General features: G+C 66.3%; 54 protein-coding genes and 2 tRNA genes (1 of these 56 running past the window's edge). 43 read left to right on the top strand and 13 right to left on the bottom strand.

From position 1 onward, the window contains the following. The 4 genes from QNJ67_08925 to QNJ67_08910 all read left to right on the top strand — a co-directional run. Positions 1–475, top strand: partial view of an enoyl-CoA hydratase/isomerase family protein gene (locus QNJ67_08925; GenBank protein MDJ0609088.1) — the end only. 590 nt of this gene lie to the left of the window's left edge; the window shows 475 of its 1,065 coding nt (coding positions 591–1,065); its start codon lies off the left edge, out of view; its stop codon occupies positions 473–475. Between the two features lie 109 nt (positions 476–584). Then, positions 585–2,174: a VWA domain-containing protein gene (locus QNJ67_08920; GenBank protein ID MDJ0609087.1), complete on the top strand. Its 1,590-nt coding sequence runs from the start codon at positions 585–587 to the stop codon at positions 2,172–2,174. 108 nt (positions 2,175–2,282) lie between these two features. Then, on the top strand, positions 2,283–3,170 hold the full coding sequence (mmsB, locus tag QNJ67_08915; GenBank protein ID MDJ0609086.1) for a 3-hydroxyisobutyrate dehydrogenase: 888 nt from the start codon (positions 2,283–2,285) through the stop codon (positions 3,168–3,170). 127 nt (positions 3,171–3,297) lie between these two features. Next, positions 3,298–3,768, top strand: coding sequence for a MarR family transcriptional regulator (locus tag QNJ67_08910; GenBank protein ID MDJ0609085.1), 471 nt, complete (start codon positions 3,298–3,300; stop codon positions 3,766–3,768). A gap of 115 nt (positions 3,769–3,883) precedes the next feature. Here the strand turns inward: QNJ67_08910 and QNJ67_08905 are convergent, their stop codons facing one another. Continuing rightward, positions 3,884–5,119, bottom strand: a complete 1,236-nt coding sequence (locus QNJ67_08905; protein MDJ0609084.1) for an acyl-CoA dehydrogenase — start codon at positions 5,117–5,119, stop codon at positions 3,884–3,886. Between the two features lie 136 nt (positions 5,120–5,255). Between QNJ67_08905 and QNJ67_08900 the strand changes: the two genes are divergently transcribed. Further along, positions 5,256–5,489, top strand: coding sequence for a hypothetical protein (locus QNJ67_08900; GenBank protein MDJ0609083.1), 234 nt, complete (start codon positions 5,256–5,258; stop codon positions 5,487–5,489). A gap of 31 nt (positions 5,490–5,520) precedes the next feature. On the opposite strand, the gene QNJ67_08895 is transcribed toward QNJ67_08900, so the two are convergent. After that, positions 5,521–5,907 (bottom strand): MucR family transcriptional regulator, encoded by a 387-nt coding sequence (locus QNJ67_08895; protein MDJ0609082.1) that lies wholly within the window; start codon positions 5,905–5,907, stop codon positions 5,521–5,523. A 462-nt stretch (positions 5,908–6,369) separates the two neighbouring features. Between QNJ67_08895 and rpiB the strand changes: the two genes are divergently transcribed. From rpiB to QNJ67_08835, 12 genes are all read left to right on the top strand, one after another. Further along, positions 6,370–6,819 carry a ribose 5-phosphate isomerase B gene (rpiB, locus tag QNJ67_08890; GenBank protein ID MDJ0609081.1) on the top strand — a complete coding sequence of 150 codons (450 nt, stop codon included), beginning with the start codon at positions 6,370–6,372 and terminating at the stop codon, positions 6,817–6,819. A gap of 25 nt (positions 6,820–6,844) precedes the next feature. Then, complete coding sequence (glyA, locus tag QNJ67_08885) at positions 6,845–8,149, top strand: serine hydroxymethyltransferase (GenBank protein ID MDJ0609080.1); 1,305 nt, start codon at positions 6,845–6,847, stop codon at positions 8,147–8,149. A 40-nt stretch (positions 8,150–8,189) separates the two neighbouring features. After that, on the top strand, positions 8,190–8,651 hold the full coding sequence (gene nrdR / locus QNJ67_08880; protein ID MDJ0609079.1) for a transcriptional regulator NrdR: 462 nt from the start codon (positions 8,190–8,192) through the stop codon (positions 8,649–8,651). Continuing rightward, positions 8,593–9,750 carry a bifunctional diaminohydroxyphosphoribosylaminopyrimidine deaminase/5-amino-6-(5-phosphoribosylamino)uracil reductase RibD gene (gene ribD, locus QNJ67_08875; protein ID MDJ0609078.1) on the top strand — a complete coding sequence of 386 codons (1,158 nt, stop codon included), beginning with the start codon at positions 8,593–8,595 and terminating at the stop codon, positions 9,748–9,750. The genes nrdR and ribD overlap by 59 nt, the downstream gene beginning before the upstream one ends. A gap of 10 nt (positions 9,751–9,760) precedes the next feature. Beyond that, positions 9,761–10,363 (top strand): riboflavin synthase, encoded by a 603-nt coding sequence (locus QNJ67_08870; GenBank protein MDJ0609077.1) that lies wholly within the window; start codon positions 9,761–9,763, stop codon positions 10,361–10,363. 3 nt (positions 10,364–10,366) lie between these two features. Continuing rightward, positions 10,367–11,524, top strand: coding sequence for a 3,4-dihydroxy-2-butanone-4-phosphate synthase (gene ribB, locus QNJ67_08865; GenBank protein MDJ0609076.1), 1,158 nt, complete (start codon positions 10,367–10,369; stop codon positions 11,522–11,524). Beyond that, on the top strand, positions 11,521–11,985 hold the full coding sequence (locus QNJ67_08860; GenBank protein ID MDJ0609075.1) for a 6,7-dimethyl-8-ribityllumazine synthase: 465 nt from the start codon (positions 11,521–11,523) through the stop codon (positions 11,983–11,985). Before ribB ends, QNJ67_08860 begins: the two co-directional genes overlap by 4 nt. A 17-nt stretch (positions 11,986–12,002) precedes the next feature. Further along, complete coding sequence (gene nusB / locus QNJ67_08855; protein MDJ0609074.1) at positions 12,003–12,524, top strand: transcription antitermination factor NusB; 522 nt, start codon at positions 12,003–12,005, stop codon at positions 12,522–12,524. An 11-nt stretch (positions 12,525–12,535) separates the two neighbouring features. Next, positions 12,536–13,516: a thiamine-phosphate kinase gene (thiL, locus tag QNJ67_08850; protein MDJ0609073.1), complete on the top strand. Its 981-nt coding sequence runs from the start codon at positions 12,536–12,538 to the stop codon at positions 13,514–13,516. A 199-nt stretch (positions 13,517–13,715) separates the two neighbouring features. Further along, positions 13,716–14,105, top strand: coding sequence for a hypothetical protein (locus QNJ67_08845; protein ID MDJ0609072.1), 390 nt, complete (start codon positions 13,716–13,718; stop codon positions 14,103–14,105). Positions 14,106–14,199: 94 nt separating this feature from the next. Continuing rightward, complete coding sequence (locus QNJ67_08840; protein ID MDJ0609071.1) at positions 14,200–15,384, top strand: MFS transporter; 1,185 nt, start codon at positions 14,200–14,202, stop codon at positions 15,382–15,384. A 150-nt stretch (positions 15,385–15,534) separates the two neighbouring features. Next, on the top strand, positions 15,535–17,634 hold the full coding sequence (locus tag QNJ67_08835) for a sodium-translocating pyrophosphatase (protein MDJ0609070.1): 2,100 nt from the start codon (positions 15,535–15,537) through the stop codon (positions 17,632–17,634). A gap of 160 nt (positions 17,635–17,794) precedes the next feature. Here the strand turns inward: QNJ67_08835 and bamE are convergent, their stop codons facing one another. Then, positions 17,795–18,244, bottom strand: a complete 450-nt coding sequence (gene bamE, locus QNJ67_08830; protein MDJ0609069.1) for an outer membrane protein assembly factor BamE — start codon at positions 18,242–18,244, stop codon at positions 17,795–17,797. A 206-nt stretch (positions 18,245–18,450) separates the two neighbouring features. Between bamE and QNJ67_08825 the strand changes: the two genes are divergently transcribed. The 12 genes from QNJ67_08825 to QNJ67_08770 all read left to right on the top strand — a co-directional run bounded on the left by QNJ67_08825 (position 18,451) and on the right by QNJ67_08770 (position 30,046). Beyond that, the gene (locus QNJ67_08825) at positions 18,451–18,990 is read left to right on the top strand and encodes a ubiquinol-cytochrome C chaperone family protein (protein MDJ0609068.1); all 540 of its coding nucleotides are present in this window, start codon (positions 18,451–18,453) and stop codon (positions 18,988–18,990) included. 175 nt (positions 18,991–19,165) lie between these two features. Then, positions 19,166–19,702: a DUF177 domain-containing protein gene (locus QNJ67_08820; GenBank protein ID MDJ0609067.1), complete on the top strand. Its 537-nt coding sequence runs from the start codon at positions 19,166–19,168 to the stop codon at positions 19,700–19,702. A gap of 107 nt (positions 19,703–19,809) precedes the next feature. After that, positions 19,810–19,992 (top strand): 50S ribosomal protein L32, encoded by a 183-nt coding sequence (gene rpmF, locus QNJ67_08815; protein ID MDJ0609066.1) that lies wholly within the window; start codon positions 19,810–19,812, stop codon positions 19,990–19,992. 59 nt (positions 19,993–20,051) lie between these two features. After that, positions 20,052–21,083, top strand: coding sequence for a phosphate acyltransferase PlsX (gene plsX / locus QNJ67_08810; GenBank protein ID MDJ0609065.1), 1,032 nt, complete (start codon positions 20,052–20,054; stop codon positions 21,081–21,083). A gap of 14 nt (positions 21,084–21,097) precedes the next feature. After that, on the top strand, positions 21,098–22,072 hold the full coding sequence (locus tag QNJ67_08805; protein MDJ0609064.1) for a beta-ketoacyl-ACP synthase III: 975 nt from the start codon (positions 21,098–21,100) through the stop codon (positions 22,070–22,072). A 127-nt stretch (positions 22,073–22,199) separates the two neighbouring features. After that, positions 22,200–22,520, top strand: coding sequence for an integration host factor subunit alpha (locus QNJ67_08800; protein ID MDJ0609063.1), 321 nt, complete (start codon positions 22,200–22,202; stop codon positions 22,518–22,520). A 71-nt stretch (positions 22,521–22,591) separates the two neighbouring features. Next, positions 22,592–23,029: a MerR family transcriptional regulator gene (locus QNJ67_08795; GenBank protein MDJ0609062.1), complete on the top strand. Its 438-nt coding sequence runs from the start codon at positions 22,592–22,594 to the stop codon at positions 23,027–23,029. Positions 23,030–23,131: 102 nt separating this feature from the next. Further along, positions 23,132–23,208 (top strand) — tRNA-Pro (locus QNJ67_08790). Positions 23,209–23,569: 361 nt separating this feature from the next. Beyond that, the gene (locus QNJ67_08785) at positions 23,570–25,174 is read left to right on the top strand and encodes a DUF87 domain-containing protein (protein MDJ0609061.1); all 1,605 of its coding nucleotides are present in this window, start codon (positions 23,570–23,572) and stop codon (positions 25,172–25,174) included. Between the two features lie 860 nt (positions 25,175–26,034). After that, the gene (locus QNJ67_08780) at positions 26,035–28,371 is read left to right on the top strand and encodes an EAL domain-containing protein (protein MDJ0609060.1); all 2,337 of its coding nucleotides are present in this window, start codon (positions 26,035–26,037) and stop codon (positions 28,369–28,371) included. An 81-nt stretch (positions 28,372–28,452) separates the two neighbouring features. Next, entirely contained in the window at positions 28,453–29,646 is a 1,194-nt protein-coding gene (locus QNJ67_08775) for an MFS transporter (protein ID MDJ0609059.1), read from the top strand. A gap of 4 nt (positions 29,647–29,650) precedes the next feature. Further along, the gene (locus QNJ67_08770) at positions 29,651–30,046 is read left to right on the top strand and encodes a VOC family protein (GenBank protein MDJ0609058.1); all 396 of its coding nucleotides are present in this window, start codon (positions 29,651–29,653) and stop codon (positions 30,044–30,046) included. Between the two features lie 12 nt (positions 30,047–30,058). On the opposite strand, the gene gcvA is transcribed toward QNJ67_08770, so the two are convergent. Then, the gene (gene gcvA, locus QNJ67_08765) at positions 30,059–30,955 is read right to left on the bottom strand and encodes a transcriptional regulator GcvA (GenBank protein ID MDJ0609057.1); all 897 of its coding nucleotides are present in this window, start codon (positions 30,953–30,955) and stop codon (positions 30,059–30,061) included. 118 nt (positions 30,956–31,073) lie between these two features. On the opposite strand from gcvA, the gene QNJ67_08760 reads away from it, so the two are divergent. Continuing rightward, positions 31,074–32,258 (top strand): aromatic ring-hydroxylating dioxygenase subunit alpha, encoded by a 1,185-nt coding sequence (locus tag QNJ67_08760; GenBank protein MDJ0609056.1) that lies wholly within the window; start codon positions 31,074–31,076, stop codon positions 32,256–32,258. Positions 32,259–32,261: 3 nt separating this feature from the next. Here QNJ67_08760 and QNJ67_08755 read toward each other — a convergent pair whose 3' ends face one another. The 3 genes from QNJ67_08755 to QNJ67_08745 are packed head-to-tail and all read right to left on the bottom strand — an operon-like array spanning position 32,262 to position 34,899. Then, positions 32,262–33,575 (bottom strand): O-acetylhomoserine aminocarboxypropyltransferase, encoded by a 1,314-nt coding sequence (locus QNJ67_08755; protein MDJ0609055.1) that lies wholly within the window; start codon positions 33,573–33,575, stop codon positions 32,262–32,264. Beyond that, entirely contained in the window at positions 33,572–34,090 is a 519-nt protein-coding gene (locus tag QNJ67_08750) for a CoA-binding protein (GenBank protein ID MDJ0609054.1), read from the bottom strand. The genes QNJ67_08755 and QNJ67_08750 overlap by 4 nt, the downstream gene beginning before the upstream one ends. After that, positions 34,087–34,899 carry an enoyl-CoA hydratase gene (locus QNJ67_08745; GenBank protein ID MDJ0609053.1) on the bottom strand — a complete coding sequence of 271 codons (813 nt, stop codon included), beginning with the start codon at positions 34,897–34,899 and terminating at the stop codon, positions 34,087–34,089. Before QNJ67_08745 ends, QNJ67_08750 begins: the two co-directional genes overlap by 4 nt. 143 nt (positions 34,900–35,042) lie before the next feature. On the opposite strand from QNJ67_08745, the gene QNJ67_08740 reads away from it, so the two are divergent. Then, complete coding sequence (locus tag QNJ67_08740) at positions 35,043–35,468, top strand: PaaI family thioesterase (protein MDJ0609052.1); 426 nt, start codon at positions 35,043–35,045, stop codon at positions 35,466–35,468. A 9-nt stretch (positions 35,469–35,477) separates the two neighbouring features. Here QNJ67_08740 and QNJ67_08735 read toward each other — a convergent pair whose 3' ends face one another. The 3 genes from QNJ67_08735 to QNJ67_08725 all read right to left on the bottom strand — a co-directional run bounded on the left by QNJ67_08735 (position 35,478) and on the right by QNJ67_08725 (position 37,451). Further along, the gene (locus QNJ67_08735) at positions 35,478–35,804 is read right to left on the bottom strand and encodes a cytochrome c (GenBank protein MDJ0609051.1); all 327 of its coding nucleotides are present in this window, start codon (positions 35,802–35,804) and stop codon (positions 35,478–35,480) included. A 77-nt stretch (positions 35,805–35,881) separates the two neighbouring features. Continuing rightward, positions 35,882–37,138, bottom strand: a complete 1,257-nt coding sequence (locus QNJ67_08730) for a PQQ-dependent sugar dehydrogenase (GenBank protein MDJ0609050.1) — start codon at positions 37,136–37,138, stop codon at positions 35,882–35,884. Between the two features lie 238 nt (positions 37,139–37,376). Continuing rightward, positions 37,377–37,451 (bottom strand) — tRNA-Val (locus QNJ67_08725). Between the two features lie 98 nt (positions 37,452–37,549). Here QNJ67_08725 and QNJ67_08720 point away from each other — a divergent pair. Both QNJ67_08720 and QNJ67_08715 read left to right on the top strand, forming a co-directional pair. Then, complete coding sequence (locus tag QNJ67_08720) at positions 37,550–38,404, top strand: DUF3108 domain-containing protein (protein MDJ0609049.1); 855 nt, start codon at positions 37,550–37,552, stop codon at positions 38,402–38,404. Between the two features lie 247 nt (positions 38,405–38,651). Further along, on the top strand, positions 38,652–39,830 hold the full coding sequence (locus QNJ67_08715; GenBank protein MDJ0609048.1) for a cyclic nucleotide-gated ion channel: 1,179 nt from the start codon (positions 38,652–38,654) through the stop codon (positions 39,828–39,830). A 92-nt stretch (positions 39,831–39,922) separates the two neighbouring features. Here the strand turns inward: QNJ67_08715 and QNJ67_08710 are convergent, their stop codons facing one another. Continuing rightward, positions 39,923–41,431 (bottom strand): tetratricopeptide repeat protein, encoded by a 1,509-nt coding sequence (locus QNJ67_08710; GenBank protein ID MDJ0609047.1) that lies wholly within the window; start codon positions 41,429–41,431, stop codon positions 39,923–39,925. A 297-nt stretch (positions 41,432–41,728) separates the two neighbouring features. On the opposite strand from QNJ67_08710, the gene QNJ67_08705 reads away from it, so the two are divergent. The 4 genes from QNJ67_08705 (at position 41,729) to QNJ67_08690 (ending at position 46,146) form a co-directional block, all read left to right on the top strand. Continuing rightward, on the top strand, positions 41,729–44,290 hold the full coding sequence (locus QNJ67_08705; protein ID MDJ0609046.1) for a PAS domain-containing protein: 2,562 nt from the start codon (positions 41,729–41,731) through the stop codon (positions 44,288–44,290). After that, the gene (locus QNJ67_08700) at positions 44,287–44,916 is read left to right on the top strand and encodes a response regulator (GenBank protein ID MDJ0609045.1); all 630 of its coding nucleotides are present in this window, start codon (positions 44,287–44,289) and stop codon (positions 44,914–44,916) included. The genes QNJ67_08705 and QNJ67_08700 overlap by 4 nt, the downstream gene beginning before the upstream one ends. A 254-nt stretch (positions 44,917–45,170) precedes the next feature. Next, positions 45,171–45,563, top strand: a complete 393-nt coding sequence (locus QNJ67_08695; GenBank protein ID MDJ0609044.1) for a response regulator — start codon at positions 45,171–45,173, stop codon at positions 45,561–45,563. A 241-nt stretch (positions 45,564–45,804) separates the two neighbouring features. After that, the gene (locus tag QNJ67_08690) at positions 45,805–46,146 is read left to right on the top strand and encodes a hypothetical protein (protein MDJ0609043.1); all 342 of its coding nucleotides are present in this window, start codon (positions 45,805–45,807) and stop codon (positions 46,144–46,146) included. Between the two features lie 42 nt (positions 46,147–46,188). Here QNJ67_08690 and QNJ67_08685 read toward each other — a convergent pair whose 3' ends face one another. Further along, on the bottom strand, positions 46,189–47,244 hold the full coding sequence (locus QNJ67_08685) for a 2-oxoglutarate and iron-dependent oxygenase domain-containing protein (protein MDJ0609042.1): 1,056 nt from the start codon (positions 47,242–47,244) through the stop codon (positions 46,189–46,191). 248 nt (positions 47,245–47,492) lie between these two features. Here QNJ67_08685 and QNJ67_08680 point away from each other — a divergent pair, with 248 nt between their 5' ends. Further along, positions 47,493–48,161: a hypothetical protein gene (locus QNJ67_08680; protein ID MDJ0609041.1), complete on the top strand. Its 669-nt coding sequence runs from the start codon at positions 47,493–47,495 to the stop codon at positions 48,159–48,161. Between the two features lie 45 nt (positions 48,162–48,206). Further along, positions 48,207–49,721, top strand: a complete 1,515-nt coding sequence (gene xylB / locus QNJ67_08675) for a xylulokinase (protein MDJ0609040.1) — start codon at positions 48,207–48,209, stop codon at positions 49,719–49,721. A gap of 44 nt (positions 49,722–49,765) precedes the next feature. Here xylB and QNJ67_08670 read toward each other — a convergent pair whose 3' ends face one another. After that, the gene (locus QNJ67_08670; GenBank protein MDJ0609039.1) at positions 49,766–51,097 is read right to left on the bottom strand and encodes a glutamine synthetase family protein; all 1,332 of its coding nucleotides are present in this window, start codon (positions 51,095–51,097) and stop codon (positions 49,766–49,768) included. A gap of 170 nt (positions 51,098–51,267) precedes the next feature. Here QNJ67_08670 and QNJ67_08665 point away from each other — a divergent pair, with 170 nt between their 5' ends. From QNJ67_08665 to QNJ67_08650, 4 genes are all read left to right on the top strand, one after another. Beyond that, a complete protein-coding gene (locus QNJ67_08665; GenBank protein ID MDJ0609038.1) occupies positions 51,268–51,981 on the top strand; it encodes an SDR family NAD(P)-dependent oxidoreductase in 714 nt (237 codons plus the stop codon). A 447-nt stretch (positions 51,982–52,428) separates the two neighbouring features. Continuing rightward, entirely contained in the window at positions 52,429–54,531 is a 2,103-nt protein-coding gene (locus QNJ67_08660; GenBank protein MDJ0609037.1) for a CHASE domain-containing protein, read from the top strand. A gap of 196 nt (positions 54,532–54,727) precedes the next feature. Further along, complete coding sequence (locus tag QNJ67_08655) at positions 54,728–55,990, top strand: RT0821/Lpp0805 family surface protein (protein ID MDJ0609036.1); 1,263 nt, start codon at positions 54,728–54,730, stop codon at positions 55,988–55,990. 398 nt (positions 55,991–56,388) lie between these two features. Next, on the top strand, positions 56,389–56,819 hold a 431-nt coding region (locus QNJ67_08650; protein ID MDJ0609035.1), incomplete at its 3' end, for a CHASE domain-containing protein.

Raw genomic sequence — 56,819 nt, 5'->3', positions numbered from 1 at the left:
CCTGGCCGCCGCCGACTGGTCGGACGATCTCGACGCCACCGCGACGCAGGTGCTGTCCGAGGCGGCCGGGGAGCCGGGATTGGCGCCGCTCGCCGAGCACGGCGCGGCGATCGCCCGCTGCTTCTCGCAGGACACGGTAGCGGCGATCCTGGCCGCGCTCGAGGCCGAAGGCTCGGCCTGGGCGGAGGAGACGCGTCGGGGGCTGCTGGAGCGCTGCTCGCCGACCAGCCTGAAGCTCACCCTGCGCCAGCTGCGTCAGGGGCTCGCGCTCGACTTCGACCAGGCCATGGTGATGGAGTACCGCCTTGCCCGGGCCTGCGTCGCCGGCCACGACCTCGCCGAGGGCATCCGCGCGGCCGTGATCGACAAGGACCGGGCGCCCAAGTGGCGGCCGGCAAAGCTCGAGGAGGTGACCGACGAGATGGTCGCCGCCCATTTTTCCCCGCGCGACGACGGCGACCTGACATTCGACTAGGCCGGTTCCGCGGCGCTGCCCGGTTTTTCGCCGCTTTCCCGCCACATCCGCGCCATGCGCGCCGCCTTACCCTGAAACGTATTTCCGCAATGCACAGGGAAGGTTTGTCATGCGAGCAACAAGAGCGCCTCTCATTCCGCTTGCCTTATTCACCGCGCTGATCCCACTCGGCTGCGCCAACGACGAGAACGCCTACAGCCGGCCCGCGATCCAGTCCCCGGCCGCGCCGGCGACGTCCCGCTTCCAAGACGCCGGGCGGGAGGCGGCCGGCGGAGAGCGCTACCAGGCTTTCGAGGATCACCGGGAGGCGCGCGTTCTCGAGCAGCCGGTTTCGACCTTCAGCGTCGATGTCGACACAGGTGCCTACGCCAACATCCGGCGCATGCTTGAAGCCGGCAGCATGCCGCCGCGCGACGCGGTCCGTGTCGAGGAGTTGATCAACTACTTCCCCTACGACTATCCCGCGCCCCGCCGTCTCGACCGGCCGTTCAGCGTGACAGCCGACGTGACGCCGACGCCCTGGGACCAGGAGAGCTACCTGATGCGCATCGGCATCAAGGGTTACGAGGTGCAACGCGATCAGAGGCCCGCCGCCAACCTGGTCTTCCTGGTCGACGTATCGGGCTCGATGGCCTCGGCCGACAAGCTGCCGCTGCTGGTGCGTTCCCTGAAGATGCTGGCTGGGGAGCTCACGGCCCGGGACCGCATCGCCCTGGTGGTCTACGCGGGCTCCACGGGGGTCGTCCTGGAGCCGACATCGGGCGCCCGCAAGGACCGGATCTTCCAGGCGCTGGATAGCCTGCGGGCCGAGGGCAGCACGGCCGGCGGCGCCGGGCTGGCGCTGGCCTACCGCACCGCCGGCCGGGGCTGGATCGAAGGCGGGATCAACCGGGTCATCTTGGCGACCGACGGCGATTTCAACGTCGGTGTGAGCGATGTCGAAGCGCTGAAGCGCATGATCGAGGAGAAGCGCGACAGCGGCATAGCGCTGACCACCCTGGGGTTCGGAACCGGCAACTACAACGAGCACCTGATGGAGCAGCTGGCCGACGTGGGCAACGGCAACTACGCCTACATCGACCGCCTCAGCGAGGCCCGGAAGGTGCTTGTCGAGTCGCTCAATGCGACCCTCCTGACCATCGCCGAGGACGTTAAGGTGCAGGTCGAGTTCAACCCTGCGGTGATCTCGTCCTACCGGCTGATTGGCTACGAGAACCGCGCGCTGAAGCCGCGCGACTTCGGCGACGACCGGGTCGACGCCGGCGAGATCGGCGCTGGTCACGCGGTAACGGCACTCTACGAGATCAAGCTGGCGGTGCATGGCCGTGCCTGGAGCGAGCCGCTCCGCTACCGCGACGCCTGGAAGACAGTCATCTGGGAGCCGATGCACCCGGTCTCCGCCGAGTTCGCCTTCGTCGCGCTCCGTTACAAGAGTCCGGAAGGCGGTCCCAGCCGGGTGATCGAGCAGCCGCTGTCGGCCGCGCTGCTGCACGACGTCGGCGACTGGAACTCGGCGGACCTGCGTTTCGCCGCGGCCGTCGCCGCCTTCGGTCAGATCCTGCGGGGCGGCCAGCTCGAGGGCTTCCGCTACGATGACGTCGTCGAACTCGCCCGCTCGGCACTGGGCGAGGACCACGAGGGTTACCGCGCCGGTTTCGTCGACCTGGTGCAAGTCGCGGCAGCGCTCGACGAGAGATGAGGCGACCAGGGTCTTAGGTTTGGCGCTGTCGCGGGGCCTGAACCGCGACAGCGTCGGCTCTTTTGTCTAAGCTGCCGGCGCAGGGAGTGATCCGAGGGGGAGAGAACCATGGCATCGATCGCATTCATCGGTCTCGGCAACATGGGCGGGCCCATGGCCAGGAACCTGGTCGCGGCCGGACACGGCGTGACCGGGTTCGATGTCGTGCCGGCGGCGGTCGAGGCGGCCGCCGCGGCCGGGGTGAAGAGCGCGGCCAGCGCCGCCGACGCGGTCGCCGGCGCCGAGGTGGTGGTCACCATGCTGCCGGCCGGCGAACACGTCCGGAGCAGCTATCTCGGCCCGGAGGGGCTGGTCGCCAAGGCGGCGTCGGGCAGCCTGATGATAGACAGTTCGACCATCGACGTGGCCAGCGCCCGCGCGGTCCACGAGGCCGCTGCCGCGGCCGGCCACCTGATGATCGACGCGCCGGTTTCCGGCGGGGTGGCGGGCGCCGACGCAGGCACCCTGACCTTCATGTGCGGCGGGCCGGAGGCCGCCTTCGAGCGGGCCAAGCCCTTCCTGGAGATCATGGGCCGCAACGTGGTCCACGCCGGCGGTCCCGGAACCGGCCAGGCCGCCAAGGTCTGCAACAACATGATCCTGGGCATCACCATGGTCGGCATCTCCGAGGCCTTCAACCTGGCCGAGGGCCTGGGTCTGGAGCACCGCAAGCTGTTCGACATCAGCTCGGTCTCCTCGGGCTCCTGCTGGGCCATGTTGAATCACCTGCCGGTGCCGGGAATCGTTGAGACCTCGGCCGCCAACCGGAATTACCAGCCGGGCTTCGCCGCCGCGATGATGCAGAAGGACCTGAAGCTGTCCCAGACCGCCGCGAGCGAGGCCGGGGTCGCGACGCCATTGGGCGCCGCAGCGGCCGCCCTCTACACGGTTATGGTAAACAGCGGGCAGGGCGAGCTCGACTACTCGGCGATCATCAGATTGATCGCAGGAAAGTGAGCCTGTCCAGGGAATTAGGCGTAAATTTAGCGCGTTTAAGCGCTCTTTAACCGACCTGAGACTACCATGATTTTGGTTTCACCCAGCGGTGATCCGAGCAGGAACCAATGAGTCGTGGGAGTCGGTCGTGAAGACAGCATACCTGGAAACGATTTCGCTAATCGAACGCCTGCACCGCCAGTGCCTCGAAGTCGTCAAGGCTGAGCTTGACCGCATCGGCGTCCGCGACCTGAACAACGTCCAGGCGCTGATCCTGTTCAACATCGGCGAGGAGGAGCTGACGGTGGGCGAGCTGACCCAGCGCGGCTACTACCTGGGTTCGAACGTCTCCTACAACGTCAAGAAGATGGTCGAGAACGGCTATCTGATCCAGGAGCGCTCGCCCCACGACCGCCGGTCCTTCCACGTCCGGGCCGCCGAGAAGGGCCTGGCCATCTCGCGCCAGCTCGACCAGCTGTTCCAGGCCCAGTCGGGGATGCTCGACGACGCCCAGCTCTCTGCGGACACCCTCGACGGCGCCAATTCCACGCTGCGGCGCCTCGGCCAATTCTGGGCCACGCCGCACCGCTACGGCGTCGCCAGTCCGGCCGCCGCGTAGAGACACTGCGGACGGCGCAGCCGTCCTTTCTCAGCGATCATTCGTCAACCAACCAGGTGACGGCTCGGGTCGATCCGAGCCGTTCGCGTGGGCGCTACCCGCCTGGAACCGGCGGTCAGCCGGTGAAGGCCTGGAGTCCGGTCTGGGCCCGGCCCAGTATCAGGGCGTGGATGTCGTGCGTGCCCTCGTAGGTATTCACCGCCTCCAGGTTCATGACGTGGCGGATTACGTGGTACTCGTCTGCCACGCCGTTTCCGCCGTGCATGTCGCGCGCCGTTCGTGCGATCTCCAGGGCCTTGCCGCAGGAGTTGCGCTTGCACAGCGAGATGATCTCGGGGGCGGCGCGCCCCTCGTCGAGCAGACGTCCGAGCCGCAGCACCGCCTGGAGCCCGACCGCGATTTCCGTCTGCATGTCGGCGAGCTTCTTCTGGATCAGCTGGTTGGCGGCCAGGGGCCGGCCGAACTGCTTGCGGTCGAGGGTGTACTGACGGGCCGCGTGCCAGCAGAACTCCGCCGCCCCCAGGGCGCCCCAGGAGATGCCGAAGCGCGCCTTGTTGAGACAGCCGAACGGGCCCTTCAGCCCCTCGACGCCGGGCAGCAGGTTCTCTTCCGGCACGAAGACCTCGTCCATGACGATCTCGCCGGTGACCGAGGCGCGCAGCGAGAACTTGCCTTCGATCTTCGGGGTCGAGAGGCCCTCCATGCCGCGCTCCAGGATGAAGCCGCGGATCTTGCCGTCGGGGTCGCTCTTGGCCCAGACGATCAGGATGTCGGCCACCGGGGAGTTGGTGATCCACATCTTGCTGCCGGTGATGCGGTAACCGCCGTCGACCTTGCGGGCGCGGGTCTTCATGCCGCCGGCATCCGAGCCGTGGTCCGGCTCGGTCAGCCCGAAGCAGCCGACCAACTCGGCCGTGGCCAGCCGCGGCAGATACTTGCGGCGGTGCTCCTCGGTGCCGTAGGCGAAGATCGGGTGCATGACCAGGCTGGACTGGACGCTCATGGCCGAGCGGTAGGCGCTGTCGACCCGCTCGACCTCGCGTGCGATCAGGCCGTAGCTGACGTGGTTGACGCCGGCGCCGCCGTAGGCTTCGGGAATGGTCGGCCCGAGCAGCCCGAGCTCGCCCATCTCGCGCATGACTTCGGGGTCGAAGCGTTCGTGGCGGTTGGCTTCGAGGATCCGGGGCATGAGCTTGTCCTGGCAATAGTCGCGCGCCGCGTCGCGCAGCATGCGCTCCTCCTCGTTCAGCTGGTCATCGAGCAGCAGCGGGTCTTCCCAGGCGAAGCTCGCTTTGGTGGACGCGGGGGCGGCGGCCGGTGCGGTCTGCACAGCGCTTTCGGCGGCGGACATCTTTGAACCTCTCGGAATGCTGGTCTTGAGCCGCCGCTATCATAGTCGATTGCCCTTGGCGGAAAAGCATCAAGCAACAAGGCACGGTGCGGCGGCGTTAACGATTTCTTGAAATCGGCCCGAAAGGATCGGCCCCATGCCCCGGCTCCCCACCTCCCAGTTGCAGGAAGTCCTGATCGAATTCCACCCGGTCGGCGCCTACGTCAAGGTCTCGGCGGTCGATCCAGTTTCCCTGACCGAAGTGTCGATCGTCGGCGATCCCGCGGCAGGCGAGGAAGCCCTGCAGCGTCAGGCCATCCGCAAGCTCGAGTTCGTGCTGGGGCGCAAAGCCGGCCAGACCAACGGCGGCGGCCCGCGCCGATACCGCTAGGAGATCGGCGGAACCCTGCCAACCGAGCGGTTCAGCGGCGCCCGCCGCGCTTCTTGGCGTCCCGGCCGAGACCGATCTTCTTGGCGAAGTCCGAGCGCTGCCGGGCGTAGTTCGGCGCCACCATCGGGTAGTCGGCGGGCAGCCCCCATTTGCTCCGGTACTCCTCGGGCGACATGTCGTAGGTGGTCCTGAGATGCCGCTTCAGCATCTTCAGCTTTTTCCCGTCCTCCAGACAGACGATGTAATCGGGGGTCACCGAGCGCCGGATCGAGACCGCCGGCTTCTGCTCCTCCGGCTTGGGGGAGGGCGCTCCGTTCAAGTTCGAGAGCGAACCGTGGACAGTCTCGATGACGCTGCCGAGCTCGGCCGTCTTTAAAGTATTATTTCTTACATAGGCGGCTACGACGTCCGAAGTCATGCGCAGTAACTCCGCCGGAGATACCAAGTCCCCTTCATTTGAGGTCATTGCTTGCACTCTTGCAAAAATTTCATTGTCAAGTTTTCGAAAGTACACCTGAATTCCTTTGTGTCAAACGAAAATCGAGCGAAACCAAATAATGATTTATTTCCTTGCAAATGATCGCCTTACAGGGCGCAAGGAAAAATCAGTAGAAACCTCTGGTGAGAAAGAGACCGGGGCACAAGGCCCAATATAGCGCAAAAACAGTGCTTGGTTGGGGGTGGGGTCTTTCCCGTCGGGCCGCGCCGATCGCCGACGGCTCTTCTCGCCCTCCGCCCCGCCGGCACGCGGCCGATCCAACAGCTAGTGGCGGGCTTTCGCGGGCACGTCACATATGGTAGCGTCCCGCCTCCTGCCGGGGTGCGCGGGCTTCAGCCCGGCTGCCGAGACGGTCTCGGGTGCGGCAGTCAGGATCGTGACATGACCGAAAAGCCGATTGCCATCGCGTCCGACCATGCGGGCTTTCAAATGAAGACTCTGCTCGCGGCGGAAATCCGCGCGCTCGGGCGCGACGTATTGGATATGGGGACAGACACTCTCGACTCGGTCGACTATCCGGATTTCGCCGCGGCGGTCGCTCAGGCGATCGGCGCCGGTCGGGCCGAGGTGGGCGTCTTGGTCTGCGGAACGGGGATCGGCATCGCCATGGCCGCCAATCGCCACCGCGGAATCCGGGCGGCGGTCTGTCACGACGAGACCTCCACGCGCTTGGCGCGGCAACACAATGATGCCAATGTCTTGGCGCTGGGGGAACGATTGATCGGGTCCGAGGTGGCGAAGGGCTGTCTCAGGACCTTTCTCGAGACCGAGTTTGAAGGCGGCCGCCACGAGCGGCGGATCGCCAAGATCGACTCATTTGAGACCGCGTAAGGTCAGGAGACTAGAGGGAACGACCATGAGCCTAGCAGATGCCCGCGAATTCGTAGACGGCGGCTTCTTCTCCGCCAGCCTCGCCGAGAGCGACCCGGAACTCGCCGCCGCTGTTCGCGCCGAGTTGCAGCGCCAGCAGGAGCAGATCGAGCTGATCGCCTCCGAGAACATCGTCTCCAGCGCCGTTCTGGAGGCCCAGGGCTCGGTGCTGACCAACAAATACGCCGAAGGCTATCCGGGGCGCCGCTATTACGGCGGCTGCGAGTTCGTCGACGTGGCCGAGCAGCTCGCGATCGACCGGGTCAAGAAGCTGTACGACTGCGAGTTCGCCAACGTGCAGCCGCACTCTGGCGCGCAGGCCAACCAGTGCGTCATGCTGGCGCTCTGCAAGCCGGGCGACACCATCCTCGGGATGTCGCTCTCGGCGGGCGGACACCTGACCCACGGCGCCGCGCCCAATCTCTCTGGCAAGTGGTTCAATGCGGTACAGTACGGCGTGCGCAAGGAGGACGGCCTGATCGACTTCGACGAGGTCGAGGCGCTGGCCAGGGAGCACAAACCGCGCATGATCATCGCCGGCGGTTCGGCCTATCCCCGGATCATCGACTTCGAGCGCTTTGCGCGCATCGCCAAGGAGGTCGGCGCGCTGTTCCACGTCGACATGGCCCACTTCTCAGGCCTGGTGGCCGCCGGCGTGCATCCCAGCCCGCTGCCGCACGCCGACGTCGTGACCTCGACCACCCACAAGACGCTGCGCGGCGGCCGGGGCGGCATGGTGCTGACGAACGACCTGGACATCGGCAAGAAGATCAATTCCGCGCTCTTCCCGGGCCTTCAGGGCGGCCCCCTGATGCACGTGATCGCGGCGAAGGCGGCGGCCTTCGGCGAGGCGCTGAAGCCCAGTTTCCGGGCCTACTGCAGCACGGTCGTCGAGAACGCCAAGGTGCTCGCCTCGGTCCTCGTGGAGAACGGCTGCGACATGGTCTCCGGCGGCACCGATACCCACCTCATGCTGGTCGACCTGCGGCCCAAGGGGCTCACCGGCCGGGACGCCGAGCTCAGCCTCGACCGGGCCGGCATCACCTGCAACAAGAACGGCGTGCCCTTCGATCCGGAGAAGCCGATGGTGACCTCGGGCATCCGTCTGGGCACACCGGCGGCGACCACCCGCGGCTTCGGGCCGGCCGAGTTTCGCAAGGTCGGCGAGCTGATCAGCCAGGTGCTCGACGGGCTCGCGGCCAATCCCGAAGACAACGGGGCCACGGAGGCGGCGGTGCGCGAGGAAGTCCGCGCCTTGTGCCGGCGGTTCCCGATCTACCCCAACCTCTAGGGGACAACTGAAGCCGATCGCCTAGTAGAGCCCAGTCACGATGCGCTGCCCGTTCTGCGGAAACGAAGACACGCAGGTCAAAGACTCGCGGCCGACGGAGGACAACTCCGCGATCCGTCGGCGGCGGCAGTGCCCCAACTGCGGCGCCCGCTTCACCACTTTCGAGCGGGTCCAGCTGCGCGAGCTGACGGTGGTCAAGACCACCGGCCAGCGGCAGGCCTTTGACCGGGACAAGCTTCTTCGCTCGATGAACATCGCGCTGCAGAAGCGTCCGGTCGATGGCGAGCGCATCGAACGGGTCGTCAACAGCATCGTGCGCCGTCTTGAGAGCTCGGGCGAAGCGGAGATCAAGAGCCAGGTGATCGGCGAACTGGTCATGGACGCCCTGGCCAGCCTCGACCAGGTCGCCTACGTCCGCTTCGCCTCGGTCTATCGAAACTTCCATGAAGTTCGTGACTTCGAGGCCTTTATTGAGAAGCTCGGCGGCGAAGACGGCGACTGACAAACAGGACCGGAGCCACATGGCGGCGGCGCTGGCTCTGGCCAGGCGCGGCCTCGGGCAGGTCGCGCCCAATCCGGCGGTCGGCTGCGTCCTGGTCCGCGACGGCCGTGTCGTCGGACGCGGCTGGACCCAGCCGGGCGGGCGCCCCCATGCCGAGACCGAGGCGCTGCGGCGGGCCGGCGACGCCGCACGGGGCGCCACGGCTTACGTATCCCTGGAGCCCTGTTCTCACCACGGCAAGACCCCGCCGTGCTGCGACGCTCTGATCGCTGCCGGCGTCACGCGCTGTCTGATCGCCCTGGAAGATCCGGATCCGCGGGTCGCCGGCGCGGGGACCGCGGCGCTTCGGGCGGCGGGCCTCGAGGTCTCGGTCGGGCTGCTGGCCGAGGCGGCCGCCGAGGTCAACGCCGGCTACCTCCTACGCCAGACCGAAGGGCGGCCGCTCGTAACCCTCAAGCTCGCCACGACCCTGGACGGCCGGATCGCCACCGCCGAGGGCGAGAGCCGCTGGATCACCGGACCCGAGGCCCGGGCGCGCGGCCACCTGCTCCGCGCGCGGCACGACGCGGTTATGGTCGGCGGCGCGACGGCGCTCCTGGACGATCCTCGCCTGGACGTGCGGCTGCCCGGCTTGGCCGGCCGCAAGCCCCTGCGCATCGTTCTGGACAGTCGGCTCCGACTGCCCCTGGAGCACGACCTGGTCGCCCGCAGCCGGGTCCAGGCGACCCTGGTGGTCGCCACGGATACCGCCGACGAGGCGGCGGCCGCCGCCGTTACCGCGGCCGGCTGCGAGGTGCTGCGCCTGGCGGCGGACGATGGCGGCCATCCCTGCCTGGTCGGCCTGCTCGAGGCGCTCGGCCAACGCGGCCTCAACAGCCTTCTGGTCGAGGGCGGGGGACGGCTGGCGGCAGCCTTGCTGCGCCGGGATCTGGTCGATCGCCTCGTTTGGTTTCGCGCGCCCAAGATCATCGGCGGCGACGGCACAAGCGCGGTAGCGGCGCTGGGCCTGGCCGGCCTTGACGGCGCGCCCCGCTTCGAGCTGGTCGAGAGCGGCCAGGCCGGCGACGATGGGGTGGAAACCTACCGCCGCTGCCTATAGGTATTCCGCCATGTTCACGGGAATCATCACCGACCTTGGGCGGGTCCGGGAAGTCGAGAAGCGCGGCGATACGCGCTTCACGCTGGAGACGGCCTACGACACCGGGGCGATCGAGCTGGGCGCGTCGATCGCCTGCTCGGGGACCTGCCTGACCGTGGTCGACAAGGGCCCGGGCTGGTTCGCGGTCGACGCCTCAGCCGAGACCCTCGGCCTGACCACCCTTGGCGACTGGACGCCGGGCCGCGTGGTCAACCTCGAACGCGCGCTCTGCATGGGCGACGAGTTGGGCGGCCACCTGGTCTCCGGCCATGTCGACGGGACGGCGACCCTGATCGACCGGGCGCCCGAAGGCGATTCCCTGCGGCTGCGCTTCCGGGCACCGCCGGCGCTGGCGGGCTTCGTCGCGTCCAAGGGCTCGCTGGCGCTCGACGGGGTCTCGCTGACGGTTAACGAGGTCGGGGACGAGGCGGACGGCGCGGTCGTTTTCGGCGTCAACATCATTCCCCATACAGCGGAGCGGACCACCCTGGGCAGCCTCGAGGCGGGCGTGCGCGTGAACCTGGAAATCGACCTCCTGGCGCGCTACGTTCAGCGGCTTTTGAACAGGGCGTAGAAGATGGCGAAGCCGCAGTTGGACCCTTGGCGGGTCACCTTCCGGGAGCTTGTGTCCCCGATCGACGCGATCATCGAAGAGGCGCGCAACGGGCGCATGTTCGTGCTGGTCGACGACGAGGATCGCGAGGACGAGGGCGACCTGGTGATCCCGGCCCAGATGGCGACGCCGGAGGCGATCAATTTCATGGCCAAGTTCGGACGCGGCCTGATCTGCCTCGCCATGACCAGGGAACGGGTCGACCAGCTGCAGCTGCCCCTCATGGCCCAGCGCAACGAGTCGCGCCACCAGACCGCCTTCACCGTGTCGATAGAGGCCCGCGAAGGGGTGACCACCGGCATCTCGGCGCCCGACCGGGCCCATACGATCGCCACCGCGATCGACCCGTCCAAAGGCAACGAGGACATCGTGACGCCAGGCCACGTCTTTCCCCTGGTGGCCCGCGACGGCGGCGTCCTGGTGCGGACCGGGCATACCGAGGCCGCGGTCGATATCGCCCGGCTCGCCGGGATGACCCCGGCCGGCGTCATCTGCGAGATCATGAACGACGACGGCGGCATGGCCCGGCGCGACGACCTGATCGCGTTCTGCCAGCGCCACGGGCTTAAGATCGCGACGATCGCCGATCTGATCGCCTATCGCCGACGTCACGACCGGATCGTGGAGCGCCGGGCCGAGACGTGCTTCACGAGCCGCTACGGCGGCAATTTCAACATGGCCGTCTACGTCAACACGGTCGCCTATGCCGAGCACCTGGCGCTGTGGAAGGGCGACCTATCGTCCGACGAGCCGGTTCTGGTCCGCATGCACGCGGTCAATGTCCTCAACGACGTGCTAGGCCGGGAAGAGGGCAGCAAGGGCGGCGAGCTGCACCAGTCCATGCGGATGATCGAGAAGGCCGGACGCGGCGTCGTGGTTTTGATCAGAGAGCCCTCGCCGAAGAGCCTGCTGAACTTCGTGCAGGCCAGCATGCAGGGGACCCAAGGGCCGCGGGAGGAGTTGCGCGACTATGGTGTCGGTGCCCAGATCCTGCTGGATCTCGGGGTCAAGGACATGATCCTGCTGTCCAACACCCAGCGGACCATCGTCGGGCTCGAAGGCTACGGCCTGACCGTGGTTGAGCAGCGCCCGATCGAGTTAGCGGAAGAAGAGAGCGCGTGAGCGAGCCCCCCCGCATCCTGATCATCCAGGCGCGCTTCTATCAGGATATCGCCGACGAGCTGCTGCGCGGGGCCAGCGCCGTCCTCGACGAGGCCGGGGCCGGCTACGAGACGGTCGCCGTGCCGGGCGCCTTCGAGATCCCGGCCGCCGTGCGCATGGCCCTGCGCTCCATGGACTTCCGCGGCGGCCAGCGGCGCTATGACGGCTTCGTCGCGCTGGGCTGCGTCATCCGCGGTGAAACCAGCCACTACGACTATGTTTGCGCCGAGAGCGCCAGAAAGCTCCAGGATCTCGCCTGTGAGTTCACGCTGGCCATTGGATACGGCATCCTGACCTGCGAGAACCACGAACAGGCCATGGCGCGAGCCAGGGTCAGCGAGCGCGACAAGGGCGGCGACGCCGCCCGGGCCTGCCTGGCCATGATCGAGGTCAAGCGCTTCTTCCACCTCTTCCCGCGCTAGTGGGGGCCCGTCCGGTCATGGTCGTGAAGCAACCATCGGAGAAGGGGCGGGGCCCGGCCTCGGCGTCGTCGCGCAGGCGGGCCTCCAGACTGGGCGCGGTTCAGGCGCTATACCAGATCGAGCTTTCCGGCAGCTCGGCGGAGACGGTGCTGGGCGAGTTCCTCGAGCACCGGCTCGACGAGACGATCGAGGGGCTCCGCTTGGATCAGGCCGACCGAGAGCTCTTGGCGGACCTGGTCAGCCGCGGGGCGGCGGAACGCGGATCCCTGGACGACCTTCTTTCGGCCGTGCTGGCGGAGGACTGGCCGGTCGAGCGCCTTGAGACCCTGCTGAAGGTGCTGTTGCGGGCGGGCGCCTACGAGTTGGCGTACCGCCCGGACATACCGGCCCGGGTCGTGATCGCCGAGTACGTCAACCTGGCCGAAGGGTTCTTCGAGCGCAAGGAGACCGGCCTTGCCAACGGCGTCCTGGACAGCCTGGCCCGCCAGCTCCGCCCCGAAGAGTTCGACCTCAGCGAGTCCGCTCCGGGCCTGACCTGAGGAGCCGGTCGATGGTCGGTGAGTTCGAACTGATCAGGCATTATCTGGCGCCGCTCGCCGCCGGCGTACCCGGTGCCGAGGCGCTGCGCAACGACGCGGCCGTGATCACGCCGCCGCCCGGCCGGGATCTCGTCTTGACCGCCGACGCGCTGACCTGCGGGGTGCATTTCCGCGAAGACGACCCAGCCGATCTGGTGGCGCGCAAGGCTCTGCGCGTCAATCTCTCCGATCTGGCGGCGATGGGGGCCGAGCCCCTGGGCTACCTCATGACCGTGGCCTGGCCCGACATGCCCGAGGAAGCCTGGATCGCCCGCTTCGCGGCAGGCCTGGCGGCCGACCAGGCGGCCTACGGTTTCCCCCTGCTGGGCGGCGACACGACCGCGACGCCGGGTCCTATGACGCTCTCGATCACGGCCCTCGGCAGCGTCGCCGAGGGCCGGTCTCTGCGCCGTTCGAGCGCCCGCGCCGGCGACGATATCTACGTCTCGGGCACGGTCGGGGATGCCGCCCTTGGCCTCAAGGTCCTGAGCGGGACGCTCGACGGGCTTGCCGACGGGTCGGCCGCCTTTCTCAGCAAGCGCTATCGCCTGCCCGAGCCGCGCCTGGCCCTGGGGCAGGCGCTGGCGGAGCGGGGCCTGGCCAGCGCGGCCATCGACCTCTCCGACGGGCTGGCGGCGGACCTGACACACGTGCTGGAGGAGTCGTCCCTCGGGGCGACGGTCGGCGCGCCGCTGATCCCCTTGTCGGACGCAGCCCGAGAGGCCCTGGCCCGAGAACCCGGGCTTCTGGCGAGCATCCTCGGCGGTGGCGACGACTACGAGCTCTTGTTCACCGTCCGGCCGGCGGCGTCTGAGACGGTCGACGCCCTCGGCCGCGAGCTGGGCCTGCCGCTCACCCGGATCGGCAACGTGACGAAGGCGCGGGGGCTGAGCATCAGAGACGACAGCGAGCGCGAGGTCGAACTCGACGAGGCGGGTTGGCGCCACTTTTGATTCTCGTCATAAGCCATTGAGCGGCAATTCATAAATTGTTCATCGGGCATCGCCGAAACTGAATGGCCGACGGCCTTCGGCTGCCGCGGCATGGGATCCCTCAGCTGGTAGACCGGGCATGATGTCTTGGCGCCGATCATTCGCTGTGCTGCTTTGCTGCGCCGGCCTTCTGCCGGCCTTGCCGAATCCCGCCGTTGCCGTGGACGCCGTCGAAGCCAAGGCGAACAAGAGCCCTTCGGCGGCCTACGCCGACATCGTGCCTTTTGTCGAACTCGATCCCCTGGTGCTTCCCATGATCCAGGAGGGTCAGGTGACCCACCATGTCGAGGTCCTGATCATGCTCGAGGTCGATCCCGAGAAGAAGGACTGGGTCAAGGCGGTCATGCCGAAGATCGTCGACCGCTACATCGTGGAACTCCACGGCCTGCTCTCGCTGCGCATCGTGCGCGAGCAGCCCGATCTCAGGCCGCTGCTGCGTGAACGACTGATCTATCGGACCAACCAGCTGGTCGGCGGAGACATCGTGCGCGACGTGCTGCTCTCCAAGGTCCAGAAGCTCAGGCCGATGTCCTCGGGCAGGACCCGGTAAAGGCGCCAGTTCCCGCGGCCGGCTCCGAGACGTCGACCGGCCGCTCTCGGGGAAAAGGCGTGTCATGCGGGCTTGCGATCACTAGTGTCGCCGCATGCGCGCCGATCCAACGATCAAGAATGTTCTCATCCTGGCCCTCTGCCAGGCCCTGGGCATGAGCTGCAGCGCCTTGATCGTGACAGTGGTCGCCCTGGTCGGCAGCAGCCTGGCGCCCCACGCGTTCCTGATCACCTTGCCGCTGGCGGTCCAGTTCCTCGCCATGATGGCGAGCGCGGCGCCCGCTTCCTTCTTCATGCGCCGCTATGGCCGGCGCAGCGGGTTTACCCTGGGCGCAGGGCTGGGCGTGGCCGCCGGCCTGATCGGGGCCAAGGCGATCCTGGAGGCCGACTTCGTACTATTCTGCCTGGCCTCGGCCATCTTCGGCGCCTTCTCGGCCCATGTTCAGTTCTATCGCTTTGCCGCGGCGGATACGGCCAGCGAGACCTTCCGCAGCCGCGCCATCTCGCTGGTTCTGGCCGGCGGCGTCCTCTCGGCCTTCCTCGGACCAGAACTGGCCAAGTGGTCTCGGGAGCTGCTCGCGCCCGTGCTCTTCGCCGGCAGCTACCTCTGCATCTCCGGGTTGGCGCTGGCCTCCATGGTGCTGCTGCAGTTCATCGACATACCCCGGCCAAGCACGGCCGAGCGCCGCCGTGCGGGACGGCCCCTGGCGGAGATCATGCGCCAGCCCACCTTCATCGTGGCCGTAGCCTGCGCCATGGTCGGCTACGGCTCCATGAACCTGGTGATGGCGGCGACACCGCTGGCCATGCTCGACTGCCGGCACCCTTTCGACGCCGCTGCCACGGTCATTCAATGGCATATCGTCGGCATGTATGCGCCTTCCTTTTTCACCGGCGCCCTGATCCAGCGCTTCGGGGTCCAGCGGATCCTCTCCCTCGGCGCCCTCTCGATGATCGGCTGTATCGCCGTTAACTTGAGCGGGCAGGCGGTCTGGCAATTCTGGGTCGCCTTGGTGTTGCTGGGAATCGGCTGGAACTTCCTCTTCGTCGGCGGGACGACGCTGGTGACCAGCTGCTATCGGCCCGAGGAACGGGCCAAGGTCCAGGCCGCAAACGAGCTTCTGGTGTTCGGCACGGTCGCCTTCACCGCGCTCTTGTCTGGCGGACTCTACGGGTCACTCGGGTGGCTCGCGATCAATCTGACGATCGCCGGGCCGCTCGTTCTGGTGCTCGCGGCGATCGTCTGGCATGCCCGGCAAGAGGCCGCCGAAGCCGCTTGATCATCGGCGTTGCCCAGGACTTCCTGGCGGTTGCCTTCCCCCGGCTCATCTGGCATTTTCCGCGCGCATTTCTCCGGCCCCGCGACAGGCGTCACTGGGAATCGACCGCCTCACCTCTTCGGCCGGATCTTCGATCAGGGGAAGAATCCAATGTCCATAGAGTTGATCTTTGTCCTCGCCTGCGGCGTGCTGGCGATTGTCTATGGGGTCTGGGCGTCGCGCTCGGTGCTGTCCGCGGCCGCCGGCAACGAGCGGATGCAGGAGATCTCCGGAGCGGTCCAGGAGGGCGCCAAGGCCTATCTCAACCGCCAGTACCGAACGATCGGGCTGGTCGGGATCGTGATCTTCGTGATCATCACCTGGGTCTTCGGGCTCACGGTCGGCATCGGCTACCTGATCGGCGCCGCCCTTTCCGGAGCGGCCGGCTACATCGGCATGCACATTTCGGTCCGCGCTAACGTGCGGACCACCGAGGCCGCTCGCCGGGGCCTGGACGAGGGTCTCTCGATCGCCTTCCGGGCAGGCTCCGTCACCGGCATGCTGGTCGCGGGCCTCGCGCTGCTGTCCGTGGCCGGCTACTACGCCTACCTCCTGGCGAGCGATTCCCAAGGCCGTGAACTGGTCGACGCCCTCGTGGCGCTCGGCTTCGGCGCCTCGCTGATCTCGATCTTCGCGCGTCTGGGCGGCGGGATCTTCACCAAGGGCGCCGACGTCGGCGCCGACCTCGTCGGCAAGGTCGAGGCGGGGATCCCCGAGGACGATCCCAGGAACCCGGCGGTCATCGCCGACAACGTGGGCGACAACGTCGGCGACTGCGCCGGCATGGCAGCCGACCTCTTCGAGACCTATGCGGTCACCGTCGTCGCCACCATGGTGCTCTCCTCGTTGCTGTTCAACGGCACCGAGGCCATGGCGTCGCTGATGCTCTATCCGCTCGCGATCGGCGCGGTCTGCATCATCACCTCAGTGATCGGCATGTTCTTCGTGCGCCTCGGTCCCTCCAAGAGCATCATGGGCGCGCTCTACAAGGGCTTCCTCGTGACCGGTGTGGCCTCCGCGATTGCGCTCTATCCCGTGACCGCCTGGATCATCGGAACCGGCGAGATCGCCAACTCCGGCATCACGGGCAACGCGCTCTTCATCTGCGGGTTGGTCGGCTTGATCGTAACCGGCCTGATCATCTGGGTGACCGAGTACTACACCGGCACCGACTACCGCCCGGTGCGCTCGGTCGCCAAGGCGTCCGAGACCGGCCATGCCACCAACGTCATTCAGGGGCTCGCGGTCTCCATGGAGGCCACCGCCATCCCGGCCGTTATCATCTGCGCGGCAATCATCATCACCTACCTGCTGGCCGGTCTGCTCGGCATCGCCGTCGCCGTGACCGCCATGCTCGCCTTGACTGGCGTGGTGGTCGCCCTCGATGCTTACGGTCCGGTGACCGACAACGCCGGCGGCATCGCGGAGATGGCCGAGCTGGACGAAGAGGTGCGCAATACGACCGACGCCCTGGACGCCGTGGGCAACACCACCAAGGCGGTGACCAAGGGATACGCGATCGGCTCGGCGGGTCTCGGCGCCCTGGTGCTCTTCGCGGCCTATACCCAGGACCTCAACTTCTTCTCGAACGACCCCGGTCAGTTCCCCTACTTCGAGGGAGTCGAGGTCGACTTCTCCCTGTCCAACCCCTACGTCGTGGTCGGCCTTTTCATGGGCGGCCTGCTGCCCTTCCTGTTCGGCGCGCTCGGCATGACGGCGGTCGGACGCGCGGCCAGCTCCGTGGTCGTCGAGGTTCGCCGGCAGTTCAAGGAGATCGCCGGCATCATGGAGGGGACGGGCAAGCCCGAGTATGGCCGTTGCGTCGACATGCTGACCAAGGCGGCGATCAAGGAGATGATCGTGCCGTCGCTGCTGCCCGTGCTAGCGCCGATCGTCATGTACTTCGTGATCCTCGCCATCGCCGGGAAGTCGGCGGCCTTCTCCGCCGTCGGTGCGATGCTTCTCGGCGTTATCGTCACCGGCCTCTTCGTGGCGATCTCCATGACCGCGGGCGGCGGCGCCTGGGACAATGCGAAGAAGTACATCGAGGACGGCCAGCACGGCGGCAAGGGCTCGGAGGCCCACAAGGCCGCGGTGACCGGCGATACCGTCGGCGATCCCTACAAGGACACCGCGGGGCCCGCGGTGAATCCGATGATCAAGATCACCAACATCGTCGCGCTGCTCCTGCTCGCCGCCCTGGCGCACTAAGGCGGACCCAGGTTTGATGGCATCGCCAAAGGCGGTCCATCAAATCCGGTGACTCTGGTCTGACGCCAACGGCTTAAGGAACTGCGAAACGCTCGGCGAACCCCGGGGCTCTGCTCCGGGGTTTTTTCTTGGGACTATTGCTGGCGGGGCCGGCGGCGGATCAGGGCCCGGTGGGCGGGCGCCCGCCGCTCCCCCCGGGAGCCCCGAACCCTTCGGTCGGGAAGCGGCCCAGGTTGCCGAACAGCTGCTGAAGCAGCGTCAGGTCGCGGCCTTCGGTCGGCGTGACCCGGTCGGTTGGGCTGATCTCGTTGGCGTCGGCCAGGCTGAGGTTCCTGGTCTCCTCGACCACGCCGTTCTCATCGAAGCTGATGACCAGGATCCGACGCTCCAGGACCGTAGGATTGAAAAAGGCGTACTGGTGACTTCTATGGCCGATGTAGAACCAAGTGTCGCCCTCGAAGGTGGACAGGGCCGAGGGGGAGCCGAGCATGCTCACGACGTCCTGCCGGCGCTGCGCGCCCGGCTTGATTGCGGCCACGACCTCCGGATCGATGAAGTTCCCGTGCACCTTGTCCTGGGCACAGCCGCCCAGCACCAATGCGGCGGTCACGACGAACGCCGCGCCGCAAGACCTAGGATTGAATTTGGTTCCGACTTTCAATTTTCGGCCTGTCCGTTAACCAAGCGAATCGGGCTCTCATGCGACCGATCCTGTATTGGGATGATACGATTAAGCAGGACGAGCGTAAGAATTCAAGCGGTAGGATGCCGGCCTGCCGTGATAAATTCGTTAAGACGCGGTTTAGGAGGGGTGATTTGGCTATAGCGAAGCTGTTCGGAAAGGCGCCGGCCGCCGATCCCGCCCGGGATCTTTACGACGAGATCGTCCGGCAGGCGCGGCTGCCCAGCTTCTATCAGGCTGGCGGAGTCCCAGATACGGTCGACGGACGTTTCGAATTGGTAGCCCTTCACGTGTTCCTTGTTCTCCATCGGCTGAAGACTGAAGGCACCGGTGATGCGGGCGACCTCGGGCAGGCCCTGTTCGATATCTTCGTGCAGGATATGGATGCCAGCCTGCGCGAGATGGGCGCGGGCGACCTCGGCGTGGGAAAGCGGGTGAAGGCCATGATCCGGGGCCTCTACGGCCGTATCGGCGCCTATGAATCAGCTCTGGGCGGCGGGCCGGATAGCCTCGAACAGGCATTGCAGCGCAATCTCTTTGGCACGGTCAGTCCAAGCAGCCGAGACGTGGAACGGATGGCGGGCTACGTCAGGGGTGAGGTCGCGGCTCTCGGCCAGCGGCCGGCCGCCGAACTGGCCGCCGGCCAGTTGCGTTTCGGCTCCGTGCCCGCGTAAGACGGTGTAAAATTGTATGTATGTTGTTGATCTTCAACCTCAGGTCTCCGGCGCGCCGGTCGAATCCTACTGATTGAGGCCCCGCGGCCCTAGGCGGCGGCGGTACCAAAAGCCGTTGACCACGGCGATTCGCTTGCCTAATGTGCGCGCCGCACGCCACAAGGCAGAGTCGAGTATGGCCGTTCAGGTCCCGGCGCAGAATGAGTTTTCGCGTCGTATCAAGATTGTTGACCTGGGTGACGAGACCACCGAGGAGATCGAGGCGACAGGGCCAGAACGGGCTCTTCTGGCACGGCGGCTCGGCCTGATCGCGCTGGACGAGCTCTCCGCCCGGGTGGATCTGCGCCGTCTCCCGCACGACGGCTCGTTTCGGGTCAGTGGGACGCTCTCGGCGACCGTTCGGCAGGCGTGCGTTGTCACGCTCGAGCCGGTGCTCAGCACCGTCGAGCATAAGTTCTCGCAGCTCTTCGGAGCGGCGCCCGCCGGGCGGCCGGTCGCGGAAGAGCTGATCGATCTCGATGCCGAGGATCCGCCGGAGCCGATTGTCGACGGCGCTGTGGATATCGGCGAGCTGGTGACGGAACACCTGGCCTTGGCGCTGGAGCCCTATCCCCGGCGCGAAGGCGCCAGGATGAAGGTTGGGGAGTGGAGCGGCGAGGAGACCAGCAGGTCGCCCTTCGCCGTACTGAAGAGTTTGAAGGGAAGCAGCTAGGCGACCCTTGGGCCGCGGCCGGGCTTGCCGCGGCTCGCAATCTTGGCTAAGGAGCGGTTGCCGCAGGCTGCCAATCACGAGCGATTTGACACGGAAAGACGAAAACGATGGCTGTACCCAAGAAGAAGGTTTCGAAGTCGCGACGCAACCAGCGACGGGCGCACGACGCACTGCCGTCGGCGAACTACGCCGAGTGTCCGAACTGCGGCGAATTGAAGCGCCCTCATCATGTTTGTGCCGCTTGCGGCTATTATGATGGTCGCGAGGTGGTCGAGGCGGACGTCGCTTGACCTGAGGGGCGGTGTCGCGGCAGCGGACAGCCCGCAATCAGGATCGGGAACATAACTCCTTGAGTGCCCAACTGACTTTGGCCCTGGACGCGATGGGCGGGGACCACGCCCCGCAGGTCGTGATGCGAGGCGCCAACATTGCCAGCCAGCGCTATCCGCAGTTGGAGTTTTTGCTGTTCGGCCGCGAGCGGGAGATCGCGCCGTTGCTGTCCGGCATGAAGCGTCTGGCCAATGTCGCCAAGATTGTGCCCGTCGAAGACGTGGTCGCGGGCGACGAGAAGCCCTCGACCGCCCTGCGCTCCGGGCGAAACTCCTCGATGCGCAAAGCGATAGACGCGGTCCAGGAAGGCAAAGCCCTGGGCGTGGTGTCGGCCGGCAATACCGGCGCGCTGATGGCCATGTCGAAGTTCGTCCTGAAGACCCTGCCGGGGATCGACCGGCCGGCTATCGCCTCGTTCTTCCCGACGCTGAAGGGCGAATCAGTGATGCTTGACCTAGGAGCGAACGTCCACTGCGACGCCAAGAACCTGGTGGACTTCGCCGTGATGGGGACGGCTTTCGCCCGCACGGTCCTAGGGGTCCACCAGCCGAGCATAGGCCTGCTCAATGTCGGCTCGGAGGAGATGAAGGGCCACGAAGCGCTCCACGAGGCGGCGGCGATCTTGCGCGAATCGGATCTGGAAGGGCAGTTTACCGGCTTCATCGAAGGCGACGACATCGCCAAGGGCACCGTGGACGTGGTCGTCACCGACGGGTTCACCGGAAACATTGCGCTGAAGAGCGCCGAGGGCACGGCCAAGTTGATCAACGAATACGTAAGGCGCACCTTCAGGTCCTCGCTCCTGGCAGGCATCGGGTACGTCTTCGCACGGACCGCGCTCAACAAGCTGCGCATGCGGGTCGACCCGCGGCGCTACAACGGGGCGGTGTTCCTGGGGCTCAACGGGATCGCGGTCAAGAGCCACGGAGGCACCGACGCGATCGGCTTCGCCAACGCCATCGGCGTCGCGGTGGATATGGTGAACCAGGATTACCTCGAACGGACCCGGATGGTCTGCAGTTCGCTCAGCCAGCGTCCGGCGGCGGAGTAGGTGGCGGCCTCAGGATGACGATTCGTTCCAAGGTGGCCGGCTGCGGTGCCTACCTGCCAGCAGAAGTCCTCACCAATCAAGACCTGGCGGCGAGAGTCGACACCTCGGACGATTGGATCCGCAAGCGGACCGGGATTCGTCAACGGCACATTGCCGCCGAGGGTGAACTGACGTCGGACCTGGGCGTCGAGGCGTCCAACGAGGCGCTGCGCCAGGCCGGTATTGCCGGCGACGACCTCGATCTGATCGTCTGCGCAACCGCCACCCCCGACGAGACATTTCCCGCCACGGCGACCCGCATTCAGGCGCATCTCGGCATGACGCGCGGCGCGGCCTTCGATGTTCAGGCGGTATGCAGCGGTTTCATCTACGCCCTGGCCGTCGCTGACAACTTCATCCGCTCCGGCCAGTCGAAAAAGGCCCTGGTCGTCGGCGCCGAGACCTTCTCGCGCATTCTCGATTGGGAAGACCGCGGCACCTGCGTGCTGTTCGGCGATGGTGCCGGCGCGGTCGTCCTGGAGGCGGGCGAGGGCGAGGGCCGGGCCGCGGACCGCGGCGTGCTCTCGACCCACGTCTATTCCGACGGCCGCCACCACGACGCGCTCTACGTCGACGGTGGCCCGTCCTCGACCCGTACGACCGGGCTGCTGCGCATGGCGGGACGCGAAGTCTATCGGCACGCTGTGGTTCGCATGAGCGAGGCGGTAGACGCCGCCCTGGCGGCCAACGGCCTGAAGCCCGAGGACATCGACTGGCTCGTGCCGCATCAGGCCAACCTCCGCATCATCGAGTCGATGGCTCAGCGGCTCGACCTGCCCGAGGAGCGGGTCGTGGTCACGGTCGACCGCCACGCCAACACCTCGGCGGCGTCGATCCCCCTGGCGCTGGCGGAAGCAGCCTCCGACGGCCGGATTCAGCCCGGTCATCTGGTCCTGGTCGAGGCCATGGGCGGCGGCTTCACCTGGGGGTCGGCACTGATCCGCTGGTAGAGTCCCACCGGACTCCCGGGGCGGGATGGGCGCCCGGTCTACAATCAAGCCTTGAGACAGTCATGGTTAATTGACCACCTCGCGAGCATGGTCTAACCTGTTGTGATAATTGGTATGGGAGGGCTCTATGACCGGACATACGGTCACGCGCGCGGATCTGAGCGAGGCGGTCTATCAAGAGGTTGGGCTTTCACGCAACGAATCGGCCGAGCTGGTCGAATCCGTGCTGAGCGAGGTCTCCAGCGCGCTGGTTCGCGGCGAGATGGTCAAGATCTCGTCGTTCGGCAGCTTCTCTGTGCGCCAGAAGGGCAAGCGCATCGGGCGCAACCCGAAGACCGGCGAGGAGGTGCCGATCCTGCCGCGGCGGGTCCTGGTCTTTCGCGCCTCCCACGTTCTGAAGAACCGCATCAACCAGATGCTGCTCGGCTCCTCGTCGGAAGAGTCTTGAAGCGTGCGACAGCGGCGGGCCGTCCAGGCCTCCAGCCGGCCCGATGCATAGCGGAGAGTGATTGAACGGTCATGGCGACAACGCGACGCAATGCAAAATCGGATGCGGCTTTTCGCACGATCAGCGAAGTCTCGCAGCATCTCGAGGTACCGCAGCACGTGCTGCGCTTCTGGGAGACCAAGTTCAGCCAGGTTAAGCCTCTCAAACGGGGCGGGGGGCGGCGCTACTACCGCCCCGAGGACATCCAGCTACTTCAGCACATCCGCGATCTGCTCTACGCCGACGGCTACACGATCAAAGGAGTGCAGCGCCTGCTTCGCGAAGGCGGACCGCGGCAATCTGAGACCGCGTCGGTTGCGGCCCGGATCGAGGGCCGCAGCGGTCCGGCCGCCGGGCCGGCGTCGGGCCTCTCCGTCGAGCAGCGCCGCGAGCTCGAGGCGCTGCGCCGCGAGCTGACCGAGTTGCGCGAGATGCTGCGCGCGGCAACACAGCCGTCCCCCTCCGAATAGCGCGCGTGGCCGTCCACCTGCGCCGTTGCCAGCCGGCGGCGCTGTCTATATAGAAGAGCAGCCGCCGTTCGGCGGCCCCGCCGGCGGTAGCCGGTTTCCGGTCGGAGCGTAGCGCAGCCTGGTAGCGCACTTGTCTGGGGGACAAGGGGTCGTGGGTTCAAATCCCGCCGCTCCGACCATCTCGGCTCAGATCCCAGGACTTCTATCCAGCGAAGGCGCGAGGCGCCCCGCCGTAGTTTGACGCCGCCTACCTCCCGCGGCGCCGGCTTAACCTTGCCGTCGCCAGAACGCCGATGCGGTCAAGGACGCCGCGGCCCTGGGATGGCGCCGGAAGATTTCGATAAATCAGCGATTTGGCCTGTTTTCCTTCGTGCCGGCACCGGCTGTGGCCGGGATGGATTGGCCGGTAGTCGCGGGGCCGGGTTAACCGAATCTTTCCAGTCGTCGTTGTTTATGTTGCGGAACTTCGAGGAGGCCCGGCGGCCCCTTCATATCCACGCCCCGGCGCCCTTCCAAGACAATTCAGGGGGTCGTTTTCCTATGTCGGAAAAGCTGGTCAAGACAGGGTACGTAACGTCGATTTCCGGTGCTCAGGTGACCGGGGTCCTGGTCCAGGAGGCCTCGGCCAAGCCTCTCCAGATCGGCGCGCTGGTGAAGGTGCTGACCTCCCAGTCGATCGCGTTCGGCGTGATCAACGGCCTGACGATCGAGAACCCCTCGACTCCGCCGGAACTCACCGACAGGCGGCGAATCGAGGTCGATCTCTTCGGCGAGGCGCTCATTTCCGATAAGGACCTGGCGGTCGGCGGCGGCTTCTCGTTCCAGCGCGGTGTTTCCATCTACCCGGCTCTGGGCGCGCCGATCTACGAAGCGACCCGCAACGAACTGGCGCAGATCTATGCCAAGCCGAGCGCCACCAACATCGAGGTCGGCAGGCTGCACCAGGATACCAGCTTGCCTGTCTACGTCATGAGCGACGAGCTTCTCGGCAAGCACTTCGCGGTGCTCGGCACGACCGGTTCCGGCAAGTCCTGCTCGCTGGCGGTCATCCTCCGGTCGGTCCTCGATCACCACCCCTGGGGACACATCGTCCTGCTCGACCCGCACAACGAATACAGCCGCGCTTTCGGCGACCGGGCCGAGGTCATCACCCCGGACAATCTTCAGCTGCCCTACTGGCTGCTCAACTTCGAAGAACTGGTCGAGGTCCTCTGCAGTCCCGACCGGGTGGCCCGGCAGGCGGAGTCGGCCATCCTCAAGCAGGCCGTGGTCGAGGCGAAGCGCAATTTCATGGGCGAGAACGCCCAGGCCAACTTCGTGACCGTCGATACGCCGATGCCCTATCAGCTGAGCAGCCTGACCCATCTGATTCAGAAGGAGATGGGCGCCTTCGAGAAGGCCGAGCAATCGACGCCCTACCTGCGCCTAGTCGCGCGGATCGAAAGTCTGCGCAGCGACAAGCGCTTCGCCTTCATGTTCTCGGGCCTCAAGGTAACCGACACCATGGCCGACGTGATCGCCCGGATCATGCGCATCCCGGTCGAGGACAAGCCGGTCACCATCTTCGACCTCTCCGGCGTGCCCTCGGAGATCGTCGAGGTCGTGGTCTCGCTAATGTGCCGCATGATCTTCGACTTCGCGATCTGGAGTCCGCGGGAAGACTCGATTCCGGTTCTGGTGGTCTGCGAAGAGGCGCACCGCTACATCCCGCGCGACCGCAACGACGCCTTCGAACCGACGCGCGACGCGATCTCGCGGATCGCCAAGGAGGGCCGGAAATACGGCGTCTCACTCTGCCTGGTCACGCAGCGGCCGTCGGAGCTCGATGAAACGATTCTCTCCCAGTGCAACACGATCTTCGCGCTGCGTATGAGCAACGACAAGGACCAGGAATTCGTCCGCAAGGTGCTGCCGGAAAGCGCCATGGGTATGCTGAACGCCCTGCCGGCCCTGCGCAGTCAGGAGGCCGTGGTCGTGGGCGAGGGCGTTACGCTCCCGCTTCGCCTGCGGTTCAAGAACCTCGCACCGGAGCAGCGGCCGCAGAGTGACACCGCGGTCTTCTCGACCGCGTGGCAGAGCCAGAACCAGCCCGACTGGGATCTCATCTACGAAACCATCGAACGCTGGCGCCACCAGGTTCGTTGATCGGCCCGCGGCACGGGAGCCGGCGGTGCCAAAGAAAAACGCCCGCGCCGAAATGTGGCGCGGGCGTTCAGGTGTCGCCCGATGGCGACTGTAGGGAGGAGTCTAGGGAGCGTGAGGGGCCGATTTGAGCTCCAGACGGACCGCAGCGCGGTACTCGGGGTCCCAGACGACGCGATCGAGATCGACCGGCGGCTGCTTGGGGGCTGAAGAGGAGCGCTCCTGGCCGTCCCTGGCCGGGCGGAGGGTCCTCTGTGTGACCGGACGAGTCATGTCTTGTTCCGTCTCTTCCTTTGCCTCTCACGATAAAGAAGTAGCCCGTCAATGAGACCGGCCCCGGGCGATCCCGGGGCGCTGATCCGGCCGAATCTGGGCAATTTCATGACGTTGATCACGCTGCCGTGAACGTCGCCGGCCAAAGGGCCGCGGCGCGCCACGGCCGCGGTTGGGTTTGGTAAAACCGTGGATTGTATAGCCCAGGCTGAATCACGTCGGTCGTCCAGCCGGCTCGCCGGCTGGTCAACCCCGTGGCTTTATTCCTGATAGCACCGGCGCCGAGGTATCCGGCGGGCCGCGTCGGCGGCCTTTCCCGCCTCGTTTCAATGGCAATTTATGGTTGATTAAGATTTTTCTTACTCAATAGGCGTTTTCCGGCACAGCGCCGGCGTTTCCGTTTGGCCAAAGCTACGAGGGCTGAAGATCGTCCGACATGAGCGTGGATTTCTTCGGAGAGCGGAGAGGCGTGGCAGTTCAACGCCGGTCGCGGCGCAGTCGGCCGCCTGGCGCCTCGGCACCTGGGGCGATGAAAGCCTGATGAACGATTTCGGGACAGACCGTGTCCGCGCCAAGACAGGATGCCTGCCGTGCTGACCGGCGGTGGCGTCGTAGCGGCGGCTCGCCTCGGTCTGGCCTCCTTGCGGGCGCGGATATTCCGGCGCCAACAGCGGCCGGCGTGCGAACAAAAGGTCGAGGCCGGCCTCTCCGGCCTCCTCGAGATGACTTCCGAGGCCATCATCGTCGCTGACCAAGAGCAGCATATCCTGGCGTTCAACAGAGGCGCCGAGGCGATTTTTGGTCACCGGGCCGAGGACATCCTGGGCCGGTCTCTCGAAGACCTTCTGCCCGAACGCTTCCGCGCGAGCCACCGGGACCAGCTTCGCGAGTTCAAGGAGGCGAGCGAGGTCAGTCGCCCGATGATGCCGGCGGGCCGGGTCGCCGGCCTGCGCCGCGACGGCGCCGAGTTCCTGGCCGAGGCCTCGATCGCCAAGCGGCGGTTGGGCGACGAGACGATCTTCACGGTCATTCTGCGCGACGTCGGCGAGCAGAGCGGCGCCGAACAGGCGCTTGCCGACTCCAAGCAGGAACTGGAAGCGCGTGTCGACATGCTGGAAGGTCTCCAGCGGCGCATCGAGCAGCACGCGAACGACGCCAAGCTGTCGAACGACCTCTTGAGCGAGGCGCAGGGGCGCCTCGCCGATGTGGTGGAGTGCATCTCGGAAGGTTTCGCGCTGTGGGACCCGGAAGACCGCTTGATCCTGTGCAACGAGAGGTTTCGCCGGCTCTACCCGGGGCTCTACGATCTTCTGCGGCCGGGCCTCGCGTTCGAAGAGTTGGTCCGGGAAGGCCATACGCGTGGCGTCCTGGCGGATCCGGAAGGCGCGCCCGACGCCGCCGAGACGCGAAGCCCGGTGCGCAGTGAGACGCCCCTAAGTGCGTCGGGCTTGCAGCACGCCGACGGTCGCTGGGTGCGGGTTAACTCGCGAAAGACCAGCGCCGACCACGTGGTCATGACGGTTTCCGACGTTTCCGATCGGGAGGAGACCGAGGCGACGATCCGCCGCATGGCCCTGGAGGACGCCCTGACGGCCTTGCCGAACCGGGCGCAGTTCCACATGAGGCTGAACGAAGCGATCGCGCAGAGCGAGAGGAGCGGCCACGTGGTCGGGCTCATGCTGCTCGATCTCGATCGCTTCAAGAACGTCAACGACACCCTGGGGCATCCCGCCGGCGACGAGCTCCTGCGGCAGGTCTCGGTACGGCTGCTTAATTGCGCGCGCCGGACCGATACGGTGGCGCGCCTGGGCGGCGACGAGTTCGCCGTGATCGTCACCAACTGCCGGGACAGCGACGGGGTGACGAACCTGGCCGATCGCATGGTGCGCGAGATCGCGCGCCCGTTCTGGATCGACGAGCACGAGATCCATTCCGGGACGAGCATCGGCATCACGATCTACCCGCAGGACCACGGCGATACCCACCAGCTGCTGTTGAACGCGGATCTCGCGCTCTACCGGGCGAAGGAGATGGGGCGCGGCAGCTGGCAGGTCTACGACGAGGCAATGAACACGGCGGTCAAGGCGCAGCGCCAGCTGGAAAAGGATCTGCGGCTCGCGCTGCAGGGCGGGCAGTTCCACATCGTCTACCAGCCGCGCTTTGAGATCGCCTCGCGCCGGATCGTCGGTGCCGAGGCGCTGCTCCGCTGGCGCCATCCGGAACGCGGCTTGATCCCGCCCTCCGAGTTCATTCCGGTGGCCGAGTCTGCAGGGCTGATCGTTTCGATCACCCAATGGCTGCTGCACGAGGTCTGCCAGCAGAACCGGTCCTGGCAGGAGCAGGGACTCCCGCCGATCTGCGTTTCGGTCAACCTCTCTCCGGTCCACTTCAAGCACCACGAACTGGTCGAGCAGGTCGAGGACGCCCTGCGGGGCGCCGGGCTCGAGTCGCGCTTCCTGGAGCTGGAGATCACGGAAGGCGCGGCGATGGCCGGGGGCGATGCCAGTCTCAGGATCCTCGAGTGCCTCAAGATGATCGGCGTCATGATGTCGATCGACGATTTCGGCACCGGCTATTCCTCGCTCGACCGGCTGAAGAAGTTTCCGGTGGACCGCCTGAAGATCGATCAGTCCTTCGTGCGCGACATCATGACCGATGCCAACGACGCGGCGATCTGCTCGGCCGCGATCCGGCTCGGCCACAGCCTCAACATCGGTGTGATCGCCGAGGGCGTCGAGACCGAGGATCAGCTCCGCTGTCTCGAGGAGCAGGGCTGCGAGGAAGCCCAGGGGTTCCTTTTCAGCAAGCCGCTCGCGCCCGAGGCCTTCGCCGATTTCCTGGGCACCAACGCGGTCAAGATGGAGACGGGCGAGATCGAGACCGCCCGGCACGCGCCTGCCCTCAAGCGCGCGGGTCGCGGGGAATAGGCCAAGAGCCGCCGCGCCTTGCCCGCATTCGCGGCAAGGGCTAGAGATGGGGCAGGCTCCACCCGAACGATCGGCTGTCTCTTGCGCTCCGAACGGCTCTCCCTGGTCTTCTCCTGCCTCGGCCATGGCTACATGCACATGTTTACGGCCTTCTATTTCGTGGTCGTGCTGGCGCTCGAAGAGACCTGGTCGCTGCCCTATCACGAGCTGATCGAGCTGTGGACCCTGGGTGCGCTCCTGGTCGGGTTGGGGGCGATACCGGCCGGCTGGCTGGCCGACCGCTGGTCCTCGACCGGCATGATGGTGGTCTATTTCGTCGGCCTGGGGCTCTCCGGCATCGTCTGCGGGCTGCTCGATCGCCCCGAGGCCTTGCTGTTCGGTCTCGCCGCCCTCGGCCTGTTTGCCTCGATCTACCATCCCGTGGGCATCGCCTGGCTCGTGCGCAGCGCAAAGAACCGGGGGACGGCGCTCGGAATCAACGGAATCTTCGGCAGTCTCGGCGTCGCTCTCGCGGGCCTGACCGCGGGCGTGCTGATCGATGCCTTCGGCTGGCGCGCCGCCTATATCGTGCCCGGGGTGATCGTCCTCCTGACCGGACTCGCCCTGCTGGCCTGCTTGGCGCTCGGCCTGATCGTCGAGAACCGGCACGACCGGCACGCCGAGGCGCCGCCCACGCGCAGGGACATGCTGCGCGTCTATCTCATCCTGGTGCTCACCATGCTGATCATGGGCTTGATCTTTCAAGCCACCCAGGCGGCCATGCCCAAGCTCTTCGACCTGCGCCTCGGCGACCTGGCGGGGCAGGGGACGCTGGGCATCGGCGCGCTCGTCGCCGGGGTCTATGTCGCCGGCGGGTTCATGCAGGTGGTCGGCGGCCGCCTGGCCGACCGCTACCCGCTGAAGCCGATCTACGTCATCGCGTGGTTTTGCCAGCTGCCCGTGCTGCTGGCCATGGCAACGGTCTCCGGCCTGCCGCTGGTCGCGGTGGCGGTGCTGGCCGTCGTGCTGACCGCCGCCGCGGTGCCGGCGGAGAACGTCCTGCTGGCCCGCTATACCCCGCAGCGCCACCGCAGCCTCGCCTTCGGCGTCAAGTTCGTGCTTTCCTTCACGGCGGCGCCTCTGGCCATCAAGCTGGTCGCCTTGGTCCAGGAGCAGACGGCCGAGTTCGTTTGGCTGTTCCTCATCCTCGCCGGCATCGCCGCGATCGCAGCACTGGCCGCCGCCTTCCTGCCGGGCGAGCGGCGCCTTCAGGCCGTGCCCCAGGCGGCGGAGTAGCCCTGTGCCTGTGCCCGTGATCGACCGGATGGATCACCTGGTCCTGACCGCGCGCGACATCGAGACCACCTGCCGTTTCTACGTGTCAGTGCTGGGCATGATCCGCGAGACCTTCGACGGCGGGCGGGTCGCGCTCCGCTTCGGCCGGCAGAAGATCAACGTCCACCCCTACCCGAGCCCGATCGACCTGATCGCCCGTACCGCCGAGCCGGGGACCCTGGATGTCTGCTTCGTCACCGAGACCCCCCTTGCCGAGGTCGTCGCGCATCTGGAAACCTGCGGTGTCGCCGTGATAGCGGGGCCGGGCGAACAAAGCGGCGCCGAAGGGAAGATGCAATCGGTCTACTTCCGGGATCCGGACGGCAACCTGATCGAGGTCTCGAACTACCCGGCGGGTTAGGAGGCCCCTGGCCTAGCTTTCGCCTTCGGCCTCGGCGTGCAGCCAATCATAGAGCGCCCGCGCCGCCTCGGTCAGCGCGACCTGCTCGGGCATGACCGTGTAATAGGCATCGGGCGCGGCAAGGCTGGCCGCAATGGGTCGAACCAGCGACCCGGCTTCGACCAGAGGCTCGACCAGCCGGCGCCAGCCGAGCGCGACACCTTGGCCCGCCTGGGCCGCCTGGATCAGGATCGTGTAGTTGTTGAAGCGGGGCCCCGGAATCTTGGCCGGTGGCATCACGCCCTGGCTCTTGAACCAGTCCCGCCAGGTCAGCCAGGAAGGCTCGCCAGCCTCCTGGTGCAGCAGGCTCGCGCCGAGCAGGTCCGCCGCTTCATGCAGGGCAGGGCCGCCTTCCAGGTAGGTCGGATTGCAGACCGGAAAGATCTCCTCGTCGAACAGCCGTCGGGCATCGAGACCAGGCCAGCGCCCGGTGCCGTAGCGCACCGCGATGTCGATGCCCTCGGCCCGCGGGTCGACCGTCGTGTCGGAGGCGATGAAGCGTAACTCGAGATCGGGATAGGCTGCCTTGAAGCGGTCGATCCGCGGCATCAGCCAGAAGGCCGCGAAGGCAAGGGTCGTGCAGACGGTGACCAGATGGCGTCCCTGGTCGGGCCTGAGCGCGGCCGCGGTCTCCGAGATATGCCCCAGGCCCATGGTGACCGCCGCCCAGAGGCGCTCGCCCTCGGCGGTCAGTCGGACGGCCCGGTGCAGCCGACGGAACAGGGCGACGCCAAGATGATCCTCCAGGCTGCGGATCTGCCGGCTGACCGCGGCCTGGCTGACGCCGAGTTCGACCGCGGCTGCGGTAAAGCTGAGGCGCCGCGCGGCCGCCTCGAAGACCACCAGGGCATTCACGGGGGGCAGCGGCAATTGACGGATTGACATACGCTGAGGTTATGTGATGCGTGAGAATTTGTCCAATTTACAGGATGAGAAAGGCAATACAAATGTATTGGGCGAATGCTCAACCCGTGCCGGAGGCGCCCCCATGACCATGGAGACGAATCTAGAGACTGGTGTTCTGGCGCCTGTTCTGAACCCGATCGAGACCGCTCGGGGGTTGCCCAACCAGGCCTACACATCCGAGGCCTTCGCCCGCCTGGAACGGGACCGGCTGCTGGCCCGCACCTGGACTTGCATCGGCGTGGCCAGCGAGGTGCCCGAGCCCGGTGACGTCAAGCCGATCAATCTGCTGGGTCTTCCGCTCATCCTGCTGCGCGACCGGGCCGGTGCGATTCGGGTCTTCCACAATGTCTGCAGCCACCGTGGGCATGAGCTGGTGACCGAGCCCGGCAAGGTGTCCGCCGTCCTCCGCTGCCCCTACCACGCCTGGGCCTACGGGCTGGACGGGGCGCTGCGCACCACGCCGAACCTCGGCGGCCCGGGCCGGGCGGCCTGTGCCGGCTTCGACAAGGCGCGGTACGGCCTCAAGGCGGTGCGCACGGCGGTCTGGTTCGACGTGGTCTTCGTCAACCTCTCCGGCGAGGCACCGGACTTCGCCGAGCAGGTCGCGCCGCTGGCCGAACGCTGGGCCGCCTTCGATCCGGCCCAGCTGCGCCACGGCGGCGCTGACTCGATCCTGAGCTTCGATCTGAACTGCAACTGGAAGCTGGCGGTCGAGAACTACTGCGAGGCCTACCATCTGCCGACGATCCATCCGGGCCTGAACAGCTATTCCCGCCTGGAGGATCACTACAACATCGAGGAAGACAGCTTCTCCGGCCAGGGCAGCACGGCCTTCGCGCCGCGCCTGCTGGAAGACGGGCCGGAGCTGCCGCGCTTCGCGAAGCTGCCCGCCCACTGGAACGGCCGTGCCGAGTACGTCGCGCTCTTTCCCAACGTGCTGCTCGGCATCCACGACAACCACTTCTACGCGGTCCACATCGAGCCGGTGGCGGCCGGACGCACCAAGGAGCACTTCCACATCTACTACGTTGGCGACGCACCCCTGGGGGCGGACTTCGCGGCCTTGCGCGCCGCCAACGCCGAGGCCTGGCGCGGCATCTTCGAGGAGGACCGCGGCGTGGTCGAATCGATGCAGCGCGGGCGGGCCTCGCCGGCCTTTGACGGCGGCGTATTCTCGCCGGCCATGGATGGTCCGACCCACTGCTTTCACAAGTGGGTCGCGGCCGGGCTTGTGCCAGCAGACCCTGCGGCTCTCGCGGCGGAGTGAGCTTTACTCCGCCGCCTCGGCTTTGCCGGCCTGGCGCAACGCCTGATCCAAATCGGCGATGACGTCCTCGACGGTTTCCAGGCCGATTGAAAGACGGATCACTTCGGGGCCGGCGCCAGCGGCGATTCGCTGCTCTTCGGTCAGCTGCCGGTGGGTGGTCGACGCCGGGTGGAGGATGAGCGAGCGGGTGTCGCCGATGTTGGCGAGGTGCGACAGCAGTTCGCAAGCCTCGACCACGCGCACGCCGGCGTCGTAGCCGCCCTTGATACCGAAGGTGAAGACCGAGCCGGAACCGCCGGAGAGATATTTCTTGCCGAGATCGTGATAGGGGCTCGAGGGCAGCCCGGCGAAGGACACCCAGTCGACCGCCGGATGGCCGTCGAGGAAGGTCGCGACCTTTTCCGCGTTGTGGCAGTGCCGCTCCATTCGGAGGCTGAGCGTCTCGAGGCCGAGCAGGGTCAGGAACGCGTTCATCGGCGCCATGGTTGGCCCCAGGTCGCGCAGGCCGACCGCGTGGGCGTGGGTGGTAAAGGCCATGTCGCCGAAGGTCTCGTAGAAGCTGAGGCCGTGATAGGCCGGCTCCGGCTCGGTCAGGCCGGCGAACTTGTCATTCTGGGCCCAATCGAAGCAGCCGCTGTCGACCACCGCGCCGCCGACCGACGTCCCGTTGCCGGAGAGGAACTTGGTGGTCGAGTGGACCACCAGGTCGGCGCCCCACTCGAAGGGCCGGCAGAGCAGGGGGGTCGCCATGGTGTTGTCGACGATCAACAGGATTCCGGCCTCCTCGGCGATCCTGGCGAGACCTTCCAGGTCGCTGACCACGCCGCCGGGGTTGGCTAGGCTCTCGACAAAGATCGCCTTGCACCTCGGTGTGACGGCTTTCTTGACGGCATCGAGATCGTCGACGTCGACGAAGTCGGCGTGCCAGTCGAACTTCTTGAAGGTTTTGCCGAACTGGGTGATCGAGCCGCCGTAGAGCCGGTTCGAGGCGATGAAGCGGTCGCCGGGTTCCATGAAGGTGAAAAAAGTGAGGATCTGCGCAGCGTGGCCCGAGGCGCAGCAGGTCGCGCCCCGGCCGCCCTCCAGAGCAGCTAGGCGCTCCTCGAGCACCGCGACCGTCGGGTTGGTCAGGCGCGAGTAGATGAAGCCGAAGGTCTGCAGATTGAACAGCGAAGCGGCGTGGTCGACGTCGTAGAAGACGTAGGAGGTGTTCTGGAAGATCGGCGTCTGCCGAGCCCCGGTGACCGGCTCCGGCTGCCCGCCGGCGTGGATCATCCGCGTCTCGAAGCCGTAGTCCTCGTCCTTGCGCTTGGTCATGCGATTCTGAGCCTCCGGCGCTTGCTGGAGATGACCTTGGAGTTGAAGCCGCCCCAGGAGAGCTCGGTGTTGAGCCGGCCGAACTCGATCTTGGGGCAGCGGTCCATGACGACCTCGAGACCGGCCGCCTCGGCCCGCCGCGCCGCTTCGTCGTCGCGCACACCGAGCTGCATCCAGATCACGGAAATGCCTTTCTCGGCGGCCACCGCGAGGGACTGGTCGACAATGGCCCCGGCATCCTTCGATGCGCGGAAGATGTCGACCATGTCGACCGGGCCCGGGATCGAGGCGAGGTCGGCATAGACCGTCTCCCCGAGGATTTCCTCGCCGGCGACCCGCGGGTTCACCGGGACCACACGGTAGCCCTTTTCCTGAAGATACTTCATGGCGAAGTAGCTGGGCCGGTTCCATTTCGGGCTCGCGCCGACCATGGCGATGGTGCGGGTGCGGCGAAGAATGCCGAGAATGTAGCTGTCGGGGTAGCTGTCGTGGTCCATGGCCGCGCGGCGTGTCACCGTCCCCGCCAGACCGGCTCGCGCTTCTCGATGAAGGCGTCGATGCCTTCTTCGGCGTCCTTGGCCAGCATGTTGGTCGTCATGACCTCGCTGGCGTAGGCGTAGGCGGCTTCGAGATCGAGGTCGATCTGGCGGTAGAAGGCCTCCTTGCCGATCTTCAGGGTGAGCGGCGACTTGGCGGCGATCCTGCCGGCCAGCGCGCGGGCCGCCTCGCTCAGGTCCCCCTCGGGTACGGCCTTGTTGATCAGGCCGAGGGAGACGGCGGTCGGGGCGTCGACCATCTCTCCGGTCAGCAGCATCTCCATGGCCTGCTTGCGCGGCACGGCCCGGGTGAGCGCGACCATGGGGGTCGAGCAGAACAGGCCGATGTTGACGCCCGGGGTGCCGAAACGCGCGGTCTCCGTGGCCACCGCGAGGTCGCAGGTCGCGACCAGCTGACAGCCGGCCGCGGTCGCGATGCCGTGGACCTGGGCGATTACCGGCTGAGGCAGGCGGGTCAGGCTGATCATCAGCTGGCTGCACTGCCGGAACACGGCCTGGAAGAAGTCGCGTCCGCCGCCCGAGCGGATCTCCTTCAGGTCGTGGCCGGCGCAGAAGCCCTTGCCATTGGCGGCCAGGATCACGGCGTGGACCGCGGGGTCCTTCTTGATCCGGTCGAGCTCCTCCTGGAGCGCCGCCATCAGGCCGAGGGAAAGCGCGTTGTACTGTCCCGGCCGGTTCAGCGTCAGGGTGGCGATGCCATCCTGGTCCTCGCGAAGCAGAACCGGGTCGTCGGTTGCCAGGGCGGCTGGGGCGGCGGGAGCGGTCATGAGGCGCCTCCTCGTGGCTGGTCGGCGGATCATAGCATCCGATCGAGGGCCTGGAAGCAAGCCGTCTGGCGATAAGGCCTTGGCGTCGTCGCCCGCGAGCGGCTATGAGGTCACGGCCCAACCGACCAATGCCGAGCACAGCGATGTCCAGGATCACTCTAGAAGACGCCAAGGAATTGACCGAGAACGCCCTGCCCTGGGCGCAGGACATGGGCTTCTCTGTCGAGCGCATCGGCAAGGGGTCCTGCACGGTACGCATGCCTTGCAAGCCATCCTTCATTCGCCCCGGCGGGACCGTGGCGGGGCCGCTGATGATGGGTCTCGCCGACTTCGCGGTCTACATTGCGGTGCTCAGCGAAATCGGCCGCGTCGAATTGGCGGTGACCACCAGCCTGAACTGCAACTTCCTGCGGCGTCCCAAGCCGAGGGACATGATCGGCGAGGCCCGCCTGCTGAAGCTCGGCCGACGGCTCGCCTACGGCGAGGTCTCGTTGTTCACGGCGGGAGAAGAAGGCGAGGGGCCGGTGGCCCATGTCACGGCGACCTACTCGATCCCGCCGGAGCGCTGACCGGCCTGTCTATTCCGGCAGCTCCACCGAGAACTTGATGGCCGAGTACCAGGCGATCAGGTCGGCGATGTCGTCGTCGCTCAGGCCTTGGGCGACGATAGACATCTCGCGGTGGTGCCGCTTACCGGAGCGGAAGGCCTCGAGCTGGGCCTTGAGGTAGATGTTGCTCTCGCCCGCGATGTGGGGCACGTCGGGGCGCTTGCTGACGCCGTCGATGCCGTGGCAGACGGCGCACTGCCGGGCCTTGGATCGCCCATCGTCCTTCGAGCCCGCGGCCAGGACCGGGCCGGCGCTTAGCAGGGCCATGATCGCGAGAATGCTCGGGGGGGCTTTCATCGGTGCTCCTGAAAGCAAGCCACCCCCGGCGCGGCCGGCCCCGCCGGGGGTGGGCTGGGTATCGGTGAAGGTACGCTCTAGCGCTCGTAGGAGATACGGTAGATCGCGCCGGCGAAATCGTCCGAGACGAGCAGCGAGCCGTCGGGCAGCGTCGCCACGTCGACCGGGCGGCCGTGGTACTCGCCGGTTTCCGGATCGAGCCAGCCCTCGGCGAAGACCGTCGTCTTGTCGGCGCCGCCTTCATCGTTGAGGCTGGTGAACATGATCCGGGCGCCGATCGGGGTGGTTCGGTTCCAGGAACCGTGCTGCGCCGAGAAGATGCCGCCGCGGTACTCTTCCGGGAACATCCTGCCGTTGTAGAAGGTCATGCCGAGGTCGGCCGCGTGGGCGTCCATCTCGACCTCGGGCGCGACCGCGTCGGCGGGCGGCTCGCTGTCCTTGTACTCCGCGGTGCGAGCCTTGCCGCCGCCGTACCAGGGGAAGCCGAAGTGCTGACCGGGACCGGTGGCGCGGTTCAGCTCGCCCGGCGGTATGTCGTCGCCCATGCCATCGACCTGGTTGTCGGTGAACCAGAGCTGGCCGTTGGCAGGGTTGAAGTCCATGCCCACCGAGTTGCGCACGCCGCGGGCGAAGACCTCGCGGCCGGAGCCGTCGGTGTTGACCCGGATGATCCCGCCGATCCCCGTCTTGTCGTAGAGCCCCATCTTTTCTTCGGGGAAGACGTTGAACGGCTGGCCTAGCGAGACATAGAGCTTGCCGTCCGGCCCGACGCGGCACACCCGCGCCGTGTGGTTGTAGCTCTCCTCGTCCTGGGGGATCAGCTCACCCTTTTTGACCACCAGGAAGGCTGCCACGTCCGGTCCCTCGAAGAAGAATTCGGCGGCCGGGAAGACCAGAACCCGATTCTGCTCGGCGATGTAGAGGAACCCGTCCTTCGAGAAGCAGGGGCCGTTGGGGATCGCGAAATCGATCGACGGCGCGAAGGCCATGACCTGATCGGCGGTCCGGTCACGGTCGCGGTCGACCACGGACCAGACGCTGGTCTTGCGGGTGCCGACGAAGACCACCGTACCCTGGGGCGCCACGGCCATGTGGCGGGCATCGGGAACAACGGCGTAGAGGTCGATCTTGAAGCCGTCCGGCAAGGAGATCCGTTCAAGGTTCTTGCGTAGCTGGTCGGCGCGCTTGCCGGTCTGGTCGATGGTCTCCAGATCCAGCGGCGTGCCTGTGGTCTTGAAGGCTGAAAGCTTTTCCAGGTTGTCCGTCGCGGCGAAGGCCGTGCCGGAGAGCCCCATGGCCAAGACAGACGCCACCATGGCCCTTGTCATTGACATCCTGATTCCTCCCGAGATTGGCAAGGGTTGCAAAGATCTCTTGTTTTCAGAGATTGCCTGCATCTTGACGGCTCGCCAGAGGCATTTCAACCACAGGCCGATGTCTTGGCGACCTCTTCGACCGCAAATCTCGGGGCTTGACGCTGTCCGCCGGGCACCCGACTTCATCCCTGTCGGGTGCCGCGGTGGTGTGCTACAAAAAGTTGCATGAAGATCCGTCGCGGACGGACAACGTATATGGTGGGTGCGGCTGGGATTGAACCAGCGACCCCCGCCGTGTGAAGACGGTGCTCTCCCGCTGAGCTACGCACCCGATATCGCGAAGGATCGGGCGGGAGATGTAAGATAGGCGGGTCTGGGCTGTCAAGTCGGTCCGCTCTCGGGACGAGACGAGGCAGGAGGGCGGAATCAATGACTGAGGAACGGGGCCGCGGCGCGAAGGGCCGCGCCGGGCGGCGAAGGATCCCCGGCCTGCGTGCCGCCGCAGCTTCCCTAGCGCTCCTCGCGGTCTCTTCGCCGCTCAGTGCGGGACAGCCGCTCTCGCTGGATTATCATGTCTACGCCGGCGGTTTCCACGCCGTCTCCTTCAGCACGGTATTCAACATCGAGAAGGAGAGTTACCGCGCCCGGGTCAACCTGCGCAGCAACGGGTTCATCGACCGTTTGTTCAGCTTCTCCATGGAGGCGAAGGCGGACGGCCAAAGCGGCGCGAACGGCATCACGCCAAACTTCTTTCGAACTTCCAACCGGTGGCGGTCGAGCGGCGAGCGTTTCGTAGAGATTTCCTACGACAGTCCGGGCGCCGTGCCCCGAACCGTCGTGGAGCCGCTGCCGAAACTCGACGAACGCGATCCCGTGCCCGACGAACTGCGGCGCAACACGCTGGACCCCCTGAGCGCCATCGTGCAGCTGATCAGCAGCATCAGCGACAGCGAGCGCTGCGAGTCCAAGGCGGCGGTGTTCGACGGTCGCCGGCGCTACGACCTGGCGGCCCGCCACCTCGGCGAGATCGTCCTCCAGGCCAGCGACGTGGCGCCTTATGGCGGCCCGGCGGTAAAGTGCGCGATCACCGTGGAACGCATTGTCGGGCAGTGGAAAAAGAGCAAGCGCTGGCGCGAAGCCGGCCGCCCCACGATCCACGTCTTCCTGGCCCGTCTCGATCCCGATGCGCCCCTCGTGCCGGTTCGAATCGAGGCAAAGAACAGGATCGGCCAGGTGAGGGTTCATCTGGTCGGCAGCGGCGGCACCGCCCTCGCCGAGCGATGATCGCTGCCGTCGAGCCTGATTGACGGCCGAGAGCTGCCCGCGGAGCCGTCGCGCAGTTTACCCGGGGCCCGTGGCCAACGGGTGAACCTTGGGGGCCCCACCGCCATCGGGGCCTCTTCCTCATAGTGCCAAGCACGCACCGGCCTGCCGGGATCGCGCCGGCCGGCCCCAGCCCGCTCTGGTCAGGCAAGAGGTGCCGACGCTAGATTGAACGCTGTTCTCTCCGTCGAACCGAACCCAGAACCAGATGTCGCTGTCCTATCACGAGACCCCTGACACCCCGCGGCGGCAGACCTATTTCTTGCTGGAGGCCGGTCATACCGGTAACCGGGCGGCGCGGGCCTGTGATTGGGTGATGATCGTCCTGATCGTGGCCAATGTGGCGGCCGCCGTTCTGGTAACCGTGGACAGCCTGCGCGCGTCCTACAGCAAGGCCTTCGAGTACTTCGAGATCTTCTCGGTTGCGGTCTTTACCGTCGAGTACCTGCTGCGCCTCTGGGTCTGCGTCGAGCACCCCTCGATCCGGCCCCTGGGGCCGGTCAAGGGGCGGGTCAAGTTCGCGCTGGGGCCCTTCGCCCTGATCGACCTCCTGGCGATCCTGCCATTCTACCTCGCGTTCTTCCTGCCGGCCGCCGACCTGCGCATGTTACGGATTTTCCGCCTGCTGCGCCTCTTGAAGCTGGCGCGCTACTCGCCGGCGCTGGCGACGCTCTGGCGTGTCCTGGTCGACGAGCGCCGGGCGCTGGCCGCGGCCTTGGTCATCATGCTGGGTTTGCTTACGCTGTCCGCCGCGGCCATGTACTACGCCGAGCGCCAGTCCCAGCCCGAGCTCTTCAGTGACATCCCCTCCGCGATGTGGTGGGCGCTGGCGACCTTGACCACGGTCGGTTACGGAGACGTTGTGCCGATCACGCCGCTCGGCCGGGCGATCGGCGGCCTGGTCATGCTGTTCGGCCTGGGCATGTTCGCCCTCCCGATCGGCATCATCGCCTCAGGCTTTGCCAGCGAGATTCATCGCCGCGATTTCGTCGTGACCTGGGGCATGGTGGCCCGGGTGCCGCTCTTCGCCAAGCTGGACGCCTTGTCGGTTTCGAGGATCACCAACCTGCTGCGCGCCAGGGTCGTCGATCCAGACACGATCATCCTGCGCCGGGGCGATCCCGCAGATTCCATGTACTTCATCGCCAGTGGCGAGGTCCGGGTCGAGCTGAGTCCCCGGCCTCTTGATCTGGGCGAGGGTGATTTCTTCGGCGAGATGGCGCTGCTGCAGAAATCGCGGAGAAGAGCGACGGTACGGTCGATCTCGCGATGCCGTCTTCTCGTGCTCGAGGCCGAGGACTTCAACGAGTTGATCGAGTCCGACGGCGATCTCAGGGAAGCCATCAACGAGGTGGCCGAGCGCCGGCTTTCCGACAACGCCGGGTGATCCCAGACGGAGCCTCGAGGATTAGCCGGCACGTCTTGGATGGCCGAGAGCACCGCCTGTGAACAGGCGCTGATCGCCGGATCGGCGGGCCGTCAGTCCTGCGGCATGATGTCGAAAGCGATGCTGATGCGGGTCTGGTCCGAGGAGAACGGCAGGGTCCGGTGCGGGAGGTAGGAGGGGAAGAGCAGCATCAGGCCCTCCTGTGGCCGGATCAGCTTGATCGGCGGCTCACGCTCGGTGGCGTGGCGCAGCAGCGGCCGGCCGAATTCGATCCAGCCGGCTTGTTCCGCGCCTTCGTCCTCGATCAGGTCGGGCAGGGCGGCGTAGTAGACGCCGCTCAGCCAGCCCGAAGGATGGATGTGGGGAATCTGGAAGCCCTGCCGTTCCATGACGACTGCCCAGGCGGTCAGAATCCAGGACTGTGGCGGACGGGCCAGGAAGGGGTGGGCCGGGTCGGGCGGCAGCGCTCTGCCGTAGTCTTCGATCGCGGCGCAGATCATGGCCTCCAGCTGGGCGACCGGCCCCTTGGGCTCGATCAGGAGCTCGGCGCTGTGCCGGCCCTCCCGGGTCGCCCGGCCCTGGGGCTCGTACTTCAGGGTCGGGTGGTCGAGGACGTGACGCGCCAGGTCGCGATTGAACGCCGCCAGGCTCTCGTACTCAGGGGCCCGGTCCCATAGCTTCGGCAGGATGAGGCGGTCGTAGTCGGCCAGCGCGTCGAGCTCCGTTTCGCGGCCGAGCGCGGCCAGTGCGGTGGTCTTGAGCGCCAGGGCCTCGGTGTGGCCGGGATGCCGCGCGAGGCAGGCGTCGCAGCTGGCGAGCGCGCCCGCGGCGTCGGATAGCTCGAGTTGCAGGTCGGCCGTCAGGCAATAGGCGTGCGCCGCGTCAGGAGCGCGCGCCGTGACCTCGCGGCACGCCGCGAGCGCCCGGTCGAGACGCTCGCCCCTCCTGGCGGAGGTCACCACGCAAGACAGGGCCTGCACGTTGCGCGGCGCCAGTTCCAAGGCATGAAGCGCGGTTTCGATGGCCTCCTGCGCCTTGCCCAGCTTGCCGAGCGACAAGGAGAGATGGCACAGCGCGGGGATGAAGTCCGGCTTCAGCTCGAGCGCCTGGCGGCACGCTTCGACAGCCTCGTCCTCGCGACCCAACTCCGTCAGGGTGCTGCCCAGATTGCACAGCACGCCGTAGTGGTCGGGCTTGAGCGCCAGGGCCCGACGGTAGAACTCCTCGGCCTCCTCCGGGCGGCCGGCCGCCTTGAGCGTATTGCCGAGGTTGGCCAGGGCGGCGGGAAACCCCGGCTTCAGGCCTATGGCCTGACGATAGGCCTGCTCGGCTTCCCCAAACCGGCCGACCATCTCCATCACAATTCCGTGATTGAAATGGGCGTCGGCGAAGTCGGGTGCGATCCGCAGAGCTTGGCGGTAGGTTTCGATCGCCTCGTTGACCCGGCCGATCTGCTTTAACGCGATGCCAAGGTTGCAGAGTATCCCGGCGTTCCGCGGCGCCATGGCGGACGCGCGGCGATAGGCGGCAATTGCAGGCTCTAGGCGTCCTGCGCGGTGTAGAGCGACGGCCTGCTGAAAGGGGTCTGGGTCCGCGTGCATGATAGGTCTTCGGTACCAGATATGGTCGGCTTGCCTCGTTCGGCTAAGCCCGATGCTTTCCCCGAAGCCGGTCAAAAGCAAGCGTTTAGCGGCCAAGCGGCACGATCGCGGCATCGATAAACTGTTAGAGCGTTGACCGGATTTCGGCATAGAATGAATGGGTTAAGCATTGTAAACGAGAGCCGCTCGATGCCCGTGGGAGGCGCCGAATCACGAGGCCGAAGGGGGAAGGCCGACTTGCCAACGGGTAGTTGTTGCGACACAGTTATTCCCGTATAGGGGGAGTACGGGGGCGGAATGCTCGCAGAGAACATTCTTCGCTGGTTGTGTTTTGACCGGCCCGCCGGCGGCTCGGCCGAAGCCGGTGAGATCCGCAGTCAGCAACTGGCGTACTTCGTGCGCAACGTGCCGATCAACTCGGCGGCCAACCTGGCCAATTCGCTGATTGCGGCGGCGATCGTCTGGCCCTTCGTGCCGAAGGCGCTGATCCTGGCTTGGCTGCTCCCTTCCTGGATCTTCGTGATTTGGCATCTGCGCAAGTGGCAGGCGAACCGGCGCCGCCGCAAGCCGGCCTGGGTATCGCGGCGAGGTCCGCGGAGGGCAGCCTTCTGGGCGGCGATTCCCGGCCTGTTCTGGGGCTGCACCGCGATCTTCGTTTCCTATCTGCCGCCATCCCATTGGCTGCTCCTCATGGTGATGTGCGTCGGCATGACCGCTGGCGCGGCGGCGACCTTGGCATCGGTGCCGGCCGCGGCCTCCGCGTTCATCGTTTCCGTCTGCCTCCCGTGGCTGGTTCACTTCTTGTTGCAGGACGATCCCTACTTCCTGTCCGTGACCTTCATGATCGTCATCTTCATGCTGGCCATGTTGGCGACGACCCGCAGTGTCTTCTCCGCGATCATCGAGGGAATCCGGGTCCGGCATAAGAACGCGGCTCTGCTGCAGCAGTTCCGCGCCGAGCGCGACGAGTGGCTGGAAATCTCGGACACCGCCGAGGCCTTCGCGCTGTTCGACGGCGACGATCGTCTGCTGCTTTGCAACGAGAGCTATCGGCGCCTTCTCTCCCTGCCGGAGCACAGCCTGAAACGGGGCACCAGTTCCGAGGAACTGATGCGGCTCTCCTCGGCGCCCTTGGACCATGCGGGCGACGCGGTCGGCCACCGCGCGGCGCAGGACCCGCAGGCGCGGTCGAACACGATCGAGCATCTGTCCAACGGACGCTGGCTCAGAACATCGGACCGCAGAACGACCGGCGGCCGGCGGCTGGTCCTCCACGTCGACGTGACGGAGCTGAAGGACCGCGAACAGGCCCTGATCGAGATGCACCATGAGCTTCAGCGGAGCGAAAGGAGACTGCAGGACGTCGCCGAGGCTTCGGTCGACTGGTTCTGGGAGATGGACCAGGACCTTCGCTTCACTTTCATGTCGCGCAACATCGAGCGGCTCGCCGGCGTCTCGGCCGAGGCGCTGCGTGGCAAGACCCTGGGCGACGTCTTGACCGTCGACCGGACGACCGAGGCCTGGCGCCAACAGGAGCAGTCATTCGCGGCGCGCAAGCCGTTCCGCAACTACGTCCATGGCGGTATCGGCAAGGATAGCGAGTGGCGCTGGATAAGGCTGAGCGGGGTCCCCGTGCTGGGCGAGGACGGCGGGTTCCGCGGCTATCGCGGTTCGGGCAGCGACGTCACCAAGGAGGTCGAGGCCCTGGAGGCCCTGCGCGTCAGCGAGGAGCAGCTTCGGCTGGTCACCGACAGCCTTCCGGTCCTGATCTGCTACATGGACCGCGAGTGCCGTTACCTCTTCGCGAACAAGACCTGCGCCGAATGGTACGCGCGTCCGCGGGAGAAGATCGTCGGACACGAGGCTTCCGAGATCCACGGCGAGAGCTTCGCGAACTTCAAGCCGCACATCGAACGGGTCCTCGCCGGCGAGTCCGTCACGTTCGAGTTGACCAACACGTACAACGACGGCCGTCGCCGCGACGTCCAGCTGATCTATGTCCCTCACTTCAGCGATAGCGGCAAAGTCGACGGCTTTATCGCGCTCGCCGAGGACACCACGGAGCGCAGGCTGATTGAGGCCGAGCGGGAACAGGCGAAGCGGGCCTTGCACGACCGGGAGACCCGGTTGCACGAGCTGCAACGGCAACTCGACCAAGTCTCGCGGCTCCATGCCCTGGGCCAGCTGTCTTCCGCCCTGGCCCACGAGCTCAACCAGCCGCTCGCCGCCATCGTCAACTATGTGAGCGCAGGAGCGCGCTTGCTGGACCGGGACGAGGCGCAGCGGGAGCGGATCCGTGAACTGCTCGAGAAAGCGGTAACGCAGGCCGGTCGGGCCGGCGATGTGATCCGGCGTCTGCGCGGCCTCTTCGAGTCCGGCGAGCGGGAAGCCGCGCCCCACGACATCAATGATGTGGTCGAGGACGCCGCCGCGCTGGCGCTGATCGACACGCCCGCGAGGGGCATCGCCTTCGACCTCAGGCTCGCCCAAGACCTGCCGACCGTAATGATCGACCGCATTCAGATACAGCAGGTCGTTCTCAATCTCGTCCGGAATGCGGTGGACGCGCTGCAGGGCGAGGACCGCAGGTCTCTGGTCATCGAAACGGCGCAAGGGCCGGACCAAGAGGTCATCGTTTCGATCAGCGATTCCGGTCCTGGGCTGCCGGATGAGATCGCCGCCAGACTCTTCGAGCCCTTCGTCTCCAGCAAAGCCAACGGCATGGGGCTGGGACTGTCGATAAGTCAGCGGATCATCGACGCCCATGAAGGACGGATCTGGACGGAATCCGTGAAGCCGCAGGGCACTCGTTTCAGGTTCACGCTCCCGGCGGGGCAACTGGCCGAGGCTGCGGAATGAGCCAGGTACCTCTGGTCTACATCGTCGACGACCATCCGGCGGTACGGGAAAGCCTGGTCGCCCTGCTCGAGTCGGCCGGCCTCGAGCCGCTGGCATTTCCCTGCGCGGAAGACTTTCTCGCAGCCCTGGAGCCCGACCGGCACGGCTGCCTGTTGCTCGATTTGCGGCTGCCGGACATGAGCGGACTGGAGCTTCAGCGACGGCTGACGAAGACCGGCGCCCGACTGCGCACGATCATGATCTCCGGACACGGGGACGTGCCGCTCGCGGTTCAGGCGATGAAGGCCGGGGCCGTCGACTTCATCGAGAAGCCTTGCTCCGACACGGTGATCCTTTCAGCAGTGCGCCAGGCGCTGGACGAGATCAACCGCGCGAAGGCAGTGGAAGCGACCCGCCTCGAAGCCTCGCGTCGGTTCGAGCAGCTGACGCCGCGCGAGATGGAGGTTCTGAAGGCGCTGGTCAGCGGTCAGCCCAACAAGCAGATCGCTCACCAGCTCGAGATCAGCCCCCGCACCGTGGAGATCCACCGGGCGCGCGTCATGTCGAAGATGGCGGCACCCAGTCTGTCGCACCTGGTGAGGATGGCGATGGCCATCGGGATCGATGAGAACAACCCGGAAGGCTGAGCGCGGCTTGGCTCGGTTCGTCGCAAGGCATAAAGCGCTCGGCATCTTAGAGGGGCGAGCGCTACGCCCGGGCCTCGAAGGGCGAGAAGAGGCGGTTGACGGAGCGCCCTAGCCGCGGGCCCGTGCGGCCGCTGTCCGTGATTCTATTCGACCGGAACCAATTCAGGGCATAGAGTTAACCGATTAGGGTCCGCAACAAATGCTGTTCGGTATCAACCGAAGTATTTCCTCTCTTCAAGCCAAGATCCGAGAAAGTGGGAAAGCCGAGGATCTTCATTATCGACGACGACGAGGCCGTCCGGGATTCTCTTAGAGCTTTGCTCGAGTCCACGCATATGTCCGTCGAAACCTACGCCTCGGGGCGTGAATTCCTCGAGTCCTATCGCAACCGTGCTCCCGGCTGCGTGGTGCTGGACATGGATCTGCCTCACATGAGTGGTCTCGAGGTGGTCGAGGTCCTCGCCGCGCGCGACGATTCGATCCCGGTCATTGTTATGACGGGGCGTTCGGAAAAAGCACTCCAACGGCGTTATCGGCGCGGCGGCGTCACGGCTCTCCTGGAGAAGCCGACGTCGGAAGGGGCCTTGCTCGAGGCGATCGACCAGGCGCTTTCCCGCTATCGGTCCGGTTCGGCCGGTACCGCATGAAAATGCTCGCTGGAAGCGGCGAGGCACGCGCTTACAAATGCAGCATAAATGCAATCTACAATCATAGTATGAGTTAAATATTATACGTACTATCCCGAATATCCACAACTCAAGGTATGTGGTTGGTTCGGCTCGATAGTAAGTGAATGGCGGTCTATTCGCCAAAGGGAGTTCAATGTTCAAGGAGAAAACAAAGCCTCAACGGGCTCGATCTCTGGTACATAGCCCGCCGATCGTTTCCTTGGCGCGGCGTCTCGAAGGGATCTACCGAGAGTTGGAGGGGCGGGACGTCGCCACCCTCGGTCCGGAGATCCTGGCACTGGAGCAGGAGATTGCCGACAGTCCGGCGACCGGTCTCCAGGAAGCGGCGATCCAGGTTATGCTGGCGGCGGCCTATGTGGAGCGGCTGCGCGAGGACCTCGTGGACGACACGGAAGACGCGCTCGACAAGATGCAGCGTTTGATGTGTTCGGCCCTGTCGGCCATCGTCAGGGAGTCGGGGGTCGATCTGGACGATGTCGGCGGGCAGCGTTACGCGCCAGAGTATCAGGATTCCCTCTGGCGCTTCCCGAAACCGCACTGACGTTCAATCGAGCGCGCCCGGTTTGCCGGGGCGGCGCTGGCTTTAGTCTTGCCGGAAACGGTCGTCATGGCCGTCGAGAGCTGTCCCCCGGTACGCGAAGGTTGCATCGATCCTGTCGAGCAGGTGCTGCCCGCCCGTGGTCGGCGGATAGCGGGCCGGGCGCTGCGGCGAAACGCAGGTCTCCAGGCAGGCCAGGGCCGCGTCGAAGTCCGGATCGAAGAAGAACGGCAGCGAATAGCGGTCGTGTCCCGAAAGATTGATGACCCGGTGCCGGGTGGACGCGTAGAGATCGTTGCTCCAGCGCGCCATCATGTCGCCGATGTTGACCACGAAACTTCCTTCGACCGGCGGCGCGTCGACCCAGGTGCCGGCGCAGTTCTGCACTTGCAGGCCTCCGCTCGCGTCCTGAGCCAGGATCGTCAGGCAGCCGAAGTCGGTGTGGGCCCCGGCGCCGAGGCGCTTCTCGGTGATTCTGCCGCTTTGCGGCGGGTAGTGCAGGGGGCCAAGGGTTGCCATCGGACCGGTCAGCTTATCCTCGAAGAAGTCCTCGCGGAGGCCGAGCGCCAGGGCGAAGGCGGCCATGAGATCTCGGCCAAGGCTGGACAGCGCCGCATAGTAGTCTTCCATGACCTCGCGCCAGCCGGGCAGGTTCGAGGGCCACTGGTTGGGGCCGTGCAAGGGGGTTCCGGCGAGCACCAGCGGATGGTCGGCTGCGAGGTCGCGACCAATCTTGATCCCTTCCTTGAAATCCCCCGCTGCGGTCTGCTGGGCCGGATCGAGGTTCTCTCCGCCGAGCGCGAAGTAGCCGCGATGGCAGGGCGACCGGGCGATCGAGATCAGGGCCTTCTCCGCTGAAGGCAGCTGAAAGAACCTCTTGGCCTGGGCGAAAGCCGCTTCGACGAGCGCGCGTGGCACACCGTGATTGACGACGTAGAAGAACCCGATGTTCCGGCATGCCCGGTCGATCTCGGCCGCGACCCGGCGCCGGTCCGCCGCGGTGCCGGAACGGAACAGCCCGAAGTCGACCAGCGGGATCTTCTCCAGGGGAAGGCGCTGCGCCACCAGAGTCGCGTCTATCGGCCGCTTCTGCACTGTCATCCTGCCTCGTCCCGGGAACGCCCCTGCCGACGCGTGGACGCCCCCGTTCGAACCCTCGTCATAGGATACACCCAAACCTTCCGGCCGCCGCCCGCTTCTCTGAGATGATGACCGGGGCATCACTGGGCAAGACCCTCGCGGCCTCACCGAGCGCGATCGGCGGCGGCGACGCGGCGCCCAAGGGAGATTGCAGCGGCGATGCTTGTGAACCATCCTGGCGCCGGGACTTCGCCGGACAAGGGTGACAGATGGTCGATTTCATTTTCATGCTGACCCGCAAGGACCGCACGGTGGAGGACTGTCTCGAGATCGTCGACCTGATCCAGCCTCTGGGCATAGAGCATATCGGTTTCAAGGACATCGGCGTTGAGCCCGCGACCCTGGCGGCGCTCAACCGCCGGATCAAGCAATCGGGCGCGACCAGTTACATGGAGGTGGTCAGCACCGCGCCGCAGGACAGTCTGCGCTCGGCCAAGACCGCGCGTGCGATCGGCGTCGATTGCCTTCTGGGCGGGACCGAGGCCGAGCAGATGCTGGACGTGCTCGGCGGCTCGGCGATCGCTTACTTTCCCTTTCCCGGGCGGCCCGCCGGGCACCCGACCAGGCTGGGCGGCGGCACCGCCGAGGTCGCCGAGGACTGCCGGCGTTTCTCGGTGCTCGGCTGCGCCGGTGTCGACCTGCTGGCTTACCGGGCGAGCGAGGCCGACCCGCTCGACCTGGTCCGCGCGGCGCGCGACGCGACGGACGGTAAGCTGATCGTGGCGGGCAGCGTCGATTCCGCCGCCCGGATCAGAGCTTTGGCGGCGGCCGGCGCCGACGCCTTCACGATCGGCTCGGCGGTCTTCGACGGGGCCTTCTCACCCCGGAAAGGGGCCACCACCTCCCAACTGCGCGACATTCTGGCCGCTTGCCCCTAAGCTTGCGCACCCGCCAGATGGAGCGGCCGCGGACCGGGACGAAAGATGGCCGGACGGAAAGAGTGCCTGTTAGGCGTTGATCTGGGCGCCGGAAGCCTAAAGGCGACCGTGGTGTCTGAACGCGGCCAGGTCCTCGGCGAGGCCGCCGAGGCGATCGAAACCGCCAGCCCGCGAGCCGGCTGGTCCGAGCAGGACCCCGCTGACTGGTATGCTGCGCTCTGCCGTGCCGTGCCGGAAGCCCTTCAAATTGCCCGGGTGCCGGCAGCCCGCCTCGCTGCGGTCGGTTTCTCCGCGGGGGCCCATACCCAGGTCCTGACCGACCGCGAGGGCCGCGTGATTCGTCCGGCGATTCTGTGGAGCGACCAGCGCAGCGCGGCCGAGTCAGAGGCGCTGCATCGGCGCGCCGGCGAGCGGATCGTCGCGATCGGATTCAATCGGGTCAATCCGACCTGGACCCTAGCGCAGCTTCATTGGATCAAGCACCGGGAACCGGAATCGGCGGCCCGTGTCGCCCGGCTCTTCCTTGCCAAGGACTACCTCAGGCACAGGGTGACCGGGGACTGGCACACCGACGTCAGCGACGCGGTCGGAACCCTGATGGCCGACTCCGCCCGAGGCCAATGGTCGGCGGAGCTCTGCGATCTGATCGACTGGCCGATCGAAACCCTGCCGCCGATCGTCCGTCCGGACACCCTGGTCGGGAGGGTCACCGAGTCGGCCGCCGCCGAGACCGGTCTGGTCGCGGGCACGCCCGTGGCCGCCGGCAGCAACGACACGACGGTGGAGCTCTTCGGCGCCGGGGCGGTCCGCGAAGGGCAGGGGGCGATCAAGCTGGCCACTGCCGGGGTCCTGTTCGGCGTGACCAAGGGGCCCAGCGTCTATCCGCCGGTCTCCTGCTATCCCCACGTGATCGAGGGGCTCTACTTCACGGCGACCGGCACCAACTCCTGCGCCTCTTCCCATCGCTGGCTGCGCGATCTCCTTTTCCCGGCCGGCAGCGGCCCGGGCGACGGCTACGCCGAGATGGACGCCCTCGCGGCCTCGGTGGGCGCCGGCGCCGAAGGCCTGATCTTTCATCCCTACCTTCAGGGCGAGCGCGCACCCTACTGGGACCCCTTTCTCAGGAGCCATTTCCTCGGGCTCACCCTGCGCCACGGGCGGGCGCACTTCGCCCGCGCCCTCTACGAGGGCATCGCCTTTTCCTTCCGTGACATGCTCGAGGCCATGCCGCCCGAGGCGCGCTTCGACGAGATGCGGATCATCGGCGGCGGCGCCCGCAGCGCGACCTGGCGCCAGATCATGAGCGACGTCTTGGGCCGGGAGATCTGCCGCCCGGCCCAGGGCGACGCCTCCTACGGCGCCGCGCTTATCGCCGGCGTCGGCGCCGGGGTCTTCGGCTCGCTGTCGGAGGCTGCCGAGCTCTGCGCGCCGGTCATCGACCGTGCCCGGCCCGAAGCGGAGCGTCACGACCTCTATTCGAAGCTCTTCGCGGTCTACAAGGAGGCCCAGGCCGGGCTCGCGCCGCTGGATCACCAGCTCCATGGTCTGTTCGAAGCCTAGAGCGGATCATGTTTTGACGGAAGTCGCCGCCCCGGCCAGATGCCTCAATAGACCTCCATGTACTCGCTGCGCTCCCAGTCCGTGACGTGACTTTGGAAACGGGCGAGCTCGGCTCGCTTGACCGTGGTGAAGACCTTGACGAAATCCTCCCCGAGCAGCGCGCGCATCTCCGCGTCCGCCTCCAGACCGGCGAGCGCGCGGTCCAGATCTGACGGCAGCTTCTCGAGGCCCTGGTTCTCTTCGGCGGGGCCGTCGACCGGCGGTCGCAGGGCCCGGCCTTCCTTAAGTCCCAGCAGGCCGGCGGCGAGCACGCCGGCGGCCGTCAGGTAAGGATTGCTGAGGCCGGAGGCGGCGCGCATTTCGACATGGGCGTTGTCGTCGCCGACGTCCTTGAGCCGGACCATGGCGGTGCGGTCTTCGACCCCCCAGGAGACATTGGAGGGGGCGAAGGTATGGGGCTTGAGCCGCCGATAGCAGTTCGGCGTCGGCCCGATCAGGGGCATCAGCGCGCCGGCGTGGGCCAGAATTCCCTCGGTGAAATGCCCCATGCGTTCGGCGATGGCGCTCCGGTTGCCGTCGTCCGCAAAGGCGCTCCTGCCGGTCTCCCGGTCGAGCAGGCTCATGTGGACGTGGCAGCCGCAGCCGGCCATGTCCGTGGCCGGCTTCGACATGAAGGTCGCGAGGTAGCCGGCCCGGTGGGCCAGCTCCTTGATGGCGTTCTTGAAGGTGAAGGCCTTGTCGGCGCCGGCCAATCCGATCGCCGGCCCGAAATTGATCTCGTACTGGGACGGCGCGTACTCGCAGTTGTGGGTAATCACGTCGATGCCGATGCCCTGCAAGTGATCGAGCAGCGTGTCGAGGAAGGGAACGTACTGGTTCCTCACGGTGTTGAAGATATGGACACCGCCGAACAGCGGTTCCCGGGTCTCCGCGTTCAGCAGGTAGAACTCGAACTCGTGGCCCATCATGACGTGGAAGCCGAGCTCGGCCGCGTGGTCGAGAACCTTCTTGAGCACGCTGCGCGGCGTGGCCGGGATCGGCTCTTCCGGCGCCCAGCGGGCGTCGCAGATCACCTTGGCCGTCCCCTCGAGCCAGGGCACGAGCCTGACCGTGGAGGGGTCGGGCACCAGCTGCTGGTCGCGGTAGCTGATCTCCTCGTGCAGTCCGCTGCCGCCGATCACGCCGGAGGCGCTGTCCAAGCCGACGACGCCGCCGTAGAGGTTCAGACCTCTGCGCGCGTAGCGCTCGACCTGGTCGATCGGTACGACCTTGGTGCGGCTCGTGCCGTGTAGGTCCGGCAGCTCGAAGCGCAGGTAGCGGACGTGCCTCGCTCTCAGCTCTTCGATCATCGCGGCGATGGGATCCGATGCGGCCATGTCTTCCCCTCCCTCGGCAACGTGAGCCCCGGGCGCCGACGCCGGGCCGCCGCCGCGGTCAAATCTAGCGTTGCGGCGCCGGTTCCCGAAACGCCAAATATGCGGAGCGGCGCAAGCGACCGGCCAGGCCGATCAGCGGCCGAGGACCGCGGGAAGAGGAGGAAATCGGGATGTTGTCACCACAGGGGCGCGTGATCATGGTTTCGGGAGCCAATCGGGGCATCGGGCAGGCTATTGCCCGCGCGCTGCACGGGAAGGGCTACAGCCTGTCGCTCGGGGCGCGCAGCCTTGAGGCACTGGAAGAGGCGACGGCCGACTTCGACCGGGCGCGCGTTGCCCGGCACCGCTACGAGGCGCGGGACCGCGCCGCTGCTGCCGCATGGGTCGAGGCCACGGCGGCGCGCTTCGGCCGGATCGACGGCCTGGTCAATGCCGCCGGCATACTTCTGTCGGCCGGCATCGAAGACGACGCGGAGCAGCGCTACGACGAACTCTGGGCGGTGAACGTCATGGGTCCCCTGGCCCTGACCCGCTTGGCGCTGCCCCATCTCCGGGCCGTGGGCAGCGGACGGATCGTCAACCTCGCCTCCCTGTCGGGCAAGCGGGTCGCCGGGGACAACGCCGCCTATCCGCTGAGCAAGTTCGCGGTGGTCGCGCTCAGCCACGCAACCCGGCGGGCCGGTTGGGAGGACGGGGTGCGCGTGACGGCGCTCTGCCCGGGCTACGTCGCCACCGACATGGTCAGCGACGTCGCGGACCCGCCGGCCGAGGCGATGATCCAGCCCGCCGATCTGGCCGAACTGGCGGCGACCGTCATCGCCCTGCCGAACACGGCGTCGGTGGCGGAACTCCTGGTCAGCTGCCGCTTCGAGGACAGCCTCTAGGGTGGGGCATAAAGCAAAATAAAGTAAAATTTGTTCAAAATTGAGTATTAAATTAAGTAACTGTTGACAAAAAACAATTGCCGGCGGTAATTTGTGAAACAACGGTAAATTTTCTTTTACTATCAAGTGGCTTCTGTTAGAAAACCCCACAATAAACGGGAAAAGAAGCCAGAGAGTAGCTGTGCTCACCCAATTCCAATGCGCGCGAGAGGCGCCGAACGATGGACCCGAGGTCGGCCAACAGTCCGCTGGACTGTTGCGCTCGTCATCGGCTTCTCCGTTCCTGTCCGTGGTCGCCCAAGCCGCTACCGGTGCTCCCGTCAATGCAGCCTCAAATAGTAACCTGCAAGATAATATTAAGCGCAGGCTTGTAGAAACGAGGGTTGGGATCCCCGGACGAGGGGTCTCGTGATGATGGTGACCTGGTCAGGAAAGCGAGGCCGGGACGTGGCCCTTACGAACGAACCCGAGTCGAAGGCGGTCGGTGAGGCTTTGCCGGCCGGCGGATCGGGTTCCGTGAACTTGTGGCGCCTCTACCGGCATCTCGGGCGCCGGTCCCTGGCGGCTCTCTGGCGCCGCCTGCGTCTCGACCGAGAGAGCATGCCGAGCCGTGACCGCTATCTCGTCATGCTGGTCTTCGTCGTCGGCGTGGTCTTCGCCACCGCGGGGTTCTTCGCGGTCGGCCATCACTTCCAAGGCAAGGCGCAGCGCGAATTCGAGGGACCGGCGCGGCAGTTTACGGCGGTCCTGACCCGCGCGCTGGATGGGTATCTCGGCTCGCTCAATGCCGTGCGCGCCTTCATGACCGCGTCCAACGACGTCGGCCGCTGGGAGTTCTTCGAGTACACGCGCGAAAACTTGCCGCGCTATCCGGGAACCCGCTCGCTCGAGTGGATCCCGCGGATCACCGAACAGGAGCGCGTGCCCTTCGAGCGCATGGCGCGCGATGACGGCCTCTTCGGCTTTCTCTTCACCGAACGGGACCGGGCGGGTCTCTCGGTCACCGCCCAGCGCCGGCCGCATCACTATCCGATCTATTTCGTCGAGCCGTTCAACGGTAACGAAGACCGGCTGGGGTTGGACCTCGCAGCCGACGCGACCGTGGTCGAGGTGCTGCATTTGGCGCGTGACGTCGGCAGCGCCGTCGCGACTCGTCATAGCGCGAAACAGCCTTCCTTCGCGGTGGTCTTGCCGATCTATCGTGACAACAAGGTGCCGGATACGGTTCAGGGTCGGCGCGACAACCTGCTCGGTTTCGTTCGCGGCATCTTCGATATCGGGGCCATCGTCGGCGACGCCTGGCCGGATCTCGTCAACCTATCGGGTTTCGACGTCTACCTCTTCGATACCGACGACACCAAAGGGGCGCGGACGCTGTATTATCATCCGTCTCCGCTGCGTGACGCCGCGCCTATTCCGCTGCCGGAAACCGAGGTTCTGCGCGGCCTCTATACCGCAGCCACCTACGGCCTGGCGGGCTGGGATTGGCTCATCGTGGTCAAGGCCGTCTCGAGCCCCTTCACCTACAACGTCGGGATGGCGGCCTGGGGCTTCTGGGCCATCAGCCTCCTGTTGACCTCCTTGCTTCTGCAGCACCTGGTCAGCGCCCAGACACGCACCAAGGAAATCGAGCAATCAGTCACGGCGCGCACGGCAGAGCTCTCGCTGGCGAACGCTTTCCTGAAGGAAGAGATCGACGAGCGGGTCCGGATCGAGGAGGAACTCCGCGCCGCCAAGGACCAGGCCGAAGCGGCGACCCGCACCAAGGCCGAATTCCTGGCGATGATGAGCCACGAGCTGAGGACGCCGCTCAATGCCGTCATCGGCTTCTCTGAGATCATCGGCCGGGAATCCCTGGGGCCGGTGGGCCACTCCCAGTACCGGGACTACGCCGAGGATATCCGCCTCAGCGGCACCCACCTTCTGACCCTGATCAACGATATCCTCGATCTTTCCAAGATCGAAGGTAAACGCTTTGAGCTGCAGGACGAGGTCGTCGACCTCTCGGCGATCCTCGGCAGCGTCTATCCGCTGTTGAAGCCGAAGATCGAGGACGGCGCGCTCTCGTTCCGGCGTAGCTTCGACACGCCGCGCCACCGGCTGCGCGCCGACGAGCGGGCCTTGCGCCAGATCCTGATGAACCTGCTTTCGAACGCGATAAAGTTCACGCCCAAGGGCGGAAGGATTTCGGTCGGCACCCAGCTCGACGACACCGGGCGGTTTCTGATCACGGTGTCGGATACCGGGATCGGCATTGCCGAACACGACATCAAGGCGGCCCTGCAACCCTTCAACCAGGTCGACAGCTCGCTGTCCCGCCGCTACGAGGGCACCGGCCTGGGTCTGCCCCTTTCCCAGCGGCTCATGCGGCTGCACGACGGCGTGCTGGAGATCGACAGCTCTTTGGGGCAGGGCACGAGGATCACGCTGATCTTTCCGAGTGACCGCGTGGTCGAGATGCCGCCTCTGAGCATCGTGGCTGATGACGAGGACGAGGATCTCGGCCCCAATGTGCCGCGCCTGCACGCGCGGCGCGGTCGGCGGCGCTGAGGACGCCCGCCATGACCAGCAGCCGACAGCCGTTCTCTAGGTGTTTGCCCCGCTCGGGGCGGCGGGTACCAATCCTTAAGACTTGTTTGATAGGCCAGCAACGCCGCCGTGTCCGGAACGAGAGGCGTTCCACGATAGCTTGCGTCACGGTGTTCAACCTCAAGTTTTTGGCTTAGCGACTTAGGCCGATCGACCGATGCCGACCGATTTTCAGCAACGGGATGAAGCTTGGCGATGGGCCGCCCCATGCCGCCGGGCACTGCTTGTCGGCGCCACCTGCCTGGCGCTCGGCGCCTGCTCCTTGCTGCCGGTCAGCCTGCCCGGCTCGCCCGCCAAGCCCGCCCAGCCGGAAAAGACCCGACCGTCCACCACGGAAAGGCCTCTCGACTATAGCCGCCTGTCGACGGCGGCCATCAACGATCCCTCGGCCATCGCCAAGGCCCAGACGCTCCTGGTCGACCTCGGCTACAAGGCCGGCGCGATCGACGGCCTGATGGGGCCGAAGACCAGGCGCGCGATCATGCGCTTTCAGGGCGAAGCGGGGATCGCCCGCGACGGCCGTGTCAGCGAGGCTCTGCTGGCGCGTCTGCGCGCCCAGCGCGAGGGGCGCTGGAGCCGGTCCGGGACCGACAAGGATCAGTTACCCGCCTACCGGGCGGGGACCCGGTTCGTCTACTCGGACGGCCGGGTGTTCACCATCGAGTCGGCGGACGGCGACTTCCTTCTGTGGCGCTCCAACCGGGGCGAGGAGATCAGCAGCTACCGGAACTTCATCCTTCCCCCGCTTGCCTGGTCCGACGAGCTCGGCCGGGGCATGCGGAGCTTCGAACTGAATCCCTCGGCCCTCTGGCCTCTGCGTTCCGGCGCCAACATTGGCTTTTCCGCCAGGCACCTGGTGAACAAGGCGAAGGAACCCGACGAGCGCATTATGGTCGTCGAGGAGTGGCGCTGCGAAATCGGCGAGGAAACCGAGGTCACGGTGGTAGCTGGGCGCTTCGACACCCTGGAGATCGCCTGCAGCCGCCAGAGCGACGACGGTTCGCCGGACCTTAGGCGCGTCTGGTACTATGCGCCGGCGGTCGGCCACTACGTCCGCGTGAACGACATCTACGACGCGGACGAGCAGGACCGTCACGTCGAGCTGGTCGCGATCCAGCCGCCCCGCGACGAGTGGCCGCCGGCCGCCCAGGCGGGCCTGGACTGGGCTCTCCAGCACGTCCTCGAGTCGGGTGAGCCCGGCAAGCAGTTCCCCTGGCGCAGTTCGGCCGTCGACACCCAGGTAACCATCGCCGCTCTCAAGACCTACGAGCGGGGTGACGGCCGCAATTGCCGAAACTTCATGCAGACCTGGACGACGGCCGGATCCCGCAAGAACTATCCGGGAACCGCCTGCCGGGCGGGTTCGGGCACCTGGGTCATTCCCGGCTTGGAAGGTTCGCTGGACCCGGTGGTGCGTTAGCGGGTCGTTTCAACCCCTGGGCGACACAAGTCCATTCTCAGCACGATTGGCGAGGCAGATTCTCGCGCCTGTCCGCAACGCGGGAAAGCTGGATCTTTCCTGACTGCTGTCGACGGCGACCGATTGCCTCGCGATTCAATCAATACGCGTTTTTCATCGGCCCGTTGGGGAAATCGAAATATTTTTCGATATAATTGAGGAATTAGACTTCATTTTATCGGTAGGTCGTGAAAGTACTTAAGAAAAATATTAATAAAAAGCCCCTATTATTGCTTAGGAACAGAATACAAACAATTTTCGCTAAAATGATGGCAAATTTTCTCAAACCGTATGCAGACCGCTTGGGGGTCTTACTGCGGGCTTTACTCGGGGGCAAGAAGCCATTCTGGCTCAGTGGCTTGTATCAAGCCTTCAAGAGCTATCGGAGCCACGCGGCGGTGCGGGACCAGGTGCTGGTCGTCTTCGTGCTCTGTTTCGGGGTTTTGCTTTCCATAGGCAGCTTCCTGGCGATCCAGAGCTCCTTCAAGGCGCAGGCGCAACGGGAGTTCGATGTGGCCGCGAGCCGCCTGCTCACGACGCTGGCGGATTCGATCGAGTCGAATCTCGACGTCGTGCGCCGCGGCGAGAGAATGTTCCGGGCCGAGGAGAAGGTCACCCGATGGAGCTTCTTCGACTACGCTCAGGAGTTGCTGCCCGACCACCCCGGTGTCCGCAGCCTGGCGTGGATCCCCAAGGTCGCGGCGGACCGCCGTTCCGCCTACGAGGCCGAGGCGAAGAAGGACGGCCTGTTCGATTTTCAGGTCGTCGAACGGCATGACGGCGTCGTCGT

It is taken from the genome of Kiloniellales bacterium, from assembly GCA_030064845.1.
GTDB lineage: Bacteria > Pseudomonadota > Alphaproteobacteria > Kiloniellales > JAKSDN01 > JASJEC01.
This window is presented reverse-complemented; position numbering and strand designations above follow the sequence as displayed.

Bases quoted from the DNA above. Each gene is read 5' to 3' on its own strand.
- QNJ67_08700 (MDJ0609045.1), top strand. From the start codon at position 44,287: ATGAGCCAGGTACCTCTGGTCTACATCGTCGACGACCATCCGGCGGTA.
- QNJ67_08795 (MDJ0609062.1), top strand. From the start codon at position 22,592: ATGGCGACAACGCGACGCAATGCAAAATCGGATGCGGCTTTTCGCACG.
- QNJ67_08735 (MDJ0609051.1), bottom strand. From the start codon at position 35,804: ATGAAAGCCCCCCCGAGCATTCTCGCGATCATGGCCCTGCTAAGCGCC.
- mmsB (MDJ0609086.1), top strand. From the start codon at position 2,283: ATGGCATCGATCGCATTCATCGGTCTCGGCAACATGGGCGGGCCCATG.
- QNJ67_08740 (MDJ0609052.1), top strand. From the start codon at position 35,043: ATGTCCAGGATCACTCTAGAAGACGCCAAGGAATTGACCGAGAACGCC.
- QNJ67_08710 (MDJ0609047.1), bottom strand. From the start codon at position 41,431: ATGCACGCGGACCCAGACCCCTTTCAGCAGGCCGTCGCTCTACACCGC.
- QNJ67_08870 (MDJ0609077.1), top strand. From the start codon at position 9,761: ATGTTCACGGGAATCATCACCGACCTTGGGCGGGTCCGGGAAGTCGAG.
- thiL (MDJ0609073.1), top strand. From the start codon at position 12,536: ATGGTCGGTGAGTTCGAACTGATCAGGCATTATCTGGCGCCGCTCGCC.
- QNJ67_08805 (MDJ0609064.1), top strand. From the start codon at position 21,098: ATGACGATTCGTTCCAAGGTGGCCGGCTGCGGTGCCTACCTGCCAGCA.
- ribD (MDJ0609078.1), top strand. From the start codon at position 8,593: ATGAAGTTCGTGACTTCGAGGCCTTTATTGAGAAGCTCGGCGGCGAAG.
- ribB (MDJ0609076.1), top strand. From the start codon at position 10,367: ATGGCGAAGCCGCAGTTGGACCCTTGGCGGGTCACCTTCCGGGAGCTT.
- rpiB (MDJ0609081.1), top strand. From the start codon at position 6,370: ATGACCGAAAAGCCGATTGCCATCGCGTCCGACCATGCGGGCTTTCAA.
- QNJ67_08665 (MDJ0609038.1), top strand. From the start codon at position 51,268: ATGTTGTCACCACAGGGGCGCGTGATCATGGTTTCGGGAGCCAATCGG.
- QNJ67_08920 (MDJ0609087.1), top strand. From the start codon at position 585: ATGCGAGCAACAAGAGCGCCTCTCATTCCGCTTGCCTTATTCACCGCG.
- nrdR (MDJ0609079.1), top strand. From the start codon at position 8,190: ATGCGCTGCCCGTTCTGCGGAAACGAAGACACGCAGGTCAAAGACTCG.
- QNJ67_08895 (MDJ0609082.1), bottom strand. From the start codon at position 5,907: ATGACTTCGGACGTCGTAGCCGCCTATGTAAGAAATAATACTTTAAAG.
- QNJ67_08905 (MDJ0609084.1), bottom strand. From the start codon at position 5,119: ATGTCCGCCGCCGAAAGCGCTGTGCAGACCGCACCGGCCGCCGCCCCC.
- nusB (MDJ0609074.1), top strand. From the start codon at position 12,003: ATGGTCGTGAAGCAACCATCGGAGAAGGGGCGGGGCCCGGCCTCGGCG.
- QNJ67_08760 (MDJ0609056.1), top strand. From the start codon at position 31,074: ATGACCATGGAGACGAATCTAGAGACTGGTGTTCTGGCGCCTGTTCTG.
- QNJ67_08685 (MDJ0609042.1), bottom strand. From the start codon at position 47,244: ATGACAGTGCAGAAGCGGCCGATAGACGCGACTCTGGTGGCGCAGCGC.
- QNJ67_08655 (MDJ0609036.1), top strand. From the start codon at position 54,728: ATGCCGACCGATTTTCAGCAACGGGATGAAGCTTGGCGATGGGCCGCC.
- QNJ67_08840 (MDJ0609071.1), top strand. From the start codon at position 14,200: ATGCGCGCCGATCCAACGATCAAGAATGTTCTCATCCTGGCCCTCTGC.
- QNJ67_08755 (MDJ0609055.1), bottom strand. From the start codon at position 33,575: ATGACCAAGCGCAAGGACGAGGACTACGGCTTCGAGACGCGGATGATC.
- QNJ67_08720 (MDJ0609049.1), top strand. From the start codon at position 37,550: ATGACTGAGGAACGGGGCCGCGGCGCGAAGGGCCGCGCCGGGCGGCGA.
- QNJ67_08785 (MDJ0609061.1), top strand. From the start codon at position 23,570: ATGTCGGAAAAGCTGGTCAAGACAGGGTACGTAACGTCGATTTCCGGT.
- QNJ67_08670 (MDJ0609039.1), bottom strand. From the start codon at position 51,097: ATGGCCGCATCGGATCCCATCGCCGCGATGATCGAAGAGCTGAGAGCG.
- QNJ67_08745 (MDJ0609053.1), bottom strand. From the start codon at position 34,899: ATGACCGCTCCCGCCGCCCCAGCCGCCCTGGCAACCGACGACCCGGTT.
- QNJ67_08715 (MDJ0609048.1), top strand. From the start codon at position 38,652: ATGTCGCTGTCCTATCACGAGACCCCTGACACCCCGCGGCGGCAGACC.
- QNJ67_08820 (MDJ0609067.1), top strand. From the start codon at position 19,166: ATGGCCGTTCAGGTCCCGGCGCAGAATGAGTTTTCGCGTCGTATCAAG.
- QNJ67_08680 (MDJ0609041.1), top strand. From the start codon at position 47,493: ATGGTCGATTTCATTTTCATGCTGACCCGCAAGGACCGCACGGTGGAG.
- rpmF (MDJ0609066.1), top strand. From the start codon at position 19,810: ATGGCTGTACCCAAGAAGAAGGTTTCGAAGTCGCGACGCAACCAGCGA.
- QNJ67_08835 (MDJ0609070.1), top strand. From the start codon at position 15,535: ATGTCCATAGAGTTGATCTTTGTCCTCGCCTGCGGCGTGCTGGCGATT.
- QNJ67_08800 (MDJ0609063.1), top strand. From the start codon at position 22,200: ATGACCGGACATACGGTCACGCGCGCGGATCTGAGCGAGGCGGTCTAT.
- QNJ67_08730 (MDJ0609050.1), bottom strand. From the start codon at position 37,138: ATGTCAATGACAAGGGCCATGGTGGCGTCTGTCTTGGCCATGGGGCTC.
- QNJ67_08900 (MDJ0609083.1), top strand. From the start codon at position 5,256: ATGCCCCGGCTCCCCACCTCCCAGTTGCAGGAAGTCCTGATCGAATTC.
- glyA (MDJ0609080.1), top strand. From the start codon at position 6,845: ATGAGCCTAGCAGATGCCCGCGAATTCGTAGACGGCGGCTTCTTCTCC.
- xylB (MDJ0609040.1), top strand. From the start codon at position 48,207: ATGGCCGGACGGAAAGAGTGCCTGTTAGGCGTTGATCTGGGCGCCGGA.
- QNJ67_08705 (MDJ0609046.1), top strand. From the start codon at position 41,729: ATGCTCGCAGAGAACATTCTTCGCTGGTTGTGTTTTGACCGGCCCGCC.